A 57,671-nucleotide genomic window follows, 5' to 3' on the forward strand; every position below is an offset into this window, starting at 1 on the left:
CCCCCCCCCCCCCCCCCCCCCCCCCCCCACATCTACACTATGGCTCGATCGTCGGCAGCGTCAGATGTGTATAAGAGACAGATGTAGACAGCTTAGGTACCGAACGTATCTCTACGTTGGAGTTATTTTCCAATGCACTAAGCTTGACATAGAAATTAGGCGTTACCCTACCCAGGTTAATGGAGTTGTTGTTGCCAAGCCGGGAAAGGAAATCGTTTATAGAATTGGCCCCAAAGGTATAATCTATACCTGGTAAAATGGTTCCCCCTGTCTTTATGCTGTCTGAAACACCTGCCGATATACCCGTTTTTACACTTTTTCCTTTTCTAATATCCACCAAGGTTACTTCAATAAGCACCATGGGTACCACCTTATCTATTTGCCTAATATAGTTTTCTATCTCGTTGATCTGCGGTGCCGAGCCAGATAGCAAAAGGGTATTCTGTTCCCTAAATTCCTTAATTTCCACTCCCTTTTTCCATTCGGCAGGTATCATCATCTGTATGGTATCCAAAGAACGGTGCTGCAACTGTACAATACGGTTGGAGCGTAATCCTTCCAATCTCCTATCTCCTATCAGATAAACCCCTGCCTCTCTTTTATAAGTGTACTCTGTACCCTGAAGCAGCGAACTTAGAAAATCCTCGTAACTGATATTGTTCAAACGGGTAGTTACCGATCCCTTTATGTCCGAATAAATAAAATAGTTCACCCCTACATCTGCCGATGCCGATTTAACCAGATCTAGGATAGGCGTATTCACCGCATCTATACTAAGCAATCTGGTCCCGCTGGCATCTTTCCTGCTATTGAGGTTAAAATTTCCGCCCTGTGCTCCGCCCACATTGGCCTGTGGCCTATTGTTCTTTTTAACCGCCGTGGTGTTATCTCCGGTAATGTAGAGCTCTTCTCCTTCGCCCAATGCCTGAAAGATAAATACATTGTCGCTTGTCTTGTTCAGCTTTAGGCCGTTGGCATAGGCCAATTTGTCCAATGCGGTTTCAAATGGAGCAGCAGCTATATAGGCCGAAACCGTCTTGGTTAGCAGGTTATTGGGTACCACCACATTTTTTTGGGAAAGCTGGCTGATCTTCTTGGCCACAGCGGCCAAGGTGTCATTATTTAGTTCGAAACCAAGTTGATCATTAGCCGGATTATAAGTGGCCCTAATGGTTCTAATAGGCACTATAGCTTTGGGGGCCGCTACCCTGCTAATGGACATGATGGTTCCAATGAGGTTAATGTCAAGATCATATTCTTTGGCCACAAACAATAAGATATTCAGCGCCGTTTCGTTGGTAAAGTTATAGTATACCTTAAAGTTAAGTTGCGGATCTATGTTAATATTCAAATTGTTGGATTGGGCCAAAGCTTTGAGAAATTCAGAAGCGGTAGCACCCGACATGGAAAGCTGTACCTTTTGCGTAAGGCCAGGTACAGTTACTGCCAATGTTTTCAAGCGGCTTTCTATTTGCTGTAGGCGTTCGTTTTTGGCTTGGTCTTGTGCATTAACCTGTCCAAAAGTCATCAGGCAAATTGCAATAGTCAATAAAAATGGGGTGAGTAGCTTGTAAATATACTTCATCTAGATGTTTAATAATAAGGGAAAAATTTCTTCTAAGCTGGTTTGGCCTTCAGCAAAAAGCGCAAAGGCATTGCCCGAAAGCGTCTTAATGTCCCTGCTCTTTAAATGCTCGTCAATATACATATTCTCTTGTTTGATTTCAAAAGCTAATTCGGCATCGATGGGTATTACTTCATATACGGCCTTTCTGCCCTTATAGCCCGTATAATAGCAAGCACTACAGCCCTTGGCCACAAAATGTTTCTTTAAGGCTAAGGGCGGCTTAAACTGTTTGGGATAGCCATCAGCATTAAAATCTTCTTCTTGTTTGCAGGACGGGCACAGCAACCTGACCAAACGTTGTGCTACTGTGGTATTCAGCGTATTGGCCACCAAAAATCCGGGAATTCCCATATCCATTAAACGGGAAACCGTACCCCACGCCGAATTGGTGTGAATGGTAGATAGCACCAGGTGGCCCGTTAAGGCTGCTCTTATGGCCATATTTGCCGTTTCCGGATCACGGATCTCGCCCACCATGATCACATCTGGGTCTTGCCTTAGGAAAGTACGCAATGCCGAGGCAAAGCCCAAGCCTATGTTCTCTCTCAGCTGCACCTGGTTAATGCCCTCTAAGGTATACTCAATGGGGTCTTCTATGGTAAGAATATTCCTCGTGGTCTTGTTCAACAGCTTTAGGGTAGCATAAAGTGTGGTTGTTTTTCCAGAACCTGTAGGTCCACTAATGAGTATAATACCATTAGGGCGTTGTACCCCCTGCATATAATGGTGCATGTCTGCCGTTGAAAGCCCTAGTGTATTTAAGTCTATATTCGTACTGGTGTTACTCAACAAACGCAGTACAATTTTTTCTCCGTGCAAGGTTGGCAGTACCGACACGCGAATATCAAAGGGATGATCCTGGGCATGCTTATAGTGAATTCTGCCATCTTGTGGCAAACGCTTCTCGGCAATATCCAAATTGGCCATGATCTTGATCTTATTCACTAATGCGGGATAATCTTCCTTTTCTATCTGGTAGCGTTCAATCATCATCCCATCAATGCGTACACGCACCCTCGACTTTTGTTCAAAGGTTTCAATATGGATATCACTACTCTTCAGTTTTCTGGCCTCATTAATCAGCGTGCTCAGAAAATCGTCATTTGCCGTTATGGCCCCCAATTGTTGGCCAGTGCGGTCTTCGGCGTTATTCTTCAGGTAATGTGTAGCCAGCAGCCTACTAATTTCTATCTTGGGCAAGGTTTCCAGCTCAATATCATAATCGAGAATAACTTGCAGCTCTTCCATGAGGTCTTGATGGTCAACGTCTTCTTCTGCATACAATAACAGTAGTCCGTTCTGTATGCCCTTGGGTACAATGCGATACTGCATGGCCAAGTCCTGATGGATAAGATGAAGAATGTCTGCAGGGATATTCATTTGATATGATTAATAAATTGAAGATAATCTGTTTTTACCAATTGCTAAAACGAATAAACCATAAATCATTGCTCAGGTCTATTACGCTACTCCACTGGTCTATCGCCATAGCTAGTACCAAGCAAAGTGCCTGCCCGCCAGCCAAAGGTATCTTGGCATCGGTTTTACGTACAAACACACTGATCAACATCACTATAAAGAGACTTATAAGGTGAAACCATACGAAATTGAAAAAGGAAAGGTAGGTAGCTACGCCCACCAAAAAAAGAAGGTCACCTTCTCCAAAGTATCCGTTAAACAGGTTTACCCATCTTTTTTCCTTCCAACTAAAATATAAAAAGAGACAGAGCAATTGCATGGCAAGAAAGATCATATTGACCTTAAAATCACTAAACAGTACTGTCCGGCCCAATAGGCTATATTTTAAGCCTATCAATCCAATAAACAACAGGACAAACAACCAAATTGCAATAGCCCTATCCCTAAAATCCTGCCAGGCCATAGCCAACAAAACCAAAGCTATGCCTATTTTTACCACCAGCATCTATTAATCTGGGGTAATTTCCTTCAGGTTTCGGTCTTGGTCTATTTGCCAAACGTTAAAAACCCCATCGCCATCAAAATCTGCCACAGCAGTAGCCTTCGCTATAAAGGCATTATTATTGGCCGACACGATCTCTATCTTATAGTTCGCCTTGCCATCTTTTTCATCAGTCGTTAATTTCTCTTGTATAAAACCTATTTCTGCCAGGTCTGTAGCATATCTGGAGTGTTCATAAAAATAACTTTGCTGCAGCTTGGCCAAATGCTCTAGTTGCAACTTGGCTTCGGTAGTCTTAGCCTTGGTAATTAAGGGCATAAGATTAGGCAGTGCCAATAGCACCAATATGCCAATAATCACCAGTACCACTAATATTTCGGTAAGGGTGTAGGCTTTTATTTTTTTCTGCAGTAAGCTTCTCATCTTAATATAGCTTGTTAATCCCTTATACATCACTAAATGTATTTTTATTGCACAAGGGAGGTCGTTCTTTTTTCAGCAAACTAAATTAGAAAAAATATGGGGTTTAAGGCAATTTTGTTAAAAATACGTCATATTGAAGTACAAAATACTTTTAAGAAATAGGGAAGTTTAGACAATTAGATCTTGTTTAAAAACTATTGCTCATTTGGAACATAGGCAGATACATGGCAATAAGAATAACACCTACGGCCAAGCCCAAAAAGATAATGATCAATGGCTCCAACAGACCACTGATGGCATTGGTCTGGTATTCTACTTCTTCGGTATACTGATTGGCCAGTTGTTCGAAGAAATATTCCAGTTTGTTTACTTCTTCTGCAATCTTGATCATCTGGATGAATTTTGCCGGATAGAATTCGTGCTTGCCCAAGGTAGCAGATAGGCTACTGCCCAATAGAATATCTTTTTCCGCCAGTACCAACGACTGCTCTATGGGATAAAAGGAGATCATCTGTTTAACCATGTCCAAAGCCTGCAACAATGGAGTATTGGTTCCCGTTAGCAAACGCATGGTATTGGCAAAACGCGCTAAATAAATCTTCTTGAGTATTTCGCCCACAATGGGCACTTTTAACAAAGTAAGCGATGACCATTTTTTAAACCAGGGCTTACGTTTATTGAACAAGTAAAACGAGATTACCACTAGGATGGAGAATAGGATAAGATAGATATAACGGTCAAACCAATCGGAAAAGCTGACAATGAGCGAAGTGATATAAGGCAGCTTACCACCGAAACGCTTAAATACATCGGCAAACATGGGCACTACAAATTTGATCATGAAGAAAATAGCGGCAAAGGAAGTACTGAGCACCAATAAGGGATAGGTAATGGCTCCAATGATCTTGCGTCGCTGACTGATCTTACTTTTGTAGTACCTGGCCAACTCGGTAAGCACTTCTGCAAGCTTGCCCGTTTCTTCCCCTATGCGCACGCTATAGTATTCATAGCTACTGAATTTCTCATTGTTCTTTAAGGCCTCCGACAATGGACTGCCTGCTACGATTTCCTGTTGTATCTTGTTGAACAACGCTACATCTTTTGCCTGTGTATAGGAACTTGCCGTTAATTCCAAGGCTGTCTTCATGGCAATACCAGATTGGATCAGTGTACCCAGCTCATGATAGAAAGTCTCTTTTTTCTTGTCGGGCAGTTGGCCATCTCCAAAGGTAATATCCTTGTTCAATAACGCAAAAAGATCTGTTCCACCTGGTTTTTGGGGTGGTTTTTGCTTTGGCTGATAATTAGAGATATTAATGGAAGGCATAATTACTTAAAGAGGTTTTCGGCACTATATTTCTTGTTAAATTGCACGGGTACAGTGGTAAGCGAATCCAATATGATCTTAAAGTTCAGCTGGTCTATAGTATCGGCAACCATTATTTCCCTTCCTTCAAAAGTATATCGTAGGTCGTGATATTTAAGGCTGAAGGTATCGGTATGTTCTTCGTTCAAACGTCTCTGTATCGTTTCGGGACTAAAGTTATAATAAATACTTAAACCATCCTGCTGTAATTCCAGTCCATCTTCATGATGGATAATGAGCTTACTTTTAAGAAAATCTCTGGCCAAAACCTGCCTTAGGGCAAGCACCGTATTTGCTGTTTGGTTTTTCTGCTTGAACTTGGCATAGTAATTACCGATAATACCGTAAGCGGTATAGCAGATGCTAATGCAGATGGCCGAAAGCAGCATGGCAATGGTCACTTCCATTAAGGTATAGGCGTTAATTTTCTTCATGTTTTTCCTTTAACTGAAATAGACACTTTAAATTACCTAGATTTTTTCCTTGTTGCGTAGCCCTAATCTCCAATTTTGAGACCCCTTCCACCTCACTAAGAGTTGTTGTCAATTGATAATTTACACTATCTAATTGCCTATCATTCTCCTCAAGATATCCTTTCTCCTTTACTTCTTGGGCTAAAAGCTGTAACTGGTTCTGTACCTGTATTTTTTTGAAAGAAACCCCTGTATTCAATACATTGGAGAATACCTGCATGGCAATGGCAAAAATAATCATGATGATTACCATGGCTATTAACACCTCAATGAGGGTAGATCCTTTCAGTTTTTTGTCTACTATTCCACCCATTTTAACACCTGATTTTTTCGTTTATCGTCAAATAATCTCGAACTGAGGTAATAACTACTCCTTGCCTTGCGATTAAAGTTCACATCAATGAGAAAATTCTCATATAAAGTAGTCGGGGTACGCATGATAAAGCGGTTACAAGATGTTTTACCTATAATAGAGACCTCTTTTTCGAGTTTGAGCAAACCTGTACTATATACCTCTCCTTTTACCTGGGTGTTCTTCCCCAAGGCAATAAGGGTCTGCATAAGGCTGCGCTTTTCTTCATAGCTGAAAATGATTCCGTTAAACTGCACTTCGTCTCCTAAGCTTATTTGGGGCTGGTCTACAGAATGCTCCATTTTTATAATGCCCAAAGCTGAAGGATAAGTAAAGATGGTTTGGTTGGCCACGATAATCGAATCGCTGGCAAAGAGTTGACAATTGCCTTTAAAACCTTTTTCTACCTTGATAATTGGCGCATAAAGCTGTATACCGTTAAGTTGCGCAGAGGCCGAAATGGTCACCACCGAATCGGCATATAAAACCATGTTTCCCTCTAGTTCCACATCTTGGAGGATGGCCACTTTGGGCAAGTTTATGTACTGTGTAGAATCCAAAAAAGATACCTTTAACCGTTTATGTTTTAATATGGGCCATTTTCCCTTTCCACCTTCCTCAAAGTTAGACGTTAGTTTGGCCAAGATCTCTTTTTTTAGAGGTGGTAAGATTCGTTCGCTATTGCCTATAGTGCCCTTGTAAATCAACTGATCTCCGGTATAGGGCTTGCCTTCGGCATAAGACTGCCTAATGCCCGATTTTGGCAGTAATACATTACCTACTATTTTGGTATTTCCACTAATGGATATAGGGCGGTCTTCATCACTGAGGTACAGGGCAACAGAATCTGGTTCTGTGCCTATCAAAAATGATTTTTTTATGGTGTCCTGAAATATAAATACCTGTAATTGGGCCAGTTCGTAAATTCCCCAAAGCTTCCGGCCAATAACCAGACTATCGGTTTCCTGACCATAGAGATCAATGGTTTTTGTATAGTCTAAGTTGGTTCGATCTGCCAATGCATAGGCTACTCCAGAATTGAGGTTGTTAAGCAGACGCTGATACCGGAGATCTTTCAGGTATCCATTTCTATAATGGGCTACCAGCATAATTAAAGCTGCCGAAATTATAGCTATGATAAAAGTAATGACAATAGAAAAGTATAAAGCGCCTGCCTTCAGCATCCTATTAACCACTTTAGTCATTTATCTATAGGCTTAAACATGGGCTGTATTGTTATGATTTCTTAGCTATTTCGGCTTCCTTTTTTTTCTTTTTAAATAGTCTTTTGAACCAGCTTGGTCTGCTTTTTACCTTAACGGGCTGTAAAACTCCTTCTTTATACCTGTCTACAGCTATACTATCGTTCTCTAGATATCTTTTCAATTGGCCATTTATCTGACCATGAGCATAAGTTCCTTCCTGTACCAACCTCCCTGTTTGGTCATATTTGTAAAAATGGCCATTTGCCTCTCCTCTCCTGTACCTGATCCTGGCCAGCAAGATACCCTGTTCGTTCCAGCTGTTCCATTCGCCTTCTTTCAAGCCCATTTTAAACTCGCCCTGTTCTTTCAAGTTATTGTTGAGGTAGTAATCGCTATAGGTACCATGCAATAATCTTCCACTAAATCCGCCCTGTGTAACTTTTATTTCCCTATTGCTGAACCAATAATATTTCTTGTCGGCTTCTGCCTTACCCAATTGGATATCCATAGGCTGGGTATAAAAAGAAATCTTATGATCGTCATAGGCCACATGATGCCTGTAGCTTTCCAGTGCCAAGTTTTTTTTGTAGGATTGCGCCTGACCTAATGAATAGGTACATAACCATAACATCAATATGAGGTAACAACGTTGCATTTTATTTAATTCTAATGTGTTTAGTTTCGCCCTGGTATTGAACCTTAATGGAATCTCCCAAATATTTAAGGAGCTTTAATCCATTGGCACTTTGCCCTTCAACCAACAGCGTTTCCTTTCCATTGACAGACAAAATTGCCAATTTCTGTTTGGAGGAGGGGTTGCTGATATAACCCGAATATATAATACCCGACCAATTCACCTGTGGCTTAAGCATTTGTGGGGCAGCTATTTTTGTAACGGGCCCAGACCTATCTGCTTTTTCTTCTATATTCACAAAGTTTTTCTCTTCAAATGGGTTTCGATAAGCCAGGTCAAGCTTAACGGTATCATTTGCATGATTAACCATCTTAAAATAAGCTACTTTTGTCGTGGGGGCAGTAGCAATTGTCGGTTCATCTTCTGCCACACTTAGGTAAATACGATAAAATATAATGCCCCAAACTGCTGCTACGCATGCCATTAAAACATAGGTAAGTGCCTTGCCTTTCATATTTTACTGAATGGTAAAAGTATAAAAACTGCTGAACTCTCCCTTGTTACCTGCTTTGTCTATAGCTCTTACCCTCCACACTAGGGTTTCGTTTGTATTCCCCAAGTTAAACTGTTGTGTATTGGTACTGAGCAGTTGCGGATAATTGGTGTGATATAAAGTAACAGAATCACTTCTATATACCAATAGTTCATATTTATCAGCATCCGAAATGGCATTCCACATCAGGTTAAACGGCTTGGGTAAAGTTTGTTTATTGGCCGGCGAAGTCAATACTACTTTGGCCGGCGGCGTACGGTCGAAAGTAAGGTTTCTCACTGTTGACCATTTGGAATTTTCTGTAGCATTTTCACCCCTCACCCTAAACTGGTATTTTCCTTCGGTTTGCAGTGTATTCAAATAGCTAAGGTTTTCTGTAAGTACATTCAATACCAGGTTATTTTCATTGGCAAAGTTCTGGTTGTCTATCTGTATACGGTATTTTGTAGCTCCAAATAGCCTCAACCATTCATATTGTATCTCTGCATTTGCGGTGAAAATATTATTGGCTGGGCTCTGCAGCTGTACAAGCTGATCTGTCAAGGCTGAGGGGTGAATAATGAAGTTACGGGTTACATAAGGGGTTTGACTACTCCCATTTTCGGCTCTTATACGCCATTCATAGTTACCTGGCTCTAGGGTATAGGTAAATTTATCATTTTTGACCACCGTGTCGAGCACTAATTTTTCTATGGCAGAAAAGCTAGGTGAAGCCACCTGTAAACGATATTGAAAGGCATCCTGATGGGTTTCCCACCAAAAAGTGAGCTGATAGCTACTGGTCTCTATCCCATCTGCAGGTGCTATGGCTTTGATCTGTTTTTTTTCTAAGGAGGGCTCTATAAATTCCCTACAGGAAATTAGGCTAAGCATAACAAAAAGGTATAATAGGTTCCTGGTTTTCATCAACATGATTTATCGAAGTTAAAAGCTATACTTAAGGTGGTACAAATTTGTAAATTTAAATGGTTAAAAAGTTATTTTCACCCAAAAAATCCATATAAAGTAATAAACAGGATATAAATGTCGGTTATCAGTTCGTATTTCTTTTAAAGCGCATTGGATCAAATTAGAGGTTAAAAAAGCCATTTTTCATCTTTCTAAGATAGGGATAAAGCGAAAAAATACAAATTAAAATTGGGAAAACAAGGAGAAAGGAATAAGGAACAAAGAGCAAAGACCAGGGTTGGTTAATCGGTGAATTGGTTAATTGTTGAATTGTTTAACTGGTTAATTGTTCGAAGTCAGAGGCCCGGATTCCGAAGACCGAGGCTTGGGTGTTGGGAGAACGGGGAGAAAGGAATAAGGAGTAAAGAGCAAGGAACAAAGAGCAAAGACTAGAATCGGTGAATTGGTTAACTGGTTAATTGTGGAGTGGGGAACAAAGATAAAGGAACAAAGACTGGGATTGGTTAATCGGTGAATTGCTTAGAGACCGAGGCCGGAGGTCAGGAGTTCGAAGTTTGGGGCTGTTTTTTGGGGTTTCCTGTTTTTTCTTGTCCTCTGCTTCTTTTTAGACGTACAGTTTCTTTTAAAGAATCCCTAGTTTTTCTCCTGTACTCCATTTTTGTTTATTGAATGCGCTCGATTATGGGAAGATTAACGAAAAGAGACTATCGTGATCTGTACCTACAGCTAAGGGTCTGTGTTGAACTGTGCATGGTCTTCCAACAAGATCTTCTGGCCAAAAAAGTGATCAGCTGTAAAGAGATCATTGCCAAATACTATGTTAGCGAACGTACCTTACATCACTTTAGAAGAGAAGGAAAACTGGTACCGATTATCGCATATAGCTGTAGGCCTTGGCGCACAAGTACCGTTACACTTATGCTTGCGCTAGAAATCGCTTAAGCTAGAGGGGGCATTTTGATTTTTATTGATTCCAAATTTCATTAAATTCATCTTCTGTTATAAAGTCTGAATCATTTAATTCAAGTTCATCCAAAGATTGGTCATATAACACTGACTCTCCTTTATGAGGGTTCTCAGACGTCAGTAAAACTCTACCTTTAGAGGTCTCCTCTATTTGCCTAACTGCTTCTCCATCCTGAAAACGAATATAAAATAAAATATTTTCTTCATCCCAAAATTTCTTTACAAATAATTCCTGCATATATAATACTTTACTTAAAAATTGAAGTCCCATGATTAATTATTTGCCCATTTAAAGGCAGGCTATTGGTGCCGGGAACCAGAAAATTATGTGGAGCATTTTTTTAATCACATTTAAGCCATTCATATCTATATCTATGAAGTGTGTCAATTGCTTTGTATTCCACGGCACACCAAATAGTCGTCTTGAAATCTGCCCTGAGGTATATCCACTTGTTAAATCTGTAAAATATTGACCTGCCCCATGTCTTGCATTCTTAACTCCAATCGAGGGCAATAATTCTCCTGACTCCATAATTGCTTTATACCCTGCTTCAGTTGTATAATGCCTTAACCTATTTCCCCCCTTAGCGGCAACTGCTATTCTTAATCATACTTTCTATCTTCAGAATATTATTTTTATCAGATAAATCCCAATACCACCATTTACCAGGATTATTTTTCTCTTCAATGAATCTTCTCTGGTAAGCTATTTTAAATAAACTCATGAGCAACATCAAAACCTTTTCTAATTCAGCCTCTGGCAAAGTGATTATTTTTTTTAAATTATGATTTTCAACTCCTTTTCTAAGTAAAACACATGGCGTATAAGTTACCCTTAATTGACTTTCTTTTATTGCTGTCCCTATATCATTATTGTTTGGCTTAGATTGTAAAATAAGAGATGCTATTTCTTCAAGATAATCTCTTTTTTCTTCTATACTAAAATTTTTAAATAGACTTAGAATGGGAGAGATATCAGTTATTCCCTGTCCATATTCATTAATTAGTATTGTATCTTTTATTTTTAACATATTGAAATGATTAATTCCTTGCTTATCTAACCAAAACTGTTTTGAACCAAAGTTTGAACCTATTTCAAAATTGTTACCACTTGCACGAAGTGCTTTATACTCATTCCATCCAAAATTCCTATAAACTGTCGTAGTTCCCCCCTTAGCGGCTTTATAATTAACCTAACTACATTTCTTCCATTCCTAAAAAAATATCCTGCAAATCACCATTAATTAGTTCGTCCTTTTCCTCTGTCTTAAGAATAAAGTTTACATCATTCTCAGATAAGGTAGTGCTACCATCCAACACTCCCAATATATGAGAAAGAGTATTCACTTGGATCATTCGTAAAAACTGCAAGAAAGCCGCTTGCTGATCTTTATTCATATTTTTATACGTTGGTAAAATACCTTGCCATATTGGGTCTTTTGCTTCGATGGTTGTAGCAAGCAAATTTTGATAGACTTTATTGTCATTTTCAATTACTCGTTCTTTGAGTTTTTTTACAAATTCTAATGCTTCCATATATTTTATTTTATAAATGCACCTGGGTACATTGTTTTATTCATTTGAATTAATTGTTGAAGGGAACTATTAGGTACTCCTTGTCCACCATAAACACGTCTTAGCTCAAAAATATCTCTTCCTAATACTTGCCTTGCATTTGTAAATCCTGATGTGCTTCTTGATACAATACCATTTACTCCTCTAATTGTATGTCCAACTTCTGGAACCAAAATAGAAGGGGCTGTATTTAAGTTATATCCTGGAACAAAGTTTTTCATTAATGCTTTCTGTCCTACGTGGTGTGCATCTAGCCCAACTTCTAACCCTTTAATCTCACTGTAAGAACCGACCTTCCAAAGGTTCCCTCCCCCCTTAGTAGCAACTGCTAATGTTGTTGGTCGCTATGAAATGTAACACCTGATAAATTCCTTCATAAGGTTGCCCTTTCTCCAATTTACAAATAAAATAATCCTCATTTTTCGTTTTTATTTTTAACCGTGTAAACTTTTGTTTATCGCTAATCCTATCTTTCATTTCCTCTTGTAATGCTGGGCGCACTTCAATTATATCGGCAAGATATAAAAATATAGATTGTCCCTCATTACACATCAAAATTCTATTATTAGTAAGCAAAAACCAATTCAGCAAGTTTAAAAAGTAAATAAGCAATGGCTTTTCATTTTTTTCTAACTGAGCAAACAAACCATTATAATCTTTATTGTCCGCTTCTTTAATAATTTTAGTGGTTAAACCTTCACCGCCTTTTCTTTTGAAAATTGATATATATGTTGACGATTTATCAGTAGTATTCATAGTAGATTTATTTTAAAGCTTTTTGTAAAAACACTCCACTCCCTGATTGCTCAAAAGAGTAACCAAAGCGCCTGGCTATGTTAGGATTAAGAAAGCCTTTGTTAATAACAGATGAACCGTAAATAGATATTTTATTTGTACCGGCGCCTAAAGCTTCTCTTTCTAAACTTCCAACAAAAGACCTAAATCCTGATAAGCTCTTACTGCCCGAAGCCTCCAGCAAGAAAATGTTTCTATTAAATGTATTTCCTACTAACCCCTTTGTCCCATAAACGGAATAGCCTCCAACATTCTCTGCTCCTTTGAATAAGGCTTGTGAAAATGTTTCTTCAGTCAGGTTAACTAATGAACCTCCCGTCTTAGCAGCAACTGCATTTTTACTCTATTAAGCCTGCGATAATCTTCGCCAATTCATCTTTCACAGGTTTAGGAATATTACTCTCATCCCTTATTAGTTCTTTCATAAAAGAATAACTTTCTTGTTTCAAATTCATCCTCTCGCCAATTTTAGAAATTGATTCATAAAACTCATTATCAATTTCAATATCGTATTCATACATCTGTGTTATTATTGTGTCAAAGCACAAACCAAACTCATTATGCATTAAAAAATCTTCAGCATTTTTTAAATCACGATTATCTAATCCAAGAATTCTTGCAATCTCAATTAGTCTTAACAAGACATTTACCAGTGTTTTCATGATCTTATTTTATTGGAAAAGCTGTTATTATATCTGTATGGGTTGTAATTACTCTCATTTTTGTTCCTTGATAGGTTCCTTCTATTACAAACCTTACTGGCTGCCCACTTTTGGTAAACATTGCACCAGCCTTACCCGTCTGCTGAATCCACTGATTATTAACAGCAACATCAGATACTGCATGCATAATTTTGGAATTACTCCATGTTGCAGGGAACATACTTTTAGACCCCGTCAATCCGTTTGCAAAACTTTTTAAACTTCCAAACCATGCATGCCCTCCTCCAGTTGCGTCCCCAGCTATAATGTGAGCTGTTCGTCCAGAGCTTGCCAAATTTATATATCCCCCCTTAGCGGCTGCCTTAACAGCCATTTTCTTGGCTGCCCCCTTGGCCAACTGCAAAGCTACCTTTTTTGCCGCATATTTATAGGCAGATTTAGCCAATGCCACACTAATCTGCGCCAATTCTATAGTTTCGCCTGCTCCGGTTAGAAAGGAAACGGCCTCTATGTAATAGAGTTCTATTGGAGGTTGGTCGTGTATGGCCTTGTATGCCGACAAATAGTTCTGTACCTGATAATCTGGACGACCATCGGTATAGTGGTCCATAGGATACCCGTACTTGTTGCGGAACTCCATCCTGTCCTGCATGCCCATACGGTAGCCCAGGATATTGACTTCCTTTAGCCGTTCCTTGTATGCAAAGGTTTCTTCGCCAACATAGTCGTAGTCCTCGGGATCGTCGGGCCCCTCCCAAAGGCCCGTGGGATCGGTAAAGTTGATCGGGTCGTTAAATGCGTAACGATACATCGTCAGGGAATATTCCATCTCCGCCAAGGGATCGGCACCGGTCCAACGGCCAAGAACAGCATCATATTGCCTAGCCCCGAAATCTAAAAGACCGGTAAGTTCCTGACCTTCCTTGCCCCCGAAACCATATCCATTGAGCGTAGCTGGCAGGATATTGCCGCCATAGGCCAGCTGAGAACCAAATGGATAATAGTCACGAAGGTCAAAGACCTCATCTGCGTCTAGCTGACCATTATTGTTCCTGTCGGAAATAATGGCCCTTAGGCTGCCATTATGGTCATTGATGAAGTATTCCAGAGAAAATCCTGTTCCAGTGGGCACCAACCTACCAGAAGGTGTCCAGCAGAACAGCAGATTGCCGTCATTGCCATATTCAAAATCTTCGGTATAATATCTAGAGATCCGGTTGCTACCGATGACAACATCGGTCTGAAGCTTATTGCCATCAGCATCGTAGTAGTATTTCAGCAGCCTATTATCGGAAAACTGCACCTCGTCGATCAGTCCATAATCATTGTAGAGGATATTTGATATCAGTTTTCTACTGTCGCTCTTCAAGTTGCCTGAAGCATCATAACTATAATTGCTCGATATACCCTCACTACCTGTATCGGTTACACTGGCCAACTTGTTGCTTCTTACACCTGCAGTGCTATAGCTATAGGCAAGGTTGTGTTGTTCGTCTCCTTGCTTATTTTTACGCATCATGGTCTGTACATTCCCCAAGTTATCGTAAGTGGCCTGCTCCCTAAAAGTGTTAGGAAGGCTGGCCGAAGAGAATCGACCATCGATTAAACGGCCTAGCTGATCATATTGATAGGCAAAGGTCTTTTCGTCCTGGGCAATTACACCGGAGAGCAGCGAAGGCACCTTGGTTTGCCAGGTAGCTGCACTGATCTTACCATTATATCTGGGAGTTGCCGAACTATTGGCCGAATCTTCATACCATAGCGTCATGGCAAAAGCATCCATTTTTCCGGTATCGTGTTCATCGACAAGATTGCCGGGATTATTGATGCTCTTTAGCTGTCCAGCTATCGTATATCGCATATCGATGTGCTGTAGATATTGCGTTCCGTTAACAGCATGTAACTTCTTTACCGCCAGCTGTCCCAGTTCATTATAGCTATAGCTCTCTAATACCACCGGATCCGAACCATCGTATTTCTGCGATAGTTGCTGTAGCCTTCCGATATGGTCATAGCTATAAAGGGTCTCGATATTGGTCACTGCGGTACCTGTAGATTTATTTACCGCATGTGTTTTGGTTTCCTTAACCGGTTCGCCAACAAAATTGTATAGGGTGGTATATACCTCATAATTGCCCGCATCTTTCTTTTTCCCATAGTAATGTTGTACTATGGTTCTTACCACGTTGAGGTTCTGATCGTAATGTAGTACCTGCAACAGGTAATCACCGGTGCCCAATACGTTAACCAACCTACCGGTAACCATACCTTCTGGCACTTTCATCAGGGTATCTGCAAGTGGTGCAGTAAATACAGCTGCGTCAGTCTGATTGTTGATGTTGGTATTGGCCAGGAAATTGTAGTGGTCATAATAGTCTACCGTATGTATCTTACCGTTGGTACCGTTAAGGCCAGTGGGGAAACTCACATCCGTATAGCCCATGCCCGTAGCTGGTGCAGCACTTTCGTACAGGGCACCGGTGTAGCTGTTGGCCATGTTCTGCAGCGTTTCTCTACTGTCTGCCGAAAGATAGATCCCACTATATACGGCACGATCGTTGGCGTCATATTTGGCAAAGCTCCATTTGCCTTCTGCCTTTTGTACGGCGTTCTGCGTGAGCACTGCTTGGTTACGTTTGTTGTACACCAGTTCCGTCCAGCCCTGCGAAGGCACATGCTTCTCTGTTACCCTACCATATTTATCATACCTGTAGGCATATAAAAAATTCTTGAACACATGGTCGGTTTCCTCAATAGAGCTTGGGCTGCCGAGTTCTGCAGGCAGCGGTGGTATGACATAGGCCAAACGGTCGAAACCATCGTATACATAATAGGTGGTCAGTGGCGTGCTCCCCAGCATTTTGGTACTGGCCAACAGCCTGCCCTCCACGTCACTGTAGCTGATGCCGGTCTGGCCGTCTCCATCTACCGATACGGTCTTGTAGATGGTATTGATGGCGGGATCATAATACCCTGCTGTAGACAGTCCACCTGTTGTAGCCTGCCATTGTCTCAGTTCGCTGATGCCATTAAAGGTATAAGCGCTGGTAACAGTATGGCCGCTTCCTAGCTTGTGGTGCTCGCCAGGGCCGGCCTGCTCCAGTGGTCGGCCCCCAAAGTCTTCTGTCCTGATTTCTGAAAAGGCGTTACCGGAAGCCCCCGCCCCCGTTACATTTGCCGGTGGGGCCAGGTAGTACTGGCGCTGCTCACTATCGGCATAGCCATTGCTGCCCTTTAGCGCATTGCTACGAAAGCTGTCGCCATTGTAGCTGGCTGTATAGGGCAGGTAGCTCTTTTGTCCCCTAAAGGACATTTCGTAGGTCTGGGGCTGTATCAGGTCGGTGCCCATATTGGCGTAGTCCTTGACCACCGTCTGGCCCAGCCTACCGAAAGCGTCCAAAAAGCTGTAGCTCCTGGTCACGCTACCGGTTACGGCTGTGCCCACGGCGGTGCTAGTGGTCAGCCCTGGCCTCCTTACCACATGGCTGATCACCGCTGGCCTGTTCAGTTCCAGCAGGTTGGTATTGATATAGGGCCTTATGGCAGCTGAAAAACCGGGTGCCGAACTGAAGGGCGCCTTGATGGTGATCTCCTGTTCATGATAATAGGCCTGCGACACATTCTGACCGGTGATCGGCAGGCCGTTGGTATATTGTTGGCCCTGCAATGCCAGCGAAAAAATGCACAGCAGTACGGGCAGTAATAAAGTCTTCATAAGTATAAAACTCTTAATGGGTGAGCGTAACAATAAATTCATAGCGGCTATGGTTCTACATAGACCTTGTTCTCCTTGATATTCTGCTTATGGTCGCGAACATTGAGCGGCCTGCCGTTCCTGTCGAAATCAGCAATACTGACCATTCCGTTGGGCACCGTACTAAAGGTCCTGAGGAAATATTGGGCCCCGTAAGCGGTATTGTAGTGATAGGCCGTGGCCGTAATACTCCCATTCTCCGGATAGATCATCAGGTTATCAAGATAGCCTCCGAAAATTCCAAAATCTATCCTGCCATTTGTAGGTACAACCATTGAGAAATCGTATAATTTCCATTCGCTAGACAAGTTAACCACCGTACCAAGTTGGTTAAATTCAACTACGCCCTCTGGCCCCACTATTAAAATTCCCGATCCTTTTGCCCATAATTTGATGTGGTATTTTCCGGCAGGCATTTCTATAAAGAAATCGCCCTCTATAGCCTTGCTTCCACTAATGGCCTGTGTATCTGATAGCGAAATTCTCGATCCCGAAAGACCGATCCTGGTATTGTTGAATATATCCGGTTCTATATAACCTATTTCGGGGTCTAATACTTGTTGTTCATAGTCTTCGAATGAAAAATATTTAAACTGGTTGCTTTCTCCATTGTGAAAAGTGGCAATGGGTTTCTGATATTTGTCATACAGGTAATGGGTCTTTACCCCAAATTCATCGGTTTCGCTGATGGTATTTCCATAACTGTCAATGCTTTTTTGTTCAACCAACTCCAATGCCCTTCCAGGCTGTATATTCAAGCCACCATTATATAAAGGTATGGTACCCGCAGCAACGGGACTTGTCATTCTGGATTGATATATTTTTGCCAGGCTATAATCCATCATTGGAAACGCTGCCGCTTCCTTAAGGTAAGGGTAATGAGATCCTACTAAATAACGGGAGCTTTTAACATACTCATAATTAACAGCTTCTATTAGGTTATTATTTTTATCATACTTTTCTACCAATGTTGGGATATCGTAATCGTCCAAATAATAATACTTATTAGATTTATAGTGTTGCCCATTATTATCATTAAAGAATTTCGATGATAATTGATTAAGGTTATTGTATGTGTAAGTTTCACTTTTAGATGTACTATAGAGGTTTGAGCCATTGCTCAAATCATATTCTATAAAAGTTTTACTAGCCAAATTAACTTTACCGGTAATCGGATAATAATATTGAGCTAATACTTTTCTATATATACTATTAAAATATTTCGTATCATTCCATATATGCCTCACAGCATAAAGTTCCAGTTTCATGGATTTTATCTCCAGGTCCCTATATTGTGCAATGTCATAAGTATTGACTTCCTCTCTTATTTTCTTGCCATTCCTATCGTATTCCGTTTTGTTTAGCAGGTGTCCAAAAATCCACGTAGGCATATCCATATAGATGTCGATCGGATAATCATAATCGGCAGGCATAAAACTACTGTTTACATTACCTGCATCAGTATAGGTATATTGTATGGTCTTGAAATGTTCATAATTGCTCCCATTGAACTGGTATTGTTTTTCTTTTACCGCCGAGTAACCTATTAGATTAGCAATTTGTGAATTGTGTCCCAAAGGATGGATAATATAATAATTTGTGTTAATCGCTGCCGGATAGGTGTTCTGATGCACATGGAAATATTTGACTAATTTGGGCGTATTACCTAAAAAACCAGAAGATTTTGTGGTATCTGCTATGTTTTTATAGCTATACTCCATTATCCTATTGTTCATGGGGTTGGTAGGGTCTATTAGGCTGTGCCTCCTGATCCGTACGCCACCTACCGTCATGGTTATACCCAAGCTATCCCTGAGATTGGGCTCGTATACGAAATGTTCATAACCGCCATTGCGGTAGTTGATCTGCTTTAACATGCCCATATGGGTAAAATTCTGGTTGGGCAATCTATTGTCTGATGATAGGCTAGATAAGGCAAACGCTGTGCTGGTCATATCTCCATTTGGGTAACCAAAATAATCTGCAGATTTTAATACATCACGGGTATAAGTTATTAAACTAGCCTCGTTCAGTACATTGCTATGGTAATATTCAAAGCTGTTCTCCTGTTTGCCATTGTATTCAAATGCTTTAAGATACCATTCGTAAAAATAGATAGGAATAATGTATGGGTCGTTAATGACCGAAAGATCTTCATAGGTTAAATTTCCACCAAGCAATTTGGCCCTTTGGTATTTAAAGTCATATTTTTTCGACACGACACCTTGATCTTCAATTATTTCAATATTATTCAAAAGTCCAATTTGATTTCCAACATTCTTACCGGCTATAAATTCGTGTTGATAATTAAACTTAACCAGGGTACCATCAGGGAATTTGATTGATTTTGGTGTCGAAACAATTGAACTTGGCGACATTAAATTTCTATCACCATATTCACTAAAATTATAAGGTTTAGGTAATTTACTGATGGTTACATAGCTAAATCCTTCAGGGTTTGAAATAATTGATTTCAAGTCTATTTTATAGTAATCGAATGTAATGGCATTTTTTAAAATATTGTTATCTCCATTGACCATCGGATAGTGGGGAATGATCATTTTCAACTGCCAACTGTCAATTTCCGGATTTTCTTTCGACAGTGTATCTCCACCTATAGATTCATAGGCAACATCTGCCTTTTCAAAGAAATAGGTATTGCTATATTCATCTATGATGCCAAATGCACCTATGGTAGGATTTAGCACCGTTCCCATCCGTAAACTGTCCTTATTCACCTCATAATCCATATACACATTGACCTTGATATTCATTTTGGGAAATGTTTTTGCCTTAATTACCCCGCCTTCCTTATACAGTACAAACTTTCCGTTTCTGCCTAACATATTGAAATTAAAGACGTCATACGAATTATCTATGTATCTATTATATACATTATAGATCGTATCTCCTTCTGATAGATCGAATAGGTGAACCTGGTCATTGGGAAGGGAAGTCCAGTGGTTATTATTGGTATGTAGTACCCCAACATAGTCGTGGTTATGATTGATCGGGCCATCTTCATGCCCTGTTTCTTCTATCATACCCTTATTAAAGAAGTCTTCATCGGCCCTGCCCCTCTTTTCCCTTACAATCATCCCTCCTACATCCAATTTCCAGCCTTTTCCTACTACACTTCCAGGGTTATAGATCTTTAAACCGTTCCCTCCATCATAATCAAGGGAAATATTGAGGTTAAAGGCATTCAAGTTCTTCGAAAATAAGTTGTAGCTTTTGGCCATCTGGCCTTTAGATAAAGTTTTTGGTGTGTTAAAGAATGAGCTTTCCGCCCCGCCAACTACAGGATCGGAAGTAATATTAGTACCCCTCTCTTGAGCATATGACTGCTGTAATCCCAAAAGGACAACAGCAATGGCCAGTATATTTCTTAGCATAAACGTTATTTTTTATTTTCTAAAATTTTGTTTATGACCTTCTGTTGCTCAATAACATATAGGGTGAGCTCCTCTATCTTCTTGAGCAAGATCTTGTTCATCTCGCCCAGGGAGATATTTCCTGCTTCCTTTACCTCCTTTTCGGAAGGTACGCCCGGCAAGTGATTATTTTCCCCGATGAATTGCTCAAGTTCTGTTAAACTTGGCAATTGATAATCTTTATGAAAAACATAGTCGGGCCAGGTGCCTTGCAATTTCACTTTAATTTCCTCGGCAATCATATTACCTGCAATAGCCAATTTATAACCTTTCGAGTCTGTAGTACCTATCGAAATATTCCCGCTAAAGGATTTATTGCCCGCAATTTCCTCATCTCCGCTACGGTGCATATAGTTGTAGTCGCCAAGGCTGCGCAAGTAGTTTACAAATGCTACGTTACCAGTTCCAGAACCCGTTCCCCAGGTTAGCGCAATGGGATTGCCCGTAGTACTGTACCAGGCATTTTCAGTGCTAAAGTCCGCAAGTGTCAGGCTGGTATTCATCGGATATAAGAATCCGCTGGTGGGCACTATCTTATTCGTCCTCATTTTGGGACCGCTGATCGCTTCAAAGGTGGCATTATCGTCGTTAATGCCGCAGGCCACAGTGTGTATTGCATTAGCTGTCCCCGTGCCATTGCCACTTTTGATCATCAACATATCGTAGTTGGTGATGTTAAAAATTCCTCCGGAATTGTTGTATTCAAAATAATCTCCGGTCTCGAGGGCCAGGTCCAAGACTTTATCCAAAGGATCTGTATCCTGTTGGTAGTTGGGCAAAGTGGTCAGCCTTCTGAGCACGATGACCGTACCAATCCTTAGCGAACGCCAAAAAGGGACATCCTTAAATTTAAAGTAGGCGCCCTCACTAAAAGAGGTAGTGTTAGCTGCACTTCCCCCCGAAAAATCTTTAAGTATAAGGTTGCGCATGTCCAAATGGTCCTGGGTGACCAAAAGCTCTACCACATCATCCTGGCCTTGCGGGGAGGTTACACCCGAATTATAGATTTTGTTGATGACTACACTTTGCGCATAGCCCACCGATAGGCATAACGATGCCAAGAGCGTTAGAAAAAATTTAGACTTCATAAAATGAGTTTTAGATGGTTACTATTTTCAAGACAGTATAAAGTGGCAAAAGGACCTTTTTATTTTAAAAAAAATTATTGTAATTGCTTAGAGTCGGAGGTTTGGGCATTGGAAGAGCAAGGGGTAAAGAGCAAAGACCGAAATCGCTGAATTACTTAAAGTCCGAAGTCGGAGGTCCGGAGTCCGAAGTTTGGATATTTGAGAGAACAAGGAGTAAGGAACAAAGACCGGGATTGGTTAATCGGTGAATTGCTTAACTGGTTAATTGCTGGAAGTCCGAAGTCGGAGGTCCGGAGTCCGAAGTTTGGATGTTTGAGAGAACAAGGAGTAAGGAACAAAGAGCAAAGACCGGGATTGGTTAATCGGTGAATTGCTTAACTGGTTAATTGTTGGAAGTCCGAAGAACATTCCCAAGAACGCAAAACGGTCTTATTGGATTCCACCGCAATAGGCAGCGGAACTTCCTCACTTACGAACAAGCAGCACCATACAAGAAATTAGACAATCGTGCAAAGGGAAAGCGCAAAGGGAAGACCTTCTAATTTCGCCGAAAAAGTTTCGCCAGACTAGTGCAAGGAAGGCAATACCGCCTTGACGTTATGCCTTGTTTATTTGTGATTTTAAAGGTAGGCATGCTTTCGCCTTGCTCAAGTTGTTAAACTTTGTGTCAAGACAAAGTTTAGTGAAATACATCCAAACACATGGTTCAAGCCAAAAGCAAAAGCATAAAGAGAAAGCAAAGATGGGGCAGGCTTGGCCTTTGCCCCCCTATTTCTCTAATCTATGCCCTATATAAACGGTATAAATTCCTTATGGTGGTTTTGCCCCGCTGTTTCCATTACCACCTCTATTGCCGCTTGTTCCGCTACCTGATTAAGTGCGGCCCTCATCTCCACAAACTTTTTCTGGCACATGCCGTTGGCCAGTTCCAGAAAGCCCTCTACCAGTGCCAAAAAGCGGTAGGCAAGGCTGCACTCCAACATAAAGCCATCCTGGTGGCGGGTTTCTACATATCCCTTTATGATGAGCGACAGCAGCTCCTCGTTTTCGGCTGTGCCCATAAAGTGCCTTAAGGGCTCCTTGGAGAAACAGCCGCATACGTACAGCAGGCGCCTAAGGTTGCGCACATCGGTCTTGTAGCCCATAAATACCCATATAAGGCCTATGCACACCTGCTCTGCCACCTGGTACAGCAGGAAAACGCTAACGCTCTCGTGCCCCTCCTCTATAGAGCGCTCGGCGGCCACCAGAAAGCCCATGGCCATGGCCCTGCGGTGCTTCCAGTGCTGCTTTGCCATTTTCAGTCGCCTTTCGGGCCGTGGCATGGGCACCATGTTGGGGCCGGCAAGCCCATTGGCACTGTAGAGCAGCTGCCCACGGTTCAGTACCGAACAGAAATAATAGTTGGTGTTCGCCACGTTCTGCCTTAGGGTGGCCTCCGCATGGGCATGTACAATGGCCCGTGCCCCTTTATAACTGCTGTCCGCATATTGCTGTATCTCGTTCTCTATACAGGCCGTGCCCTCGGTAATGAGCAGTAGGTAAAAGATCTCCTCTTCCTGCCGCCGCTCGCCCAAGAAGGTGCTGCCCAGCTGTTCCCGCTGTGTGGCCCATGCATACTGGTACACCTGCAGGGGGCTGAACTTTTCTACCAATAGGGCTACCAATGCATTGAGGTGCCCCGAATTTTCGGTGGGGGTTAAAGTTGCTTTTTCCATAATTGTTTTAGGTTAATATGTTTAGGTGGAATACTACAGAAGATGATGGCTGGATAAAACCATACAGGTTTATTGGCGTAGAAAAGAGGCAACAGCAGGCCCTCATTGCCTTTTCGGCAATAGTGCGGTAAAATTGATAAGCTGTTTTTTCTTCCCATGCTCGTATGGACAATACGAGTCTTGTTATGGTAAAAGAGCACTATAGCAGGGCTCTAAATACCATCTTGACGGGCTTCTCACGGCCTGGAGCATGGATTTACAATAGAGCCCGTAGCGCTATAGTGCATACAAAAGTACGCAAAATATCACCACAGGCATTAATCTATTGTCTCTGCTCTAGTTTTTGTGAGAATTTGTCAAGAGAGACTCTTAATTAAAACCTTAAATAATAATCAAATATAAAAAAATACTCTTAATTAAGAGTAAAATAAAATAATTTTTTTTCACAGATTAGTTTTTTAGGAGAAAAAATGGCTAAGGACAAAGAAAAAGAGCAAATACCAGTTGACATTAAAAAAATAGGCCTTCGCCTTAAAGCAATCCGAAAAGGCTTGAGTTTTAGTAATTCAGATAAATTTGCACTTCAGCATGGATTGGATAGAGCTCAGTATGGGAAATACGAAGCAGGATCTCAAGACCTTAGAATTAGCTCTTTAATAAAAATTCTAGATAAAATCGGATATAAACTTTCTGATTTCTTTAATGAAGAGTACGACAATATCAAAAATTAAAAACTAGCAAATTCATTTATTTTGGCATTAAAGCAATTGTAAGAATTAGAAAAAAACAAGAGGGAGGTAGATTATAAAAAAATTAACTGAGAAGCCAAATCAAAACCTCACTCTAGCGCGAGCATTCGCTGGGGCCTACTCTATACTTAGATCAATAACCAAAAACCAAAATAGCTATTTTTAATAGCTTAGTGTATGAAACAACATTTTTTACCAGAAGTTTATTTAAAAGAATTTCGAAACAAAGAAGGCAAGTTACATTGCTTGGATTGCTCTTTACTTAAATTTGATCGTAAAGTCTTTGACCAGCCTAAATATCCTGCGGAAGTTTGTAGATCAAAGGACTTTTATACATTAAAGCCATCTTTTAAAGCAAAAAATCCGGATATATTTGACCTGTCACCACTTCACATCGAAAAATCGTTTCATGCATATGAATCAGAATACCCTAAATTAATCACAAAAATAAAATCTCGTCAGAAAGCACTGCTTATCAAAGATGCACACCTGCTTATTTATGTTCTGCTAGATCTGAAAATAAGAAACAACTATTATCGGGAGAAAGTGGTATCTAAGGCACTTAAAGATATTCTTGAATACGACTTAAGTGAGCTGAAAAAGCAGATTGATCTGGATAGTGAAGGTAGATTTCCAGATGATGCTAAAGAGCAATTTGAGAAATGCTCGGAAAAAGTCAAACGTGATTATATTGAATATCCAGAGCAACATGCTGAAAGCCATCTCTCAAGTATCGCTATGGCAAGGAGTAGAAATGACGAAATGCATGTAAAAATTTCACAACACCTACAGCACTTTCAATGGAAAGTTTATATATCAGATCATAGGTTTATTATAACTGATAATCCAGGTTTCTCTTTGGATTATAATAATGTAATACACAATACAAAATTTGATAAAGAAGTTGTAGTTTTTTTCCCTTTAACGCCGTCAATGTGTTTATGTGTAAATACATTAAAAATTGATAAGCGTTTCGAAGAGATAAACACACAAAAGGTGACCACTTATGAAAGGGCCACGGATAAATTAATTGATTTCATTAATGATAATCATAACCTTTATTTTTCTAGGTATGTTTTTTCCGACAATGCTAATTTGATTAATGAAGTTGCATTTTGCATAAACAAAAAGCACTTTGGCTAAAAACCAACATTATATTATCCCCTCACTCTGATGACTATTCTATAATTTTATAGCACAAATACTGGGAATAATTGGAAAATATTTCATTCATCCATTCCATTTAAAATGGCTATTGCCTCTAGGTGGGCCTCCTCTTCAATTTCGTCCCTAGTTGGGAATTTTGCCATGCGTTCTATTTCGCTTAACAAAATAGGATCCCTGGTGTACCTGGCCAGGTTTGCAAGTACCCACATTTTCCAAGTTCCATCATTGGTTTTAAATATCTTGATAATTTCGGGCACCATTCTATCCACAAATGGCGCTAGAATATCTGCTATTGGTCTTGCAATTGGCCAATTCATATCCTGAAGCCATTCCAACAGATCGGGAACAATAGGTGCTATTTGTTCAAATGAAAGCGCTTTAAGTTGGTCTATTACTTTTTGGTCGTCTTTATGTTTGGGTATAAGTGCTCTAATATTCATAATTTATTTTAAAGTAAATAAGGTTATAGGTTGGTCAAGTCTAATATAGAAAACCAAAAGAAGTTTTTTTTAACGTATGATATAGTTATCTATTAATCTGTCAAAATCTAATGACTAACGATCTATAGATTCATTCCATGAATTATTAGCCTTTTCTAGAAGAAAAATAATTATCACTGTATAACCTATAAGGTTGATCCCGCTCTGGGTAGCATAAAGAATAGGTTTTCGATTGGAATCCAATTGGAGTATTGAATTTTAAGTCATAGGTTCGAACCCCATCTTCCACCCCTCTAAGAAGACCTAATCAGTCATTTCATCATAATATAAATAGGAAGCAATATTATCAAGTGCAGTTTTAATTTCTTCAAAGCGTTCAACAAAATTTTCAAGGTCAACTTCTACATTACCTAACTTCTCAACATAAAAATGACTTTCATAATTTGTATTAAAGGGATATCTTGAAAAATCCATGTTATCCTTTTTATCGCCCCCTTTAATCGTCTCAAATAATTCGTCAATATAACTTTTAAGTCCTATTGTCGACACATTAAATTCATGGAGAGTTATTCCCCCACCATAAGATTTAATTTTAGATACTACAGTTCTATAAAGCTGTTTTAGGTTATGACCTCGCTGAGTTCTTTCACCTGAATTTAAAATCTTGTTCAATGTCCAAATAATTGCTTTCAGATATATTTCAATCCCATGATTTGCATTATTTAAAACTGGAAAAATAAGTATATCGGCAATCTTATTGTGATTAGTTATAAGACATAACTTAGCTAATCTTATAGACGCCTCCAGATAGCCGTTTGCTATATTAATTAGATTCTGGATATCGTCATCTTTTGAGATACGCCAGTTTAAAAAAGACATCTTATCAATATCTTCATTTCTAGAAAAAACAGGCTTCATTTTTTATTGCTCAAATTTCAATCTAACTTAAAAAGATTAAGTTAACCAGTAGTCAGGAATAGCCTGTTTAACCAAACTCATAATATATTCCAAATCCTTGGTATCCTTAATCGCAATTTCATAATCACCATTTCCCCAATGTCCTAACCTTGAAACATCTCTAGCTAGCCCCTTCGGATCATCCAGTTTCCCTTTTTTAAGATTTACCCAAAGCTTCAAGCTGTTTTTAAGTATACATATATCACTAAATATCTTTCCGTTTCTAGTAAATCCAATCTCTTGCTTTTTGGGCTTAATATCCGTATCGTTCGCCAAGTTCAAAATAGCGTCCTTAAATGTTTCATAAAGCTCCTTAACCTCTTCCCTCTTATCTTGCAAATGATCCTCTTCCGTGTAAACTTTAATCTCGTTAACCACTTTTTTAAATTCGGTATCTTCAGTACCCTGAAGTTGTTTAATGCTCGGTGCCGATTTACTTTTTTTGATGGGATTAACTGTTAAAATTTCTCCTTCAAATTGCTTTACCTCCCAAAGTTCTATAGCTAGGTCTTTAAAGTTTGTGGCCTGCTTTTGGTTTTCATTAAAACCTGGCGATACAAACATGACTTTTGTCTGCGACCAATCAACTTCATCCCTACGTAGGCTTTTCGTAAATCGCTCGTTATATTCAACGATAAACTCCGCCTTGTAATCGAGCATCAAATTGAGGTAAGCAATCCCTTGGTCTACCACACTATTGCTGTTACTTCTCTTATACTCTATTACCACAAAAGCCTTAGCGGTTTCGTCAAAAGCCAAAGTATCTAATCGGTAATTCTTAATGATAAACTCCGATTTAACTAAGGTTAACTGCGTAAGTTCGGTTAAATGAGCCTCAAAAATTTTCTGTAAATCCCGCTCCAGCTTAAAGGGTATTTCTTTAAGGGAAGACAAATTTTGTTTGTTGGTTTTGAAGAGTAGCATAAAACTAAATTAACGATAAAATATGTCCTGTATCTTGAAATCTAGAAGTATCACTTTGTATTGTTGAGACTTAATTACTCGGTTATAAGGAAATTTTTGTACAATTTGACATGTATTAAATCTCATCCAAACCCAACTCCTTCAAAAACTCATTATGCCTTTTTCGAGCGTCTTCTATCTTCTCGTTAATTGCAGTAAGCTTTGTATTTACTTCAGCTAAATCTATGATCTCTTCTTCTATAGAAGTAGAAACATATCTTGAAATATTCAAATTGTAACCATTCTGCTCTATCTCATCCATAGAAACACGACGAGAGTAGCGAGTTTCTTCTAAACGATTTTTATAAGTAGCTACAATTTTCTCAATATCATTCGGTTCATCCCCCTCTCCATCACGTAGTCTGTTTTGGCGTTTTCCTTTTTCAAAATGCTCAGCACCATTAATGAATAACACATCATCAAACTTCTTACATTTTTTAAGCACGATGATACAGACAGGTATTCCTGTAGAGAAGAAAAGGTTTGGCGGTAAACCAATTACCGTATCAATATGATTGTCTTTTAACAGTTTAGTACGGATACGCTCTTCTGCACCGCCTCTAAACAGTACGCCATGTGGTAAAATGATGGCCATTGTACCACTATCACTTAAAAAGTGAAATCCGTGTAATAAGAAAGCGAAATCTGCGGCCGACTTAGGCGCTAAACCATAGCTTTTAAAACGAAAATCTTCACCCATCACTTCGTTAGGCTCCCAACGGTAACTAAAAGGTGGATTAGCTACAATGGCATCAAATTCCATCTTTTTAGCTGGGTTCATTTCATTTAAAATGTCCCAATCGTTGGCTAAAGAATCGCCATGATGAATAGCAAACTCAGTATCTTTTACACCGTGCAAAAGCATATTCATCCTCGCCAAGTTATAGGTAGTGATGTTATACTCCTGTCCGTAAATCTTACCTATTTTACCCCCTGCTTTTCTTAATTGCTCACGAACGTTTAATAATAAAGAACCCGAACCACAGGCAAAATCGATGACTTTATCTATTTTGGATTTGGCACCTAATGCAGGGTCTTGGCTATCCAACACCACAATTTTAGAAAGTATGGTAGACAATTGTTGCGGCGTATAAAATTCACCTGCTTTTTTACCTGAACCCGCAGCAAATTGCCCAATCAAATATTCATAAGCATCACCTAAGGTATCTGCATCGGATGAGAACCTACCAATGCCTTCAGATATTTTCTGAATAATGGTACAAAGTCTCTTATTACGTTCTGTGTAGTTTTTACCTAACTTATCAGAATCTAAGTTAATTTCGGAGAATAAGCCTTGAAAAGTACTTTCAAATGATTCATTCTCTATGTATTTAAATCCTTCTTGTAAAGTACTCAGTAATTCTCCATCTTGCTTACGAGCCATCTCCGCAATACTTGCCCATAAATGTTGCGGCTCTATTACATAATGCACCTTACGGCGCATTAGTTTTTCAAACTCAATAATATCTGCTTTGTTAGCTTGATACCAAACCGCTAAAGGCGCACGTTTATCTGTAACATCTAAAATTGGATAATCTCCACCTAATTCTTTTTTGGCAGCTTGCTCATAATTTTCAGACAAGTAGCGTAAAAACAGAAATGAAAGCATATAATCACGGAAATCATCTGCGTTCATCGAGCCTCGCAAATCATCTGCTATTGCCCAAAGTGTTTTACCTAATTGTTGTTGTTCTAATGCGGTCATGTTATTATGCTAGTTGCGGTGCGTTTTCTATTAGTATGTTGGTAATTCAAATTCGTGTTTATTTAAAAAAGCATTTAATATTCGCTTAAATAAATCTTTATTGTCTTCGTTCATATCTACAGGTTCGTAAATAGAATATTTACCATGACTTAATAAATTTAAAGCTCTTTCATAAAGTAATTGGTCTTCTACATCGTAAATACATTTACCAAAATCATTATAACCGAAAAAAGAAGATGTTTTTTCTAGGATACTTCGAAGCGTATTGAAATGATAAGTTTTGATATTTCCAAGCGTAGCTGCCTGCTTTAATTCATCTAATAAGGCAATGTGATGAAAATAAGGCGTGTCTGTAGTATTTCTTAACGTATAAGTATGATCAGCCTTTTTGTACAGAAAATATTTTTTATGTATTTCTTTTTTTAGTTCGTTACACACTACATTAAAGAACAACACGTGATGTGATGAAACAACTACTTTAATTTTACCTTTTGCCTGTTTCAACAATTGCGACAGGTCGCTAGCTACTGCAATGGCATTATTGTCATCTAAAGAAGAAATAGGATCATCTATATAAAAATACTTTACCCAACTATAAGCCTCAGCACCATCTATAGCTAACTGACAGATAGCTAAAAACAAACACCATATAAATACGTTTTCTTCACCTCTTGATACTTTAATGTTATGTACAATTTCCGTAACTTCCTTTATTTCGCCATCAATATTCTTTGTTACTCGCACTTCGCGATTAAAACTCACCTGCCACTTTTCGTAATTGATAGAAAAATCGAAATCTGCATAACGGCTTAAAAAAGGGCGTATCCTATTTTCCAATTCTAGTTCCTCAAAGCCACTAAAAAACTTAGAATGTGAATTAATTTTTAACACTCTTTCCTTATCATATTCTAAATCATTATCCCAAGAGAATAAATCTTCAGTAAACGCATTAAAGTAAAGCGTATCGGCTTGTTTAGTTTTACCCTTTTTTGCCCTATCTTTAAATTCCATAGATGCCCTAGTTTTACCAGTACCGTTGTGTGCATAAAGTAAAACATAGTCTGCTTCACTTAAGTCATCTTTCAACCTGATACCAAGTTTAGAAAGGCTTTTATAGGTATAAATCTTTTTAGCCATTATAGCATTAATTAATATTCGGAAACAAACCTTGCATTAATCCTTTTTTGTGAAGGTTTAAACTGTCTATTCTAGTCTCACTTGACAAAATTTGAGTATCTAAAGAGAATATTAACTCCCCTATTTTTGTCTGCTCATCCTTTGAACTTGGTATTAGTAGAGGAATTTGTTTCAGTTCATCTAACCCTATCCTTTTTCTTGTAGAACCTGTAGCTCTCTTGTCAATTGTTTCTCTTATTTTTTCGGAATTTATTAATGTGAAAATGAAATATTTGTCATAGTGTTTTTCATCTACAACAAATCTTATTCCATCAGAAGCCATCACGGCTCTTTTCAAGTTTTCTGGAATTATACAAGCTCTACCTACCGGTTCTCCCATTTTTGATAGAATAATGTCGCCAGAGTAAATATTACAACCCAATAGTTCATCTGCCTTATCTTGTGAAGTGAAAATCTTATATTTATCTATAAACCTACCTTCACCAATATTTTGTAATTGAATTATTCTTATACCATTAGGAGTGTAATCGGTTGCTTTGAGATTTGATCCAAAAGGCCCTCCTGTGAAACTCCATCGAACTTTTTTATCCGCCAATTTTATTAGTTCTTTTTCCTCCCACTCCCCATTATCTTTAAACTCTGGAAAACGCAATTTCGGTACTTTTTCCCCTTCTACAGGAAACAATTGTTGCATCAATCCTTTTTTATGCTCTTTCAACGCATTTAACCTTTCATTTTCTGCGCTAATTAAATCATCTAAAGAAGAAAGGCAATCGGCTATTTTTTTTTGTTCTTTTTTATTTTTTGAAAAATAAGTCGGTAAAAGCTTAATAATTTCGGCGTTCAGGTTTTTAACCGCCGCACCTGCAGCTTGGGACAAAAAATACCTTTGACTTACTTCTGAAGAAATATAATAATATAGATAGTCTTCAAAAGTGACACTTGAAATCTTTCTAATTGCTATCCAACCATCGTGTATACAAGTTGTAATTTTTAAAATATACGGTCTGCCAAAGCTCATTGAATTTGATAAAATCAAATCTCCATTTTTAACTTCCCTTGTACTACTTAATGCTTTTTGAATTACTCTTTCTTTTGTCTTGGTTATATATTTAGAATCTGACGGAACATCCGCAATCTTAAGCCAATTTAACCCATCCTTTTTTGTTGTTAAATAATCTTGTATGGGGCGAGGTGAACCACCTCTGACAATCTCTGAGATTTCTCCTAGCTCTTTTCTTTCCCAACCTTCAATATTAGTAAATTCAGGAAACCTCAACCTCGGCACCAAGTTATTCTCTATTTTTTTATTCATAAGCTGATAATCCTGCAATTTCCCCGCCTTGCACTGCCTTTTTCAATTGTGGTACTAAATCTTCCATTAAAGCATTTTCTTTTTTGGCTCTATCTTTCCAACCCAATTCTAATGGTGCTAATAAATCACTTAGTGCTTCACCATCAAATATCATTCGCTCTACCACGCCATCCACAAATATTTTTAGAGACTTAATTTCCAAGCCATGTTTGTGGGCAATTACCGTCAATTCTTTATTAGATTTTTCTTCTCTAAAGTTTTCATAACCTTCTCGTATTTCTTTTTCAGACAAGGTTTTGCCTACTTCTAAAGATTTAATGTAGTCGGTAATATCTTCCTTAGCATCCATTAAATTGGCACTAGAACTTAAGAGATTAATCAATTGTTCCTGCGTCATTTTCTGTTTAGAAGGTTTCGCATTGGTATACTTAGCAATCAAGCCCATAATGTAGTCGTAATCTACTACGGCAGAAGCAAACAATACAAACTCGAAATCTAATTCCTGCACATCATCTGGTAAATTGTCGCTATCCTTATCCTGTTTTTCTTTTAAACGTTTGGCGGTTTCTAAATAAGCAATCTTAAATGGTCGTAAGGCTTCCTCTGACAATACACTTTCAATTTTCGCCTTATCTTCTTCATCTAAATCGGTGTATTGCTCTAATTGGGTTTTGTAACGTTGTACCTCTTTAAAATGATTAATAAATTCCGCTCTTGCCAAATCACCTTTCAAATTAGCTACATCTTCTGCTCGATTTGCCAAACCGCTAGTCGTCATAAATTGTTCTAGCTCTTTTACAGCTTGTTCAAATTTGCCAATCACCACAGGTGCAGCGTCTACCAACCAAATCTCTTTAGCTTTGCTAGTATCTTCGCCAGAGAATAAGGCAATGGCTTCATCTACGTTATTTTGTTGGTTACGAAAATCTAAAACATGCCCATAAGGTTTACTAGCATTTAATATCCTATTGGTTCTAGAAAATGCCTGTATTAAACCATGATACTTTAGGTTTTTATCTACATATAGTGTATTCAGATATTTAGAATCGAAACCCGTCAACAGCATATCCACCACAATTACAATATCAATTTTATTGGCATGCGGATAATCGGCATTGCTATACTTTTGGTCTTTAATACGCTGCTGTACATCTTGGTAATACTGGTCAAACTCCGTTAATGTATGATTGGTACGATACTGTTTGTTGTAATCATTTAAAATGCTCTTCAACGCCAGTTTCTTCTCTTCGGGCGCAACTTCGTTATCTGCCTTTTCTTGTGGTAAATCTTCCTGTATCTGTTTTACATCTTGGTTACCCTCAGCAGGAGGCGAGAACACGCAGGCAATATTTAAAGGTCTATAATCTTCCTCCGTAGCTACTTTCTTAGCTTGTAAATCTTTAAATAAATTGTAGTAAGCAATAGCATCATTAATAGATGCAGTGGCTAATACTGCATTAAACTTACGTGAATGCGTGGCGGCATCGTGCTTTTCAAATATAGCTTGTACCACAGCTTGTTTGGCAATGCTTTCGTTTGCTTTAGGCTGTTGGCTACCTTCGCCTTTATAATAGTCAATATGAAAACGCAAAACGTTTCTATCATCTATGGCATTGGTAATGGTATAAGCATGCAAACGTTGCTGAAAAACTTCTTCAGTAGTTAAATAAGAAGCTTGTTGCCCATCTATCTTTTTATAGGTGGCATTATCCTCAAATATAGGCGTTCCAGTAAAACCAAACAATTGTGCTTTAGGAAAGAACTCTTTGATGGCTTTATGGTTTTCACCAAACTGCGAACGGTGACATTCATCAAAAATAAATACCAAACGTTTATCCGATAATGCTTTTAATTGCTCCTTATAATTCTTACGATGTGTTGGGTCTAGAGCCAAACCAAGTTTTTGTATCGTAGTAACAATTACTTTATCGGCATAGCTATCAGACAACATACGCCTAACCAAGGTATCGGTATTTGTATTTTCTTCTACACTACCTTCTTGGAATTTGTTAAACTCCTCACGTGTTTGTCTATCTAAGTCCTTACGATCTACCACAAACAAACATTTCTCCACTTCATCATTATCTTTCAGCAAAGTTGATGCTTTAAATGAAGTTAGCGTTTTACCACTACCTGTAGTATGCCAGATATAACCATTTCCTCTATTTTGTTCAATCGCTTTAACAATCGCTTTTACTGCATAAATTTGGTATGGTCGCATTACCATTAGCTTTTGCTCGCTTTCAACCAATACCATATAGCGACTAATCATTTCGCCTAGCGTACACTTGGCTAAAAATTTTTCTGCAAATTCATAAAGATTGTTTACTTTGGTATTATCATCATTTGCCCATTGGTAAACGGGCAAAAATTGTTCATCGGCATTAAAAGCAAAATGCTGATTTTTATTGTTAGAAAAATAATAGGTTTCTGAACGGTTGCTCACAATGAACAATTGCATAAAACACAACAACGAATTGTTATAGCCATTACCAGGATCATTCTTATAGTCAACAATTTGCTGCATTGCCCTGCGTGGACTAATGTGCAATGTTTTTAATTCTATTTGTACTACCGGAATACCATTGATAAGCAATATCACATCGTAACGGTGATTGCTGTCTGTGGTATTTATTCTTAATTGGTTAATAACTTCAAATTCGTTCTTGCACCAATCTTTAATATCAACTAAGGTGTATTGTAATGGCGTACCGTCCTCTCTGGTAAATGTGTTCTTTTGGCGCAAGATTTTGGATGCCTGAAAAACATCTGGTGTTACAATTTCATCTCGTAAACGAGCAAACTCTGAATCGGTTAAATTAACACGATTTAAGGTTTCGAACTTCCTGCGGAAATTTAATTCCAGCGATTTTCGATCGCGAATATCTGTCCGATAGGTATATTTTAAATCGGTCAGTTTTTCAATAAATCCATACTCAATTTGAGGTTCGTTAACTACTGAAATCATTTAATATTTTAAGTAATTTTAGGCTTGATATAAATTTAATGATTGTTGCTAAAACTTAAAACAACAGACATAACATTTAGCTAAAGTATCAAAAAGAAGTGGTAATATGGTAACGTTATTTTTGTTTCACTCATATTTAGACAATTAAAATTTAACAAAAAAATTAAAGATAATAGATTTCTAAAAGTTGTCTAAAAGCTTTACTTATCAACTTCTATGTTACAGTCATGCAAAAAAAGCAGCGGCCATACAGCCGCTGCCATCTGCTCACATGGGCAATTGACCAGTTCAAATAATTAACCCATGCAAGCAACTAGCCAATCACCACTTCCTCCCTGTACACATTCTGCGGTGTATCCGTCATTTGTACCACAACCATGGTACCCACAACCGGCGTATGGGCTACCGTAGCCGTGTACACCCAGTCCAGTTTCAGCGCACTCTGTACGGCTAAGCCCTCCTCAACCAGTACCCCGTCGGCATCATATAGGCTCACCTTTACGCTCACTACCGCCAATATATCCGTAATCCTGCATACAAGCGTATCGCCCACCTCACCGTTGTACCTGCTCCAATCAACCTGGTGCAGCACCGGCGAAGTAAGAAAATCCTTAAAGGCCATGTTATAGGCCGTTTGGTTGCCCTTGGCCTTGGCCAAATAGGCAGCCTTCAACTCTGGGTCGGCAATGGCACCTACCCCGTACATACTCGCCTCCATAAACCTAAAGCGCTGGGCGATCTGCTTGTCGGTATACACCCTATCAGGATTAATGGTAGGTACCGCTGCCATCACCGTTACCTGTTTACGCTGGCGAAAGACCAGGTTTCTTCCAAATTTGCCACTGGCACCCTCTACCACGACATTGTTTCTGTTAACTGCCATAATTTTAAAATTTAAGGTTAAACAATTAATGAATTCTAGGCAGCTAAATTCAAAAAGCCATTCAAAACAAACAAGTTAGGGCGACATATTGGCCACACAGTGTAACACTTGCAAACAAGGCTTTTTTCGGAAAATACCGTTCAAAAAGGTTTTATCACGGTTTTCAGGTTTCAAAATTGAGCACTTTTGTCTGTTTCTGGTGTCGTTCTGGTGTGTTTCTTGTGTGCTTCTGGTACACAGTTGGTATTTAGCTGGTGTCTAGCTAGCAACATTTACACACATGGCACAAGAGCCCTCAGACAGAAAAAACAGTGGATAAATGCTAAAAATTGCTGGTCCACTTTTATATTTCCAGTGAGCTACAGCACGGCACCAGGGCAGCCATTTGTCATAATGGCACTTTTTTTATATCTTGCAGTATCATATCAGGCCGTTCCCCGTTTGTTTGGCCTTTTTTCTCTCACCCTATTAACTCAGATTAACGCGATGAAAAGAAAAAAAGGAAACTATGTACTTACCGAGCGTGAGTTTATATTGCTACAGTCAATGATAGAGCAGTATGGTTTTATTTGCGAATATGTAAAACAGAAATTATTGGGCGTACATCTGCTCAGCACCCAGCAGCTGGTAGAACAATATTGCGTCAGCAGGCAGACCGTATATCGAATATGCAAGGCAGGCTTTCTGCTCCCTGTGGTAAAGCACAGGTGCTACTATTTCGATGCCGAAGAAGCAAAAGATTTCTTCTTCAACTATTGGGGCAAGTAAATAATTATTGCACTAGCTAATTGTTGGAAGTCGGATGTTGGAAGAACAAAGAGCAAGGAATAAGGAGCAAAGACCAAGATTGGGTAATCGGTGAATTGTTTAACTGGTTAATTGTTGGAAGTCCGAAGTCGGAAGTCCGAAGTTTGGGTGTTTGAGAGAACAAGGAGTAAGGAACAAGGAGCAAAGACAGGGATTGGTTAATCGGTGAATTGCTTAACTGGTTAATTGCTGGAAGTCCGAAGTCGGAGGTCCGGAGTCCGAAGTTTAGGTGTTGGGGAAACAAGGAGAAAGGAATAAGGAGCAAAGATCAAGATTGGGTAATCGGTGAATTGTTTAACTGGTTAATTATTGGAAGTCCGAAGTCGGAGGTCCGGAGTCCGAAGTTTAGGTGTTGGGAAACAAGGAGAAAGGAATAAGGAGTAAAGAGCGAGGAACAAAGAGCAAAGACTAGAGTCGGTGAATTGCTTAACTGTTTATTTATGGTTATTAAAGGTAGGCATGCTTTCGCCTTGCTCAAGTTTGTTACTTTTGGTTCAAGCCAAAAGTAAAGAATAAAAGCAATGCCCAACCAACCAACCAACCAACCAACCAACCAACCAACCAACCAACTACTTTGTCTTCCAGAGCAAAGCGAAGGAACTGTATTGCTGAATTGTTTAACTGTTATTTGCATAAATTAAAATCAATTAATTCGTAATATGCCTTTAACTACATTACTGGTTGTTTGATTGGGTTCATCCGGTTGTCCTCCACCAATGCTGATCTGCAGCTCGCCCGTAATGGGCTTTATTTCTCCATGGGCAGTTACATAAGTTAGCGCTTCTGGCAGCAATTTAAATTTAAGCTGCCTACTTTCGCCTGGGTTAAGGCTTATGCGTTCGAAACCTTTAAGTGCTTTCAATGGCATTTTAACCCTGTTATTTTTATTGGCCATATAAAGCTGTACCACTTCTTCTCCAGCTAATTTGCCCGTATTTGTTATCCTTACCGATACCTCTAATCCTTTTCCTTTTTTAAGCTGCAACGGCAACTTTAAGGCATCGTATTTAAAGCTGGTATAACTTAGGCCATAGCCAAAACCATATAATGGTTTACCTGTAAAGTACCGATAGGTACGATTGTCCATCTTATAATCGGTAAAGCTGGCCAAATCTGCATCGCTTTTGTAAAAAGTGACCGGCAATTTTCCCGATGGATTATAATCTCCAAACAGAATGTCTGCTATGGCCTCTCCTGCCGCCTGGCCACCGTACCAGGCATTTAATATGGCAGGAATATTTTCCGACTCCCAGGGGGTAGCAATGGCACTACCTGTCATCATTACAAAAACAACGGGTTTTCCTGTAGCTTTTAGCGCTTTCATCAAGGCTGTTTGTACTGCAGGCAACAAAATAGAGGTGCGATCGCCCCCCACAAAACCGGGATCGTCGACCCTCATCGATTCGCCTTCTAACTGAGGGGAGATACCACCTGCAAAAATGAATACCTCTGCATCTTTATGTTTGCGCACCATCTCGTTAAAATCTGTCTGGAGGTAATTGCCAATATTGAACTTGAGATAGGCGCTACCATCGCCCTGCCAATATTCAATAGTCAGGTTATATACCGAATCTTTTTGGACTTTCAGCTTGTAACGTTTCAATTCACGTTTTTTCGAAGACCAATCATCTATAACCAATTTACCATCTACAAACAACCTGCAGCCATTGTCTGCCTCCAGTTCTAGCGATAAGCTTTGGTCAGCTTCCGCTTTAAAGGCCGTTTGAAAACGGGCAGAAAAATCATTCGCTATTAAATTCTTGATCACATTTTCACCTTCTTGCCACATATGATTAATATGGTCTTCATTTCTCTTGGCTATCGGTTCTCCCGCTAGGTTGACATTATTATAATATAAGGCCTGATAACCTTTTCTGCCTTCAAAAGATAACCGTCCTTTTACACTTTCATAATTTAGCAGCTCATTACTGGTATAGGTAATGGCTTGTTCATAGACCACTTCCGTATTGCTTCCTAACTTATCTTTAAGTCCCTGCAAAACAGTAGACAATTTAGAGGGGTTTCCATTATAATTACCCAAAATGGAAACGGGATTATCTGCATTTGGCCCTAATACCACAATTTTTTTCAACTGTTTTTTTAGGGGCAATACATGATCATTCTTTAAAAGTACCATCGATTGTCTGGCCATTAAAAGCGCATGGTCTTTATGTGGCTGGCTTTCTAATACCGAAAACGGTGTCTGTGCATATTTGACCATGTCCACAGGGTCAAAAAGACCAAGTTGAAACCGGATCATGAATAAACGTTTTACCGATATATCAATCTGGCTTTCGGCAATTTTATTGTTTTTAACAGCCTGTACAAGTGACAAATAAGCACCCTTTCCACATTCTACATCGGTTCCGTGCATGACCGCATCAACAGAAGCTGATTCGGCATCGGGATGGGTTTTATGTTTGGTAAAAAAATCTTCAATACCTGCACAATCGGAAGTGACATAGCCCTTAAAGCCCCATTGTTTACGTAAGATATCGTTCATCAGCACATCACTTGCACAGCAGGGTTGAGTTCTAAAAGCATTATAGGCACACATGACCCCTGCAACTTTAGAATCGACAACCAATTTTTTAAAGGCTGGCAAATAGGTATCCCACAAATCGTAGGCAGACACATCAACATCAAAATGGTGGCGCAAAGGTTCGGGGCCGCTGTGTACGGCGTAATGCTTGGCACAGGCTGCCGCCTTTAAGTATTTGGGATCGTCGCCCTGCAGGCCCCTAACAAAGGCATCGCCCAAGGTGGCCGTTAAAAATGGATCTTCGCCATATGTTTCCTGGCCCCTTCCCCAACGTGGATCTCGAAATATATTGATGTTAGGTGTCCAGTAGGTTAGCCCTTGATAGCGTTTCCCCAATTTATTTGTTGTTAAGGCTTTATTATAAATGGCCCGTCCCTCAAGTGCCGAATAATCTGCCATTTTAAAAAGTGCATCTGTATTAAAAGTTGCCGCCATGGCTATGGCCTGTGGAAATACGGTCACTTTATAGGGTGTGCGGGCAACACCATGCAACGTTTCGTTCCACCAATCATAGGCCGGAATGTTTAAACGGTCAATGGCCGGTGCACTATTCAACAGCTGTGCCACTTTTTCTTCCAGGGTTAAACGTCCCACCAAATCATCTACCCGCTGCTGAAAAGATAGCTTCGGATCTTGAAAAGGAAACTGCAATGTTTGACCATAGGATATTAACGACGCCAACAATAGGTTTACCCCAAGGGCTACAAAAATGGACAACTTTCTCATTTAAATATGCTCAATTAGTATTTTTAATATTCACGATATAAATTACGGAACAAAGGGATGAACTGTTTCTATGCTACCGTTATCCAAAATCTTAAGTGGTGCTACTTTTATATTTCGTAAATGGCTTTTGCCTGATAATTGCGTATCATGGTAAAAGAGGTAAAAACTTCCCTTAAAATGGATAATGGAATGATGGGTTGTCCAACCTTGAACTGGGCTAAGCACCACCCCTTTGTAGGTAAATGGACCGTAGGGACTATCGCCAATAGCATAGCTTATTTTATGTGTATTCCCCGTTGAATAGGTAAAATAGTATTTGTTCTGATGTTTGAACACCCAAGCGCCTTCAAAAAACCTTTTCTCATGATCTCCCGTTAAAAGTGGTTTACCCAATGAATCTAATAACACCACGTCTTTTGGTTCTTCAGAAAATTCCAGCATGGAGGGTTTTAACCGAGCTACTTTAGCGGTAATAGCTACCTGATCAGCTGTCCTCACTTCTTTCCTGTTTTCTTCTTGGTCAAACACCCCTTTCTCCCATTGCTGCAACTGTCCGCCCCATATACCTCCAAAATACATATAGCTCTCTCCCGAATCTTCTTGAAATACACAGGGATCAATGCTATAACTATTTTTAATAGAATTGGGTTGAGCGATAAATGGTCCAACAGGGCTTTTGCTTACCGCTACCCCTATCCTAAAAATCCCGGCCTTATCTTTAGCAGGAAAATAAAGATAATATTTGCCATTGCGATAGGCAGCATCTGGAGCCCAAAGCTGTCTTTCTGCCCAAGGTACATCACTTAGGTTTAAAGCCACTCCATGATCTTCTACCTTGCCACCTATACTGTCCATACTAAGTACCCTGTAATCACGCATATCAAAATGATCTCCATTGGCATTGGACTTATCTGTAACTACATCATGCGAGGGATAGATATAAATCCTCCCATTGAATACATGTGCAGAAGGATCGGCCGTATAAATATGGCTTACAAGTGGTTGTTGGGCATACTTTTTCCCGTCAGGCTGGGCTGTTTGCGCATAACCATTTATTGTTGTAATCACCATAGCGGCAAGTAAAGTAAGGTAGGGGCTGGAAGAGGTTTTCATGCTAAGGTGTGTTCAATTTATAGACAAAAAGTGAGGGTTTAAAATCGGGTATCGACTACTACTTGTCATTCGGGGCTGCCAGGAACAAAGCCTTCGCTTTACCTAGAATGACAAGTAGGATATGTATGTTAGCACCTTAATTTTAATATGTCCAACGTGGGTCTCCAATTGGTGCGCCCGCAGTGCTGGCCGTTCGCAAAGGCGAGGTTGCCGGCAGGGTAAAGTTATCGGTTGTACTTACCCAGTTTAAGTTTACCGTTTGATTATTTGCTTGCGTGGTAATTGTGGCAGGAAATGTAAGTGCACTACCTCCGTTTGTATTTACAAAATTAAAAGTATTGTTATTGTTAAATACCACACCTGATCCTGTTCCAGTGGCACGTATGGTTACGGCATTTACCGTTGCACCCACCCTTGGCACATTGGCAATGATGCTGTTGGTCATGTTGAACCTTACCGGGTTTGCATTAGCGTCCATAAACACATAATTCGTACTGGCCCCAAAATAATTGAAAGTACAATAATCTACCGTAACTACTGGCGGGGTTGAAGGAATGACCGTAGAACAGGTTAGCAAAGCCCTACCAATATTATAAAAAGTAGACTTTGTTATGTTTAACGCATTAAATTGTAGCTTATCCAGATGGAAGAAAGTATAGCCCAGGGTACTTCCAATATCGTAAACAATAGAATTGTTAACAGTAATATAGTCCATTTTATAAGAACCCGCCGCTGCTCCCCTATTGGCACGCAGAAAACTGGTGGTGGCTCCATGCACAATGCTGTTATTAATAACAACCGGCGCAAATGACGCCAGCTCTGCATCGGCCAGAACACCAGTTAGGTTAATGAAATATAATGATCCGGAAGGAGTACCATCTAATTCCACACCATCCAGCTTTATACCCGCACCTGTACCTCTCAAGGTAAATTCCCTGAAATTAATTTTAGTATCCAAGGGGTTTCCCGAGGTCGATTTTAACGTCACCGATTTTTGCAATAGCGTAAAAACACTAGTTCCTGCGCTATAGGTTCCCGGATTTAAACCAATTATCGCATCGTTAGCTGCAGCATTTACAGCGGCCACAATATCGTCTCCCGGGTTTAATGTTACCGCATACACCGTTGGGCTTAAGGTATTAAAGGTTAATATTCCCTTACTTTTTACACCTTCATAAATTTCGGCCGTATATTTCACGCCTGCGTCTAGGCCGGTAATCAATTTTACACCTGTTGTGCCTTCTGTGCCACTTATGGTATAATCCATTGTATTGCCACCATCCCTCGTTAAGGTTATTTTGTTTAATCCTGTAGTTGGTTTCCAACGTAAGGTAACTTGTGTCTCTTTAATTTCCAATTCCCGAATGGGCAGGAACAATTGTTCGCCAGAAATGGAGAACGAACTGCTTACCAACCAATTCGATTCGGGCTGGTTATTGGTGGATAAAGTTTTTATCCTTACATAATACTTTTTACGCACCTTAAGCTTATCATCGTCAACGGTTACACCTGCCGTATCTGTCTGTAGTGAAAATTCAGAAGTTGCAAAAGTCGAATCCTGTGAAAACTCTGTGGCATACGAAAGTTTCAGATTTGAGGTCAGCAATGGTGCCGTCCAGGTAATCTTTGCAGAAGATTGGGTTGTTTTTATGGATATGCGTGATGGCTTAAAAAGACGAGGTTCTTCCAAGCCTTCGTTTGGATCGTTCTTTTTGCAGGCATAGACCAGGGCAGTTAACGCTACAAGCAATAACAGCTGCCATCCTTTATTTAAAATGATATTCGTTTTCATCTGTTTGAATTTTGTTTTCAGCGGCAATGAGCTTCATTGCAAATCAATTAATAGCCAAAGTTTTGTGTGATCTTGGTATTGTATAACAATATATTTTGATTGAAAGGAAATACTTCTTTCTTGTTCGATTCGAAGTAAGTGGCAAAACCCGTAGATGGACCTGTAATATACTCTTCATTTATCGAGGCACGCCAGTTTTTGGTCGTATAACCCGTAGGCGCACTCGAAGTACCCTGTCCTGGTTGAAAAAGGGTAACCGAAGGCGAACCTCCATAAGTATCTAAAGTAGCAAATTCTTGCTGAGAGGAAACAATGTTATAAGCGGCAGGCTTACTGTACACATATTTAGGAATATTAACATAAACGCCTGTGCCATCCATTAACGCCCTTAATTTAACTCGGGTTTCTGCAAATTTAGCCCCCATTAAATTCCAACGGATCAAATCATATTTTCTAATGGCCTCTCCCCCAAATTCCAACAACCTTTCTTTTACTATAGCTTCAAAAAAGCCTGTATAATCTGTGGGAATGGCGGGTATTAGATCCAAATGATCCTTAAAGGCACGCTGCCTAACTTCCAGCAGCGCATTTTGTGCCAATATTGTTGGGGCACCATTTAGTTCATTATCTGCCTCGGCAAACATCAATAAGATATCTGCAAACCGAAGTACTGGCCAATTTACCGCCAGGGTTTGCGTGGTGCCATAAATATTTGTCCATGATTTCCTAAACTTGGCATCGGTCATGTTATTTAAGGTATTCATTACTTTTTGGCCATTACCATCTATTTCATAAGATCCAATCGTGACATCACGTCGGCAATCACCTATTTGATCAAACTCATAAAAATAGGTGGCAATAGCAGTCATCCCTCCACCACCCTGGCCAAACCTCGATGCAGTATTAAAACGTATACCATTATAATAACCCAATTTGGTATCGGTTCTTGAACCTGCACCAAAGGCCCCAACTTCAAACATGAGTTCATTTTCGGCATCAAATCTAGTGGCCGTATGCAGCGATTTAAATATGTTCTCGTAAACAGGGTTTAAATTGTTATACGTACGGTCATCTAGCAGGGCTTTGCATTCGTTATAAGCTATCTGATAATACTTTTTATAATCGCTGCTACGTTCCATGGTATGGGTTTCCTTATTCATCATATATCCACCACGAAATAGGGCAATACGGGCCCTTAAACCTTTTATAGCTCCCCTAGTCCATCTTGTGCTGGTAAACTCTTCTGACTTTGCACCAGAAAACTGATCGTTCTTCAAGGGCATTAGTTTTTCGGCGGTTGCCAAATCATCTAATAAACGATCTAGTATGGCCGTACCTGCCGTAACTGGCACATCCCATACCGGCGTATCGCTAGAAGGTTCCCATTGCGCAACCACACTGCCCCAATTTCTTACCAGGATAAAATACAGCAACGACCTTAGCGTTAAGGCTTCTGACAAATACTTACCCATTAGCACCTTGCTTGTGGCCCCATCTGCATACAAAGGTGAATTGCTAATGCCTTTGATACAAAGATTAGCACGTTCTATACCGGTGTAAAGTTGTTTGTAGCCTCCCTCCAATTCTCCATTTTCGAAATTAGCACCATACATACTAATACCTCTGCGGTCTTGGGCGCTATAACTGCCCGAGGTCTTAAATTCATCGGTCGACAATGCCCAAACCATACCTTCTTTGGTAATACCATTATCTCCAGGTAATACATTATAGATACCCAAAATAGCCGTATTGGTATTGGATGTACTTTCGAAAGTAGCTTTAAGTGATATCGTTGATGGGTTTTCGATATCCAGATATTTTTTACACGAACTACCTACAGCAGTAAGTAATAGAATCAATGATATTTTATAAATCGATTTCATTTTTAATGAGCTTAAGTAGAGATTAAAAACTGACTTCCAAACCCGCTAACATATAACGGCTTCTCGGATATGCCGCATAATCTACACCTGGTGTAAGTGGATTACTACGGCGCGTATTCGCCTCTGGGTCATAACCTGTATATTTAGTAAAAGTGTATAAATTGTTTACCGTTGCGTATATCCGAAATTTCGAAAACACTTTTGTACGACTTAAAAAGCTTTGAGGTAAAGAATAACCTAAAGTAACGTTACTTATACGAAGGAAAGAACCATCTTCTATAGCATAAGAAGTAAGGATATACTGTCCGGCAGCAGGTGTCCAAAAGTTCGTGTTTTTATTCATCTCGGTCAATTGCCCTGGTTCGGTTACCTTCTTCCCATTGTCATCAAACCACCTCCACCTGTTCTTCACATCGCTCAACATGTTGTTGTCCTTATAAAGATATTGTCCGGTAAACTCGGTTTTATTGGCATTATAGGTTTCGTTTCCAACAGAGAAGTTCATGAAAACACTCAAATCGAAATTCTTATAGCGAAACTGTTGGTTAATACCTCCTGCGAAATTTGGAAAAGCATTACCTAAAACGGTTTTGTCGGCTTCTGTAATGTCATCGCCTGGGGTATTGGACAGTTTTTTCAGCTTCATATCTCCCGGTTGTGGGTCTTTACCTCCTAAAGCTACAGCCCTGGCGTTAGGTACACCTGCTTTCAGTTTATAAGTATAGGTATTTGCAGTAGCATTATAGGTCACATCGAAATCCTGAATTTCATAACGGCCATCACTTACATACCCAAAATACTGGCCCACAGGCGAACCTACCTGCACCAGAAAATCGGCTCCATTAATGCCTCCCGAAGAAGCAGGATAAGAGCTAAATGGCATGCCAAATTGATCTACCCCCAAACTTACGATGCGGTTTTTGTTGAAAGCTACGTTTGCGCTTATGTTATAACTAAAATTCTTGCTTTCTGCAGCTATACCACTTAACTGCACTTCGATGCCCTTGTTAGAGGTTTTTCCTATATTCTGTTGCTGGTTATCCCAACCGGTAGAAGAAGGCACCCTCGCTGAAAGCAATAAATCTTTTGTATGGTTGCTATATACATCGATTGTGGCATTTAAACGGTTTTTGAAGAAGGCAAGATCCAATCCAAGGTTTCTGGAAACTGTTGTTTCCCATTTGATATCTGGATTGGACAAGGCATTGGGGGCAAAACCTGGCGATACGGCTTCGCCTACTGCATAGCCATAATTACTCCCGCCTAAATAAAGTGTTTTCCATAAATCAACACCAATTCTGTTATTTCCACCGGCACCATAACTCGCTCTAACTTTTAAGTCGTTTAACCATTTGAAATCAAGCTTTTTAAAGAAATCCTCGCGACTTATTCTCCAGGCCAATTGTCCAGAAGGGAATAGTGCATTTCTATTTTGCGGTGCAAATAAAGAGGAGGCGTCATTCCTGATGATGAAGGAAGCCAAATAGCGATCTTTGTAGTTGTAAGAAGCACGGCCAAATAAAGAAAACAACCTGTTGGCCGATTCGGAAGTAGTTGGCGCATCTTGCACTCCGCCATTGGGCGGGGTAGCTTTTTGTATACCTGCAAGCGCTTGTTCTGGAGTTAAATCTGCAGGAAGCCATTTCGTGGTATTTGCAAAGGTACGGCCCTTACTTTGGTTAATCTCCTGCCCTAGCAAAAAATTGAAGCTATGGGATTTATTGATCTTAAAGTCATAAGCCAAGGTGTTGGTATTGGTCAATGTTAAAACTGAACCATTAGATATGGTAACCACAGGTAGGTTTCCGTTTTGGCGGGCCACCCCTGTTACGGCACTATTATACTGATCATTTCTTCGCTCTGTATTATTAATCCCCACTAGGGTTCTTAGTGTTAAACCTTTAATAATATTATACTGCGCATAGGCACTGGTAATCAATTGATTGTTATAATCATTTTTGGTTACCGAATATGCACCCAACACAGGATTGATCAGATTGGTCTGATTGGCATAGTCAGGATCAAATTCATCCACAAAGGTAAGCTGCCCTGGTTCGTCATATGGACGATAACGTACCGCATTCCTTAAGCTGTTATTACTTTGGGAACCTGAATTTGATGTACCCGCTCCCCAAACCTTCTGGCGACTGTATCGGGCATTAAATCCAAAACGAAATTTATCTGAAGCGGTATTATCAAAACGAAACGACACATAGGTTCTGCCAGCTCCCGAATTGAGCATGATACCATCTTCGTTATAATTATTGATATTTAAATTATAATTGGAAGTCTTGGTACCTCCCGTAATGGTTAAATTTTCAGTATGCGACCAAGCATTACGACCAAATACACGATCTTGCCAATCGCTAAAAGCAATGTTCTTGTAAATATCAAGATCATCAAATGTGCCATAGGTCCTGGCGAAAGCATCTTTAGTTTGTTGATCGGTATTGTTGTTATACAATTGATATTGATACATTACAAAATCGTAAGGCTTTAATACCTCCAGCTCATTGGTTATACTGCGTACGCCGCCAAAAATATTTAGCGAGACCAAGGTTCGTGCATTTTTACCTGTTTTTGTCGTAATTAAAACTACCCCATTGGCGCCCCTAGCACCATAAATAGCAGTAGAAGCCACATCCTTTAGTACATCTATAGACTGTATTTCCTGAGGGGATATTACCGAAAGGGCATTTTCAATCTGTACTCCATCTACAATATACAAGGGCGAGTTGTCTTGGGTAATAGATCCTCCGGCCCTTACCCTTACCTGTATTTCGGCGCCTGGCTTACCTTCAGAAGTAATTACCGATACCCCAGCCAATTTTCCGGCCAATGCCTCGGCAGCGGTGGCCACTGGAAAATCTTTCAGGTCTTTCGCACTGACGGAAGAAACGGAACCGGTAACGGCATCTTTTGAGACGGATGCATAGCCAATATTAACCACCTGAACCTCTTTCAGCATAGATGCCTCGTCTTCATACAAGGTGATGTTTATATCGTTTTGATTGGTAATTCCCATTTCCACGGTCCTGAAGCCCAAATAGCTGGCCGCGATTGTAGAGTTGCCTTTGGTGGGAATGTTAATTTTAAATTTGCCATCAGCGTCTGTCTGCACTTGTATTTTTGTGCCCTTAACGGTAACGGTAACTCCGGCAATCGCTTCTTTACCCGCATCCACAACCCTGCCCGTAATTGTTCGCGTTTGACCTCTTACCTGAGCGCAGAACAGCAACAGCAAAATTGTCTGAAGTATAACTCCTTTCATAACTTGGTTAGTTTTTAGCCTCAACAGGAGCGTGCCTGTTTAGCCTTTGGTTTAACATTTATATTTAGTTAGTGCCCACTTATCCGTAAAACTTTTCCTGCATGCAAGAAATAGCCATACAAACCTAGCGTAGCTAACACAAACATAAATAGAGCCCAGAAATGAAAGGTTTAAAAATTGATTGAAGAGGTTTAAAATCTGATAAAATTTGGCATATAACCCAAAATTACTCATTTTAGGTGCCATGGCAGGGCATTTAACTATCCTATTTTATACGAAACTATTTTTTACATTTTAAATAAAAAGACTTATCTGATTAAAGCTATCCAATGCTACAGTATAGTTTTCAATCTAACTTCTCCTCATCACTAATAAGCGAAATGCTAAGACTGATGATCTGCTCAAGTTCTGCCAATTCATCCTTCATTTGCCGAAAATTATGGCCTCCAAGTTCGTTATGGATCATATTAATTCTCGATCTGGTAATCTGCATCACTTTTAGCGAATGTTTAATCTTATTTTTGAGCTGCCTTTCATCAGCTAAATGTGTTTAAAAGGAAGAAAAATTATTAACGCCTATACCTATAAATATTGAGGCAAGGCCAGATATTACAATCTCAAGCGCATTATTCTCCGTTAAGAAGGTCATGAATATTATAGCTATTCCACCCAAGATAAAAAGAAGAACCCCTGGCTTCTTAAATGTTACCCAAAATTCCTTGTATTTTTCTTTTTTTCGCATTTATGTATATGGTTTAACTTTTAAGTACCAAAAGGAACTGTTGGCCAAGAGCCTTTATTATACGGTAACAATTAGAGAATAAACGTTTTTATTGAAACCTAGTATTCTATCCGATCAATAAATTCGGCTTGCATTACAGAGTCGATAAAAGCTTCCAGGTGTTCAGATCTACCCTGGAGCTGCCAGGTAATATAAACATGATCTGCTTCTCGGATGCGCTTCAGCAATTTTACCCTCAACTGATATTTGTTCATTATTTTTTCACAACGTTTCAATACATCATCGTTTAACTTTCCTTTTACCTTGAAGATTTTAGTTTGATTGAACAGGTCAATTCTCCTTTCTAAAAAGGAAAGTACGGCAAGTACAAAGAGGATCAGTACACTTGCACACCCGGCTGCAAAATAATATCCTCCTCCAATTCCCATTCCAACAGCTGCTACTGCCCATATGCTCGCAGCAGTGGTTATGCCATTGATACGGTTATCCCCCCTAAAGATTACACCAGCTCCTAAAAATCCAATTCCGGTTACAATGTTCGATGCAATACGATCGGGATTATCAGGTGAACCGATCACGTCAGACATTAACGTAAAGAAGCAAGAGCCGAATGAGATGAGTATCGTAGTCCTAAATCCTGCAGCCTTGCCCCTATATTCTCGTTCAGCCCCCACCAAACCTCCCCAAAGAATGGCCAACAGCAAACGAATTAAAATTTCAAAATTAAAGTCCATACCATCTAAGCGTTTATAATCAAAATATAACATTCTCTCAAGAATGGACCAGATTTACTTGCATTGTTAGTTAGTGCATCGTAGCGTAAAGTCACCTTGAAATATGAATGAAAATACGAAATTTTAGTGTATTGTAACAGGCTTATTTTAAAGCATGTACTTATCGGCCTAACGCTCTCAAAACCAGGCTATCTCTTAAGCCGAACTCGGGTTAATTTAATCTAAGTGCAATCACACCTTGCAATAGCTTTCAGTTTTTTTTTAATAAACGTATATATGAAGTTTTATGATTTAAATATAGCTTAACTACATTTAATATTATCTATATCCAACAAACATTGGGGCTAACGGCTAAACAAACCTAAACTAAATCGAAACTTTTATTTTCAAGAACGATTTCTAGCTATTATTAGAGGAAACCCCGCTATACTGTTTAGACGAAGGAGGTTTGTTCGTAAGCCAAAAGCGAGCAAGGTAGCTGTAAAATGATCTGCTTTAGCCCAAAAGATAAAAGTTGGTTTTGATGCATGATTATACCTCAAAACCAACTCCATTTCCCTTCCCTCTTTATCAATTAGAAAGGTACGATATTACTTTGGGCCAGTAAATTATGTGCATCAGTAACCTGATTAACGGTTTGTCACACGTTGATAAACCCTTACATAATCTACCTCAAAGCGATTGGGGAAAATGGTACTGCCCAATTCACCTCCATTCATACCCCCCATTGCCAAGTTCAGCAACATATAGTGTGGTTGTTTAAAGGGATTTAAGCCCACCTTATCCCTATTATTTAAGCTGCTCATTTCCACTTTATTCAACAAGATATCGTCTACATATAGTGCAATTGCATTTTCATCCCAGTCCATCCTCCAAACATGAAACTTAGCGGCCCATTCTTTTCCGCCAAGCTTCACAATGTCTTTGGTGTTACTGAACCAATGGGCCTTGTATCGTTGATCGGTACCGACTGCAATATTGGCCAATAGCTTGTTGCTATAGTATTCCATAATGTCAATCTCTCCATTGGAAGGCCAGTCTCCGGCAACTCCCAAAGTCCACCAAGCGGGCCATAGGCCACTACTCACATCAATTTTGCCACGCATTACAAAACGGCCATATTGCCAGCTGTGCTTTCCAGCAGTATTGATACTTGAAGAGGTATACTCGATATTTTTTCGGGACGAAGCCCAATGGGTGCTTCCTTCGCTATATCTAGGATTATGCTTTAGTTCTTTTCTTGCTTCTATAACCAACACCCCATTTTCGCACCAAGCATTATCTTCCTGGTACCATTGCAACTCTTGATTACGGACAAAACCTCGCTCAAATCTCCACTTTGTTGTATCTAACTTTCCGTCATTATTAAATTCATCAGACCAAACCAGCTTATAGCCGTCTTTGGCAAACTCTTGTTGAGCACCGACGTTTAAACCACAAAAGAGTAATAAAGCTATGCTACCTATAACTGTAAATGAATACTTCATCATTATAACCTATATTAATATTTTTTTTGGCCAAAATGCCATTTTTTAATCCTGCTATGCTTTTTAGTTTATTTACTCCCCTACCAAACTAATGGTATAACTGTAACTATATTTCTGATCCAGCAATCGGTATTCACGGTGCGGCAGTGCACCCCAGCTATCATCTCCTCCAACACCACGCTGTTTAAGATCTATATTTAGGAACACCTGGTTTCTCGGTGGCAAGTCGGTAGGATGTTGCTGTTTCTTAGTCAGTCCCGGGTCTAGATCCTCTGTGCTGTGGTTTATGGCACTGAAGCCTAAAGGTTGTGCACCTTCTATTTTTATGCCTCGCCCTTGGCTATTGGTCAAGGTCAACCAACGTACATCGGTTTTATTTCCGCTTTCCTGTGGACGGATATAGCCCTTATAATACTGGTTTTCCACCTTATCTTTATATATTCCCAAGAAAGCACCTTCGTTACGGTCAATGTAATTTTCATGTGGTCCCCTACCATAATAAACCAGATCAGAATAGGCATTTGACAAGGTAGTCCGCATCCCAAACCTCGGTAATTCGGGTAACTGTGTTCCAGAAAAATCCATGCTACCTGTTACCTTGATTGCCCCGTCATTTTGTACCAGATAGCTGACCTGATAAGGTACATTGATATTGGCAAGCAACCAGATCACATCAATCTTCAAACCCTGCGCATTCTGTACGCCCACCTTAACATCTTTTAACTGCCTATTTAAATGCGCAGAACGCCAAACGCCCAATTTAGCTGGCATATCATTCCCAAAATCGTTATCTGTAGGTGCCCTCCAAAAGTAAGGCTCTAAGAAATTCGTAAACCTTTGTTCTCCATTACCATATGCCGTAAACCTACCCGCTTTAATATCAAACTCACCTTTTACCTTACCCGAGGTGAAACTGATTTTATTATTATCTTGATTAACCATCAATTTTTGATCGGTACCTGCCTCTTTGGCAAAATAATCTCCGGCATAATAAAATTGCGCTCTCGCTACTTCAAAGCCAGCTGCAAGCATCGGGCTTTCCTTTTTAGTTGTGGCATAGATATTAAGATAAAATTCTGTACCTGCCTCGGTTTTATATTTCGGTAGGTTCAACTGTATATCTTTTGTTTGGTGCGGAGCAAGCTCTACAGCAAAAGTTCCTTCATTTACTTTCTCGCCATTTTTAAATAATTCCCATTTAAAGTTATAATCCTTCAGATTGGTAAAATCAAATATGTTCTTTACCTGAAACAATCCTTTGGCCATATCCTTCGGGGTAACAATAATGGTCTGGTAAACCTGCTTTACCTCGTAAGCCCCCGGATCTGGTGTCCTATCTGAACTGATGATTCCATCGGCTACGCCATTTTCATCATTTTGCCAATAAAAACCACCCAGATCTCCACCATATGCCCAAAATGTCTTACCATTTAAATCTTTTGTTTTGATACCCTGGTCTACCCAATCCCAAATAAAGCCGCCCTGCATATTTTTGCTGTTGCGCATAATTTCAAAGTATGTTCTGAAATTGCCATTACTATTACCCATAGCATGTGAATATTCACACATGATATATGGTCGTTTTTTGGTCGTATCTGCTGCATATTTTTTCATGTTACCAATGCTAGGATACATTGGAGCTACAATATCTGTGTTCCAATCTTCGCCTGCCTGCTCAAACTGTACAGGTCGGGTATTGTCTCGGTTTTTAATCCATTTATAGTTGTCGTGGAAAACTGGACCGTTACCACATTCATTACCCAGTGACCAGATAATGATCGAAGCATGGTTCTTATCCCGTTCTACCATACGTACAGTACGATCGACTTGTGCAGGGGCCCATTCTGGCAAATAGGCAGGGTGTTTACTCTTATCAAACCAAGCTTGGAATTCTGCGCCCATACCATGGGTTTCGATATTAGCTTCATCTACAAGATATAATCCGTACTGATCACATAATTTGTACCAAAGCGGATCATTGGGATAATGGGAAAGCCTTACCGCATTAATATTCAATTCTTTCATTAACCTAATGTCTTTCAACATCAGTTCTTTGGTCGTGGTATGTCCAGTCACATCATCATGTTCATGACGGTTTACACCATGCACTGAAATGGCCATTCCATTGACTAATAACCTTGCATTTTTGATCTCTACTTTACGAAAACCTAGTTTAGATGATGTAATACCCAGCACCTTACCTTCAGCATCTTTCAGACTAATTACGCAATCATAAAGATTGGGACTTTCTGCATTCCATTTCAATGGATTCTTAACCGTAGTACTAAAATTTAGGGTCTGTATACTATCCGAATTTACAGTAAAATGCTGTGTGTTGTTATAGATGGTTTTGCCTTGTTTGTCCAATAATAAAACAGAAACACTTCCCTTCTTAACGTTATTACCGGTAAACTTACGTAGATCTATTGCCGCGCTGAATAGTCCATTGGTATATTTCTGATCAAGGTCTCCTTTTAAAAAGAAATCCCAAATTGCCAGCTTAGGTAAAGCATACAGATAAACATCTCTTTCTATCCCACTTAATCGCCAAAAATCCTGATCTTCCAGATAACTACCGTCGTGCCAACGGAAAACCTGAACGGTTAACTGATTTTCGCCCTTTTTCAGGTATTTAGTTACATTAAACTCGCTTGGGGTTTTGGAAGCTTTGCTCAGTCCTACCTTTTTACCATTTAAATAAACGAAGGCAGCTCCCGAAATCGAGCCAAAATGTAAAACCACTTCTTGCTGATCCCAGTTCTGCGGAATGGTAAATGATTTTCTATAAGTCCCCACGGGATTATTAGGGCCAATAAAGGGAGGTGTCTTGGGGTGAGGATAGGCGATATTGGTATAGATCGGAATACCAAAACCATTCAGTTCCCAATTTGAAGGCACCGTTAGGTTTGCCCAGCCCGAATCATTGAACGCTGGATTTAAAAAATCGGTAGGTCTATCTTTATATTGGTCTACATAATTGAATTTCCAGCTGCCATTTAAGGATTTAAAGTCTTTAGACCGAGAAAAGTCATCTGCAATGGCATCTTTCTGATTATCGAAAAGCATAAAGGCAACGTGTGGCTTTTCCATCCCAACATTTACCAAACTTGGATTTTCCCAATCGTTGTTCTGTGCCCATACAGGCATCGAGAAAAACAATGCCATAAAAATTTGGGATAATATTTTTTTAAAGTTCATGATGTATAAAAAGGTGTTTTATATTTAGTTATGTCTGACGATGTACATATGAATGCCTAAAGGCACAAAAAATAATCGTATTATTGACGTTTATTAAAAGTATACATGAAATCGTTAATTTCCAAATCAATTGTAAATAAAACTGTAACATTATGGACGTAGCTGCTGATAGTAGGCGCTTTACAACTGGCCGAATTAATTTTTTAAGGTTTCCAGATTAATACTTGTACTGCGGTTGGCGGTTGATCTGCCTTTCCCTCGGCATCAACCTGGATCACTTTTTGAACAAATAGGGCAAATATCCTTCTCATAGACCACAGTTCACTATCAAAGCTTGGTTCCCATTCGCCAACGCCATTTTCCGTGAGGTCTCGGCACGCCCACTTGTTATTTTCCAAATCATTACTTACAGCTACCGTAACTCTATTTCCCCGTTCTATATCCCTAAAAATTAATGCGGTATGGATCCGATTTTCTCTTCTCCATGTAATCAATTGAGGTCTTGATATCGGAATCTTTTTCGTTCCACCGCCAGTTAAGGTAAACGGAGTTGTTCTAAATCCCAGGTTGGCTATCTTCCACTGCCGACCGGTATGATATACCACATGATACTGCGGAACAGTTTCTCCCCGATTTCTCCAATAAGTTGCAATGAAAGGTTTTCCTTTTTCATCTGCATACATAGAAGTCTGGTTAATCAATTCGCTATTTTGAGGAATTCTAACTGCATATTCGGCATTGGCCGCATTTATGGGAAGTTGATAGTTCTCTCCCGTAGATTTTTGCCAAGTAACGCCTCCGTCCAATGATCTCGCATAACACAGATCGTGATTGCTGGCCACATCGGGACTTTCCCGCCATACCCAAGAGATATGAATGGTCCCCCTTTTATCTATTGTTGTCTGTACATATGCATTTCTCTCACCTTGCCCATCAATTAGATTATCTTGTATCCTTGTCCATTTTTTGGCACCAATATCATAGCGGTTAATTACCAGGTTGCCATTCCCCGATCCCCCATCACGGTAAAAAAACAAAAGATTTCCATTAGCCATCTTATAAAACTCCGGATAACTGACACGATTTTCTTTGATCCCTGTCATCTGATCTTTTCCACCCATGACCAAGCTTCCGCTAGTTAAGGCCTTAGCATAATTCAGCTCATTATTATGTTGTCCCCAGGCCAGATGTAAGAAGCCTGCTCCATCAACCATAATACTAATAGACTTATGGGCATCGGTAGCGTCTCCCTTATATTGGCTTCTCCATATTTCCCAATGCTCCTGATCGAGCTTTCGCTTGGCCAAAACCACATATTGTTCTTCATCATAATAGGCCGCATATTGTATGTTTTTAAAAGTTGTTAAAGCATTTTTTCTAAAAACTACTGTATTTACCGAATTCTTTGCCCAACCGTTTGTGGCAATGGTTTGCAGAACAGGTTCCTGGCCCGAAGCTGTAAGCCCAAGACAGATGACAAAAGCAAAGAAGGAGTTTAACTTCCAATCCATTAGTTCAAGGTTAAGGTGACGATACTATGTGGTGGCAATTTTACATTTAAGCGATTACCATCTTTATTGGCCTGATCAAATTTTGACAATTGGATCTGGTATGGCCTTTCAAATGTATTGACATCTGTAACATTGGCCGAGGTTAAAATTTCTCCAGCAACGCTATTCCATTTCAGATCGCCCAAATCTGCCGTTACCGAAATTTCATTTCCTGCATCGAGGTTTACCAATGAAATATGGACAACTCCATTTACGTCTTTAGAGGCCGAAACATTAATTGCAGGAATTTTCCTACCATTAAGTTGATAATCTGGCGTTATGAATTTAATGGGCAAGAGCTTGGCATCATGATGAACTTTATACATATCAAAAACATAATAAGTAGGCGTGAGCAGCATTTTTTCTTTATCGGTTAAGATGAGCGCCTGTAGAACATTTACCGTCTGTGCCAAATTTGCCATCTTTACCCTGTCGGCATGTTTATGGAAGATGTTAAGTGTACTGGCAGCAATCAGGGCATCCCTTAGGCTATTTTGTTGATATAAAAAGCCCGGGTTTGTGCCCTCTTCCACATCGGTCCAAATTCCCCATTCATCAACCACCAAAGCCACGTTCTTTTTGGGGTCATACCTATCCATAATTGCAGAATGCTTGGTAATCAATTCATCCATTCTTAGGGCGCGCTCCATGGTATTGAAGTATTCCTGCTCGCTGAAGCCCGTTGCCGAACCTTTTTTGCCCCAGTTCCCCGTTGGAATAGTGTAGTAATGTAGAGACAAGCCCCACATACGATTGCCTACATTTTTCATCAAGGTTTCTGTCCAATGGTAATCGAAATCACTTGCTCCCGCAGCAATTTTTTTAAGTTTTGCACTGCCATAGTCTTTGGCAAAGGTGGCATATCTACGATATTCGTTACTGTAATATTCGGCTGTCATATTACCTCCACAGCCCCAACTTTCGTTACCAACACCCCAAAAGCTCACATGATAAGGTTGGGCATTACCATTTTTCTTACGCAGCTCAGTCATTGGACTTAAGCCATCAAAATTGAGGTACTCTACCCATTTGCTCATCTCGTCGGGCGTACCACTACCTACATTTGCAGAAATGTAAGGTTCACAGTTGAGCAACTTGCAAAGCTCTAAAAATTCATGCGTTCCAAAACTATTGTCTTCTATTACACCTCCCCAATTGGTATTGACCATTTTGGGCCTATTTTTCGCTGGTCCAATGCCGTCTCTCCAGTGGTACTCATCTGCAAAGCATCCTCCAGGCCACCTTAAGTTTGGAATACGGATCTTTTTTAGGGCCTCAACAATATCCAATCTGATCCTTCCCTGTTTTTTTACCGGCAGATCCTTATCTATCCAAAAACCATCGTAGATACTTCGGCCTAAATGCTCGGCAAAATGCCCATAAATATGCCTACTGATGATAGTGCTACCTTCAGGCTCTATTGTTAGGATAGCCTTTGTCTGGGCACCTACCTGTATTGAAGTGACCAACATGAGTCCAACCAAACATAAAGTCAATTTACTCATCGTCCACATCATCTTAAATCAGCACTATGATCGTTTGGAAAATCCTCGCCGCCCCATATTTTCTGTGCGCTCCATTTTGCAGGAGGATTAGCCCAGAAAGGATCACTATCAGGCAGCCCCAATGGTAAAAAGATATTCGTACAGATATAAGGACTACCTTGGTTGTTGTAAAAATCACCCAAATTAGGCTGTTCGCCATACAATCCAAAAGTTAACCAGCCATTCTTATATGTAGTAGGGCTTTCCAATGTTTTTCCTATTACAGCAGTCAGTGCACAACGGACCTGTTCTGGACTTAACTGTTTTGGCAAGGCTTTTCTCCAGGCCATATCGGCCAAATGGTGGAATGCAGCGCCTCTGTAAACAATCGAACGCCCAGTAGCTGGATACGTTCCATCTGAATTGATCAGTCTTTCCTGTATAATGGCATAGCGTTCGTTACGCTTTTTGATCTTTTCGAACATGCTGTTATAGGAATTGGTTTTTGTTCTTATAATATCGGCAATAGCGGCCAAGTATGGATGGATCACATAGCTGTTATAATAGTCAAAGGCAAACGACGTCCCGTCCTTATACAGCCCA

At 39.7% G+C, this 57,671-nt stretch carries 47 protein-coding genes and 1 pseudogene (1 of these 48 running past the window's edge); 5 read left to right on the forward strand and 43 right to left on the reverse strand.

The window, feature by feature from the left end; genetic code table 11:
* Positions 1–37: 37 nt before the first annotated feature.
* The 11 genes from JHD79_RS11270 to JHD79_RS11320 all read right to left on the reverse strand — a co-directional run bounded on the left by JHD79_RS11270 (position 38) and on the right by JHD79_RS11320 (position 9,427).
* Complete coding sequence (locus tag JHD79_RS11270) at positions 38–1,585, reverse strand: secretin and TonB N-terminal domain-containing protein (RefSeq protein ID WP_199119338.1); 1,548 nt, start codon at positions 1,583–1,585, stop codon at positions 38–40.
* On the reverse strand, positions 1,586–3,007 hold the full coding sequence (locus JHD79_RS11275) for a GspE/PulE family protein (RefSeq protein ID WP_199119339.1): 1,422 nt from the start codon (positions 3,005–3,007) through the stop codon (positions 1,586–1,588).
* A gap of 34 nt (positions 3,008–3,041) precedes the next feature.
* On the reverse strand, positions 3,042–3,551 hold the full coding sequence (locus tag JHD79_RS11280) for a hypothetical protein (protein ID WP_199119340.1): 510 nt from the start codon (positions 3,549–3,551) through the stop codon (positions 3,042–3,044).
* 3 nt (positions 3,552–3,554) lie between these two features.
* Positions 3,555–4,001 carry a type IV pilin protein gene (locus JHD79_RS11285; protein ID WP_233164656.1) on the reverse strand — a complete coding sequence of 149 codons (447 nt, stop codon included), beginning with the start codon at positions 3,999–4,001 and terminating at the stop codon, positions 3,555–3,557.
* Between the two features lie 157 nt (positions 4,002–4,158).
* Complete coding sequence (locus tag JHD79_RS11290) at positions 4,159–5,298, reverse strand: type II secretion system F family protein (RefSeq protein ID WP_199119341.1); 1,140 nt, start codon at positions 5,296–5,298, stop codon at positions 4,159–4,161.
* A 2-nt stretch (positions 5,299–5,300) separates the two neighbouring features.
* Entirely contained in the window at positions 5,301–5,771 is a 471-nt protein-coding gene (locus JHD79_RS11295) for a hypothetical protein (protein ID WP_199119342.1), read from the reverse strand.
* The gene (locus JHD79_RS11300; protein ID WP_199119343.1) at positions 5,758–6,123 is read right to left on the reverse strand and encodes a prepilin-type N-terminal cleavage/methylation domain-containing protein; all 366 of its coding nucleotides are present in this window, start codon (positions 6,121–6,123) and stop codon (positions 5,758–5,760) included. Before JHD79_RS11300 ends, JHD79_RS11295 begins: the two co-directional genes overlap by 14 nt.
* A complete protein-coding gene (locus tag JHD79_RS11305) occupies positions 6,111–7,367 on the reverse strand; it encodes a hypothetical protein (RefSeq protein ID WP_199119344.1) in 1,257 nt (418 codons plus the stop codon). Before JHD79_RS11305 ends, JHD79_RS11300 begins: the two co-directional genes overlap by 13 nt.
* A gap of 31 nt (positions 7,368–7,398) precedes the next feature.
* A complete protein-coding gene (locus tag JHD79_RS11310; protein ID WP_199119345.1) occupies positions 7,399–8,022 on the reverse strand; it encodes a toxin-antitoxin system YwqK family antitoxin in 624 nt (207 codons plus the stop codon).
* 1 nt (position 8,023) lies between these two features.
* On the reverse strand, positions 8,024–8,515 hold the full coding sequence (locus JHD79_RS11315; protein ID WP_199119346.1) for a hypothetical protein: 492 nt from the start codon (positions 8,513–8,515) through the stop codon (positions 8,024–8,026).
* Positions 8,516–8,518: 3 nt separating this feature from the next.
* Positions 8,519–9,427, reverse strand: a complete 909-nt coding sequence (locus JHD79_RS11320) for a hypothetical protein (RefSeq protein ID WP_199119347.1) — start codon at positions 9,425–9,427, stop codon at positions 8,519–8,521.
* A 717-nt stretch (positions 9,428–10,144) separates the two neighbouring features.
* Here JHD79_RS11320 and JHD79_RS11325 point away from each other — a divergent pair.
* Positions 10,145–10,405, forward strand: a complete 261-nt coding sequence (locus JHD79_RS11325; protein ID WP_199119348.1) for a hypothetical protein — start codon at positions 10,145–10,147, stop codon at positions 10,403–10,405.
* Positions 10,406–10,427: 22 nt separating this feature from the next.
* Here the strand turns inward: JHD79_RS11325 and JHD79_RS11330 are convergent, their stop codons facing one another.
* The 11 genes from JHD79_RS11330 to JHD79_RS11380 form a co-directional block, all read right to left on the reverse strand.
* A complete protein-coding gene (locus tag JHD79_RS11330; RefSeq protein WP_233164657.1) occupies positions 10,428–10,700 on the reverse strand; it encodes a hypothetical protein in 273 nt (90 codons plus the stop codon).
* An 18-nt stretch (positions 10,701–10,718) separates the two neighbouring features.
* Positions 10,719–11,030: an HYD1 signature containing ADP-ribosyltransferase family protein gene (locus JHD79_RS11335; protein ID WP_370583327.1), complete on the reverse strand. Its 312-nt coding sequence runs from the start codon at positions 11,028–11,030 to the stop codon at positions 10,719–10,721.
* Positions 11,014–11,460, reverse strand: a complete 447-nt coding sequence (locus JHD79_RS11340) for a DUF5958 family protein (protein WP_199119350.1) — start codon at positions 11,458–11,460, stop codon at positions 11,014–11,016. Before JHD79_RS11340 ends, JHD79_RS11335 begins: the two co-directional genes overlap by 17 nt.
* Before the next feature lie 166 nt (positions 11,461–11,626).
* Positions 11,627–11,965, reverse strand: coding sequence for a hypothetical protein (locus JHD79_RS11345; protein WP_199119351.1), 339 nt, complete (start codon positions 11,963–11,965; stop codon positions 11,627–11,629).
* A gap of 5 nt (positions 11,966–11,970) precedes the next feature.
* Entirely contained in the window at positions 11,971–12,225 is a 255-nt protein-coding gene (locus tag JHD79_RS11350; RefSeq protein WP_199119352.1) for a hypothetical protein, read from the reverse strand.
* Between the two features lie 94 nt (positions 12,226–12,319).
* The gene (locus tag JHD79_RS11355) at positions 12,320–12,760 is read right to left on the reverse strand and encodes a hypothetical protein (RefSeq protein WP_199119353.1); all 441 of its coding nucleotides are present in this window, start codon (positions 12,758–12,760) and stop codon (positions 12,320–12,322) included.
* 377 nt (positions 12,761–13,137) lie between these two features.
* Positions 13,138–13,461 carry a MafI family immunity protein gene (locus tag JHD79_RS11360; protein ID WP_199119354.1) on the reverse strand — a complete coding sequence of 108 codons (324 nt, stop codon included), beginning with the start codon at positions 13,459–13,461 and terminating at the stop codon, positions 13,138–13,140.
* A 4-nt stretch (positions 13,462–13,465) separates the two neighbouring features.
* Positions 13,466–17,176 carry an RHS repeat-associated core domain-containing protein gene (locus JHD79_RS11365; protein WP_199119355.1) on the reverse strand — a complete coding sequence of 1,237 codons (3,711 nt, stop codon included), beginning with the start codon at positions 17,174–17,176 and terminating at the stop codon, positions 13,466–13,468.
* A gap of 47 nt (positions 17,177–17,223) precedes the next feature.
* Positions 17,224–20,610 carry a hypothetical protein gene (locus JHD79_RS11370; RefSeq protein WP_199119356.1) on the reverse strand — a complete coding sequence of 1,129 codons (3,387 nt, stop codon included), beginning with the start codon at positions 20,608–20,610 and terminating at the stop codon, positions 17,224–17,226.
* A gap of 5 nt (positions 20,611–20,615) precedes the next feature.
* On the reverse strand, positions 20,616–21,737 hold the full coding sequence (locus JHD79_RS11375; protein WP_199119357.1) for a hypothetical protein: 1,122 nt from the start codon (positions 21,735–21,737) through the stop codon (positions 20,616–20,618).
* A 788-nt stretch (positions 21,738–22,525) separates the two neighbouring features.
* Complete coding sequence (locus JHD79_RS11380) at positions 22,526–23,455, reverse strand: hypothetical protein (protein ID WP_199119358.1); 930 nt, start codon at positions 23,453–23,455, stop codon at positions 22,526–22,528.
* A 470-nt stretch (positions 23,456–23,925) separates the two neighbouring features.
* Between JHD79_RS11380 and JHD79_RS11385 the strand changes: the two genes are divergently transcribed.
* Together JHD79_RS11385 and JHD79_RS11390 are read left to right on the forward strand one after the other, a co-directional pair.
* A complete protein-coding gene (locus JHD79_RS11385) occupies positions 23,926–24,186 on the forward strand; it encodes a helix-turn-helix domain-containing protein (RefSeq protein WP_199119359.1) in 261 nt (86 codons plus the stop codon).
* A 195-nt stretch (positions 24,187–24,381) separates the two neighbouring features.
* Positions 24,382–25,347 carry a DUF4238 domain-containing protein gene (locus JHD79_RS11390; protein WP_199119360.1) on the forward strand — a complete coding sequence of 322 codons (966 nt, stop codon included), beginning with the start codon at positions 24,382–24,384 and terminating at the stop codon, positions 25,345–25,347.
* Positions 25,348–25,430: 83 nt separating this feature from the next.
* Here the strand turns inward: JHD79_RS11390 and JHD79_RS11395 are convergent, their stop codons facing one another.
* The 8 genes from JHD79_RS11395 to JHD79_RS11430 form a co-directional block, all read right to left on the reverse strand.
* The gene (locus JHD79_RS11395; RefSeq protein WP_199119361.1) at positions 25,431–25,811 is read right to left on the reverse strand and encodes a DUF5071 domain-containing protein; all 381 of its coding nucleotides are present in this window, start codon (positions 25,809–25,811) and stop codon (positions 25,431–25,433) included.
* A 303-nt stretch (positions 25,812–26,114) separates the two neighbouring features.
* On the reverse strand, positions 26,115–26,729 hold the full coding sequence (locus JHD79_RS11400) for a hypothetical protein (RefSeq protein WP_199119362.1): 615 nt from the start codon (positions 26,727–26,729) through the stop codon (positions 26,115–26,117).
* Positions 26,730–26,765: 36 nt separating this feature from the next.
* Positions 26,766–27,692 carry a DUF5655 domain-containing protein gene (locus JHD79_RS11405; protein WP_199119363.1) on the reverse strand — a complete coding sequence of 309 codons (927 nt, stop codon included), beginning with the start codon at positions 27,690–27,692 and terminating at the stop codon, positions 26,766–26,768.
* Positions 27,693–27,807: 115 nt separating this feature from the next.
* On the reverse strand, positions 27,808–29,436 hold the full coding sequence (locus JHD79_RS11410; RefSeq protein ID WP_199119364.1) for a type I restriction-modification system subunit M: 1,629 nt from the start codon (positions 29,434–29,436) through the stop codon (positions 27,808–27,810).
* Positions 29,437–29,466: 30 nt separating this feature from the next.
* Entirely contained in the window at positions 29,467–30,573 is a 1,107-nt protein-coding gene (locus JHD79_RS11415; protein ID WP_199119365.1) for an AAA family ATPase, read from the reverse strand.
* Between the two features lie 7 nt (positions 30,574–30,580).
* Positions 30,581–31,888: a restriction endonuclease subunit S gene (locus tag JHD79_RS11420; RefSeq protein ID WP_199119366.1), complete on the reverse strand. Its 1,308-nt coding sequence runs from the start codon at positions 31,886–31,888 to the stop codon at positions 30,581–30,583.
* Positions 31,881–34,856, reverse strand: coding sequence for a type I restriction endonuclease subunit R (locus tag JHD79_RS11425; protein ID WP_199119367.1), 2,976 nt, complete (start codon positions 34,854–34,856; stop codon positions 31,881–31,883). The genes JHD79_RS11420 and JHD79_RS11425 overlap by 8 nt, the downstream gene beginning before the upstream one ends.
* Before the next feature lie 313 nt (positions 34,857–35,169).
* Complete coding sequence (locus JHD79_RS11430; protein ID WP_199119368.1) at positions 35,170–35,739, reverse strand: hypothetical protein; 570 nt, start codon at positions 35,737–35,739, stop codon at positions 35,170–35,172.
* Positions 35,740–36,225: 486 nt separating this feature from the next.
* Here JHD79_RS11430 and JHD79_RS11435 point away from each other — a divergent pair, with 486 nt between their 5' ends.
* Both JHD79_RS11435 and JHD79_RS23160 read left to right on the forward strand, forming a co-directional pair.
* On the forward strand, positions 36,226–36,507 hold the full coding sequence (locus tag JHD79_RS11435) for a helix-turn-helix domain-containing protein (RefSeq protein ID WP_199119369.1): 282 nt from the start codon (positions 36,226–36,228) through the stop codon (positions 36,505–36,507).
* 562 nt (positions 36,508–37,069) lie between these two features.
* Positions 37,070–37,204: pseudogene (locus tag JHD79_RS23160) on the forward strand (PT domain-containing protein); the annotation flags it as partial.
* Here JHD79_RS23160 and JHD79_RS11445 read toward each other — a convergent pair.
* The 13 genes from JHD79_RS11445 to JHD79_RS11505 form a co-directional block, all read right to left on the reverse strand.
* The gene (locus tag JHD79_RS11445; protein WP_199119370.1) at positions 37,190–39,814 is read right to left on the reverse strand and encodes a glycoside hydrolase family 3 C-terminal domain-containing protein; all 2,625 of its coding nucleotides are present in this window, start codon (positions 39,812–39,814) and stop codon (positions 37,190–37,192) included. The pseudogene JHD79_RS23160 and the gene JHD79_RS11445 overlap by 15 nt on opposite strands.
* Before the next feature lie 42 nt (positions 39,815–39,856).
* Complete coding sequence (locus tag JHD79_RS11450) at positions 39,857–40,927, reverse strand: glycoside hydrolase family 43 protein (protein WP_199119371.1); 1,071 nt, start codon at positions 40,925–40,927, stop codon at positions 39,857–39,859.
* A gap of 142 nt (positions 40,928–41,069) precedes the next feature.
* A complete protein-coding gene (locus tag JHD79_RS11455) occupies positions 41,070–42,719 on the reverse strand; it encodes a DUF4957 domain-containing protein (protein ID WP_199119372.1) in 1,650 nt (549 codons plus the stop codon).
* Between the two features lie 47 nt (positions 42,720–42,766).
* On the reverse strand, positions 42,767–44,602 hold the full coding sequence (locus JHD79_RS11460) for a RagB/SusD family nutrient uptake outer membrane protein (protein ID WP_199119373.1): 1,836 nt from the start codon (positions 44,600–44,602) through the stop codon (positions 42,767–42,769).
* A 22-nt stretch (positions 44,603–44,624) separates the two neighbouring features.
* Positions 44,625–47,873: a TonB-dependent receptor gene (locus JHD79_RS11465; protein WP_199119374.1), complete on the reverse strand. Its 3,249-nt coding sequence runs from the start codon at positions 47,871–47,873 to the stop codon at positions 44,625–44,627.
* Between the two features lie 346 nt (positions 47,874–48,219).
* Entirely contained in the window at positions 48,220–48,366 is a 147-nt protein-coding gene (locus JHD79_RS11470) for a hypothetical protein (protein ID WP_199119375.1), read from the reverse strand.
* A 57-nt stretch (positions 48,367–48,423) separates the two neighbouring features.
* Positions 48,424–48,615 (reverse strand): hypothetical protein, encoded by a 192-nt coding sequence (locus JHD79_RS11475; protein ID WP_199119376.1) that lies wholly within the window; start codon positions 48,613–48,615, stop codon positions 48,424–48,426.
* Between the two features lie 98 nt (positions 48,616–48,713).
* Positions 48,714–49,349: an MgtC/SapB family protein gene (locus JHD79_RS11480; protein ID WP_199119377.1), complete on the reverse strand. Its 636-nt coding sequence runs from the start codon at positions 49,347–49,349 to the stop codon at positions 48,714–48,716.
* Positions 49,350–49,978: 629 nt separating this feature from the next.
* Entirely contained in the window at positions 49,979–50,839 is an 861-nt protein-coding gene (locus JHD79_RS11485; protein ID WP_199119378.1) for a family 16 glycosylhydrolase, read from the reverse strand.
* A gap of 69 nt (positions 50,840–50,908) precedes the next feature.
* Positions 50,909–54,034 (reverse strand): glycoside hydrolase family 2 TIM barrel-domain containing protein, encoded by a 3,126-nt coding sequence (locus JHD79_RS11490; protein ID WP_199119379.1) that lies wholly within the window; start codon positions 54,032–54,034, stop codon positions 50,909–50,911.
* Between the two features lie 203 nt (positions 54,035–54,237).
* Complete coding sequence (locus JHD79_RS11495) at positions 54,238–55,545, reverse strand: BNR repeat-containing protein (RefSeq protein ID WP_199119380.1); 1,308 nt, start codon at positions 55,543–55,545, stop codon at positions 54,238–54,240.
* Positions 55,545–57,089 carry an alpha-N-arabinofuranosidase gene (locus tag JHD79_RS11500; protein WP_199119381.1) on the reverse strand — a complete coding sequence of 515 codons (1,545 nt, stop codon included), beginning with the start codon at positions 57,087–57,089 and terminating at the stop codon, positions 55,545–55,547. The genes JHD79_RS11495 and JHD79_RS11500 overlap by 1 nt, the downstream gene beginning before the upstream one ends.
* A gap of 8 nt (positions 57,090–57,097) precedes the next feature.
* On the reverse strand, positions 57,098–57,671 hold the end of the coding sequence (locus JHD79_RS11505) for a DUF2264 domain-containing protein (protein ID WP_199119382.1). The gene runs 680 nt beyond the window's last position; only the last 574 of its 1,254 coding nucleotides appear in the window; the start codon falls outside the window, past its right edge; the stop codon is at positions 57,098–57,100.

It is taken from the genome of Pedobacter sp. ASV28 (assembly GCF_016428855.1).
Lineage (GTDB): Bacteria > Bacteroidota > Bacteroidia > Sphingobacteriales > Sphingobacteriaceae > Pedobacter.

What these genes read in the sequence shown, in the direction of transcription:
- JHD79_RS11410 (WP_199119364.1), bottom strand. Translation starts at nt 29,436, where the DNA reads ATGACCGCATTAGAACAACAACAATTAGGTAAAACACTTTGGGCAATA.
- JHD79_RS11375 (WP_199119357.1), bottom strand. Translation starts at nt 21,737, where the DNA reads ATGAAGTCTAAATTTTTTCTAACGCTCTTGGCATCGTTATGCCTATCG.
- JHD79_RS11295 (WP_199119342.1), bottom strand. Translation starts at nt 5,771, where the DNA reads ATGAAGAAAATTAACGCCTATACCTTAATGGAAGTGACCATTGCCATG.
- JHD79_RS11385 (WP_199119359.1), top strand. Translation starts at nt 23,926, where the DNA reads ATGGCTAAGGACAAAGAAAAAGAGCAAATACCAGTTGACATTAAAAAA.
- JHD79_RS11345 (WP_199119351.1), bottom strand. Translation starts at nt 11,965, where the DNA reads ATGGAAGCATTAGAATTTGTAAAAAAACTCAAAGAACGAGTAATTGAA.
- JHD79_RS11285 (WP_233164656.1), bottom strand. Translation starts at nt 4,001, where the DNA reads ATGTATAAGGGATTAACAAGCTATATTAAGATGAGAAGCTTACTGCAG.
- JHD79_RS11495 (WP_199119380.1), bottom strand. Translation starts at nt 55,545, where the DNA reads ATGGATTGGAAGTTAAACTCCTTCTTTGCTTTTGTCATCTGTCTTGGG.
- JHD79_RS11365 (WP_199119355.1), bottom strand. Translation starts at nt 17,176, where the DNA reads ATGAAGACTTTATTACTGCCCGTACTGCTGTGCATTTTTTCGCTGGCA.
- JHD79_RS11420 (WP_199119366.1), bottom strand. Translation starts at nt 31,888, where the DNA reads ATGAATAAAAAAATAGAGAATAACTTGGTGCCGAGGTTGAGGTTTCCT.
- JHD79_RS11465 (WP_199119374.1), bottom strand. Translation starts at nt 47,873, where the DNA reads ATGAAAGGAGTTATACTTCAGACAATTTTGCTGTTGCTGTTCTGCGCT.
- JHD79_RS11270 (WP_199119338.1), bottom strand. Translation starts at nt 1,585, where the DNA reads ATGAAGTATATTTACAAGCTACTCACCCCATTTTTATTGACTATTGCA.
- JHD79_RS11355 (WP_199119353.1), bottom strand. Translation starts at nt 12,760, where the DNA reads ATGAATACTACTGATAAATCGTCAACATATATATCAATTTTCAAAAGA.
- JHD79_RS11490 (WP_199119379.1), bottom strand. Translation starts at nt 54,034, where the DNA reads ATGAACTTTAAAAAAATATTATCCCAAATTTTTATGGCATTGTTTTTC.
- JHD79_RS11380 (WP_199119358.1), bottom strand. Translation starts at nt 23,455, where the DNA reads ATGGAAAAAGCAACTTTAACCCCCACCGAAAATTCGGGGCACCTCAAT.
- JHD79_RS11350 (WP_199119352.1), bottom strand. Translation starts at nt 12,225, where the DNA reads ATGAAAAACTTTGTTCCAGGATATAACTTAAATACAGCCCCTTCTATT.
- JHD79_RS11415 (WP_199119365.1), bottom strand. Translation starts at nt 30,573, where the DNA reads ATGGCTAAAAAGATTTATACCTATAAAAGCCTTTCTAAACTTGGTATC.
- JHD79_RS11435 (WP_199119369.1), top strand. Translation starts at nt 36,226, where the DNA reads ATGAAAAGAAAAAAAGGAAACTATGTACTTACCGAGCGTGAGTTTATA.
- JHD79_RS11340 (WP_199119350.1), bottom strand. Translation starts at nt 11,460, where the DNA reads ATGTTAAAAATAAAAGATACAATACTAATTAATGAATATGGACAGGGA.
- JHD79_RS11370 (WP_199119356.1), bottom strand. Translation starts at nt 20,610, where the DNA reads ATGCTAAGAAATATACTGGCCATTGCTGTTGTCCTTTTGGGATTACAG.
- JHD79_RS11315 (WP_199119346.1), bottom strand. Translation starts at nt 8,515, where the DNA reads ATGAAAGGCAAGGCACTTACCTATGTTTTAATGGCATGCGTAGCAGCA.
- JHD79_RS11480 (WP_199119377.1), bottom strand. Translation starts at nt 49,349, where the DNA reads ATGGACTTTAATTTTGAAATTTTAATTCGTTTGCTGTTGGCCATTCTT.
- JHD79_RS11455 (WP_199119372.1), bottom strand. Translation starts at nt 42,719, where the DNA reads ATGAAAACGAATATCATTTTAAATAAAGGATGGCAGCTGTTATTGCTT.
- JHD79_RS11460 (WP_199119373.1), bottom strand. Translation starts at nt 44,602, where the DNA reads ATGAAATCGATTTATAAAATATCATTGATTCTATTACTTACTGCTGTA.
- JHD79_RS11500 (WP_199119381.1), bottom strand. Translation starts at nt 57,089, where the DNA reads ATGAGTAAATTGACTTTATGTTTGGTTGGACTCATGTTGGTCACTTCA.
- JHD79_RS11310 (WP_199119345.1), bottom strand. Translation starts at nt 8,022, where the DNA reads ATGCAACGTTGTTACCTCATATTGATGTTATGGTTATGTACCTATTCA.
- JHD79_RS11430 (WP_199119368.1), bottom strand. Translation starts at nt 35,739, where the DNA reads ATGGCAGTTAACAGAAACAATGTCGTGGTAGAGGGTGCCAGTGGCAAA.
- JHD79_RS11395 (WP_199119361.1), bottom strand. Translation starts at nt 25,811, where the DNA reads ATGAATATTAGAGCACTTATACCCAAACATAAAGACGACCAAAAAGTA.
- JHD79_RS11275 (WP_199119339.1), bottom strand. Translation starts at nt 3,007, where the DNA reads ATGAATATCCCTGCAGACATTCTTCATCTTATCCATCAGGACTTGGCC.
- JHD79_RS11320 (WP_199119347.1), bottom strand. Translation starts at nt 9,427, where the DNA reads ATGCTTAGCCTAATTTCCTGTAGGGAATTTATAGAGCCCTCCTTAGAA.
- JHD79_RS11475 (WP_199119376.1), bottom strand. Translation starts at nt 48,615, where the DNA reads ATGCGAAAAAAAGAAAAATACAAGGAATTTTGGGTAACATTTAAGAAG.
- JHD79_RS11425 (WP_199119367.1), bottom strand. Translation starts at nt 34,856, where the DNA reads ATGATTTCAGTAGTTAACGAACCTCAAATTGAGTATGGATTTATTGAA.
- JHD79_RS11360 (WP_199119354.1), bottom strand. Translation starts at nt 13,461, where the DNA reads ATGAAAACACTGGTAAATGTCTTGTTAAGACTAATTGAGATTGCAAGA.
- JHD79_RS11290 (WP_199119341.1), bottom strand. Translation starts at nt 5,298, where the DNA reads ATGCCTTCCATTAATATCTCTAATTATCAGCCAAAGCAAAAACCACCC.
- JHD79_RS11405 (WP_199119363.1), bottom strand. Translation starts at nt 27,692, where the DNA reads ATGCTACTCTTCAAAACCAACAAACAAAATTTGTCTTCCCTTAAAGAA.
- JHD79_RS11280 (WP_199119340.1), bottom strand. Translation starts at nt 3,551, where the DNA reads ATGCTGGTGGTAAAAATAGGCATAGCTTTGGTTTTGTTGGCTATGGCC.
- JHD79_RS11470 (WP_199119375.1), bottom strand. Translation starts at nt 48,366, where the DNA reads ATGCAGATTACCAGATCGAGAATTAATATGATCCATAACGAACTTGGA.
- JHD79_RS11325 (WP_199119348.1), top strand. Translation starts at nt 10,145, where the DNA reads ATGGGAAGATTAACGAAAAGAGACTATCGTGATCTGTACCTACAGCTA.
- JHD79_RS11450 (WP_199119371.1), bottom strand. Translation starts at nt 40,927, where the DNA reads ATGAAAACCTCTTCCAGCCCCTACCTTACTTTACTTGCCGCTATGGTG.
- JHD79_RS11305 (WP_199119344.1), bottom strand. Translation starts at nt 7,367, where the DNA reads ATGACTAAAGTGGTTAATAGGATGCTGAAGGCAGGCGCTTTATACTTT.
- JHD79_RS11445 (WP_199119370.1), bottom strand. Translation starts at nt 39,814, where the DNA reads ATGAGAAAGTTGTCCATTTTTGTAGCCCTTGGGGTAAACCTATTGTTG.
- JHD79_RS11390 (WP_199119360.1), top strand. Translation starts at nt 24,382, where the DNA reads ATGAAACAACATTTTTTACCAGAAGTTTATTTAAAAGAATTTCGAAAC.
- JHD79_RS11330 (WP_233164657.1), bottom strand. Translation starts at nt 10,700, where the DNA reads ATGGGACTTCAATTTTTAAGTAAAGTATTATATATGCAGGAATTATTT.
- JHD79_RS11300 (WP_199119343.1), bottom strand. Translation starts at nt 6,123, where the DNA reads ATGGGTGGAATAGTAGACAAAAAACTGAAAGGATCTACCCTCATTGAG.
- JHD79_RS11485 (WP_199119378.1), bottom strand. Translation starts at nt 50,839, where the DNA reads ATGATGAAGTATTCATTTACAGTTATAGGTAGCATAGCTTTATTACTC.
- JHD79_RS11400 (WP_199119362.1), bottom strand. Translation starts at nt 26,729, where the DNA reads ATGAAGCCTGTTTTTTCTAGAAATGAAGATATTGATAAGATGTCTTTT.